45 protein-coding genes and 2 pseudogenes are annotated in these 46909 nt (G+C 67.9%); 24 read left to right on the top strand and 23 right to left on the bottom strand.

The features are described from left to right. Window positions 1-16: 16 nt before the first annotated feature. The 5 genes from ACIDOCELLA78_RS000000110080 to ACIDOCELLA78_RS000000110060 form a co-directional block, all read right to left on the bottom strand. The gene (locus ACIDOCELLA78_RS000000110080) at window positions 17-718 is read right to left on the bottom strand and encodes an ABC transporter ATP-binding protein (protein ID WP_201729461.1); all 702 of its coding nucleotides are present in this window, start codon (window positions 716-718) and stop codon (window positions 17-19) included. Window positions 719-722: 4 nt separating this feature from the next. Then, complete coding sequence (locus ACIDOCELLA78_RS000000110075) at window positions 723-1430, bottom strand: ABC transporter ATP-binding protein (RefSeq protein WP_201729460.1); 708 nt, start codon at window positions 1428-1430, stop codon at window positions 723-725. Further along, window positions 1420-2328, bottom strand: coding sequence for a branched-chain amino acid ABC transporter permease (locus ACIDOCELLA78_RS000000110070; protein ID WP_201729459.1), 909 nt, complete (start codon window positions 2326-2328; stop codon window positions 1420-1422). Before ACIDOCELLA78_RS000000110070 ends, ACIDOCELLA78_RS000000110075 begins: the two co-directional genes overlap by 11 nt. 13 nt (window positions 2329-2341) lie before the next feature. Continuing rightward, a complete protein-coding gene (locus ACIDOCELLA78_RS000000110065) occupies window positions 2342-3223 on the bottom strand; it encodes a branched-chain amino acid ABC transporter permease (protein WP_201729458.1) in 882 nt (293 codons plus the stop codon). Window positions 3224-3325: 102 nt separating this feature from the next. After that, the gene (locus ACIDOCELLA78_RS000000110060) at window positions 3326-4582 is read right to left on the bottom strand and encodes an ABC transporter substrate-binding protein (protein ID WP_201729457.1); all 1257 of its coding nucleotides are present in this window, start codon (window positions 4580-4582) and stop codon (window positions 3326-3328) included. A gap of 518 nt (window positions 4583-5100) precedes the next feature. On the opposite strand from ACIDOCELLA78_RS000000110060, the gene ACIDOCELLA78_RS000000110055 reads away from it, so the two are divergent. Genes ACIDOCELLA78_RS000000110055 through ACIDOCELLA78_RS000000110045 form a run of 3 tightly spaced genes read left to right on the top strand, consistent with a single transcriptional unit; the run spans window position 5101 to window position 7460 of the window. Beyond that, window positions 5101-5925, top strand: a complete 825-nt coding sequence (locus ACIDOCELLA78_RS000000110055) for an ABC transporter substrate-binding protein (protein WP_201729456.1) — start codon at window positions 5101-5103, stop codon at window positions 5923-5925. A 15-nt stretch (window positions 5926-5940) separates the two neighbouring features. Next, the gene (locus ACIDOCELLA78_RS000000110050; RefSeq protein WP_201729455.1) at window positions 5941-6693 is read left to right on the top strand and encodes an amino acid ABC transporter permease; all 753 of its coding nucleotides are present in this window, start codon (window positions 5941-5943) and stop codon (window positions 6691-6693) included. Then, on the top strand, window positions 6693-7460 hold the full coding sequence (locus ACIDOCELLA78_RS000000110045) for an amino acid ABC transporter ATP-binding protein (protein WP_249676441.1): 768 nt from the start codon (window positions 6693-6695) through the stop codon (window positions 7458-7460). Before ACIDOCELLA78_RS000000110050 ends, ACIDOCELLA78_RS000000110045 begins: the two co-directional genes overlap by 1 nt. A 12-nt stretch (window positions 7461-7472) precedes the next feature. On the opposite strand, the gene ACIDOCELLA78_RS000000110040 is transcribed toward ACIDOCELLA78_RS000000110045, so the two are convergent. Beyond that, the gene (locus tag ACIDOCELLA78_RS000000110040) at window positions 7473-8696 is read right to left on the bottom strand and encodes a DUF2235 domain-containing protein (protein WP_201729454.1); all 1224 of its coding nucleotides are present in this window, start codon (window positions 8694-8696) and stop codon (window positions 7473-7475) included. Between the two features lie 151 nt (window positions 8697-8847). Here ACIDOCELLA78_RS000000110040 and ACIDOCELLA78_RS000000110035 point away from each other — a divergent pair, with 151 nt between their 5' ends. Beyond that, window positions 8848-11730 carry a S8 family serine peptidase gene (locus ACIDOCELLA78_RS000000110035; protein ID WP_249676440.1) on the top strand — a complete coding sequence of 961 codons (2883 nt, stop codon included), beginning with the start codon at window positions 8848-8850 and terminating at the stop codon, window positions 11728-11730. A 323-nt stretch (window positions 11731-12053) separates the two neighbouring features. Here the strand turns inward: ACIDOCELLA78_RS000000110035 and ACIDOCELLA78_RS000000110030 are convergent. The 4 genes and pseudogenes from ACIDOCELLA78_RS000000110030 to ACIDOCELLA78_RS000000110015 form a co-directional block, all read right to left on the bottom strand. Beyond that, window positions 12054-12455 (bottom strand): annotated as a pseudogene (locus ACIDOCELLA78_RS000000110030) (hypothetical protein); the annotation flags it as partial. Window positions 12456-12721: 266 nt separating this feature from the next. Next, window positions 12722-13666 carry an HlyD family secretion protein gene (locus ACIDOCELLA78_RS000000110025; RefSeq protein WP_249676438.1) on the bottom strand — a complete coding sequence of 315 codons (945 nt, stop codon included), beginning with the start codon at window positions 13664-13666 and terminating at the stop codon, window positions 12722-12724. A gap of 14 nt (window positions 13667-13680) precedes the next feature. Continuing rightward, on the bottom strand, window positions 13681-13893 hold the full coding sequence (locus ACIDOCELLA78_RS000000110020) for a DUF1656 domain-containing protein (protein ID WP_201729452.1): 213 nt from the start codon (window positions 13891-13893) through the stop codon (window positions 13681-13683). Between the two features lies 1 nt (window position 13894). Continuing rightward, window positions 13895-14965, bottom strand: coding sequence for an FUSC family protein (locus ACIDOCELLA78_RS000000110015; protein WP_201729451.1), 1071 nt, complete (start codon window positions 14963-14965; stop codon window positions 13895-13897). On the opposite strand from ACIDOCELLA78_RS000000110015, the gene ACIDOCELLA78_RS000000110010 reads away from it, so the two are divergent. Next, window positions 14964-15266: a DUF427 domain-containing protein gene (locus ACIDOCELLA78_RS000000110010; RefSeq protein ID WP_201729450.1), complete on the top strand. Its 303-nt coding sequence runs from the start codon at window positions 14964-14966 to the stop codon at window positions 15264-15266. The two genes, ACIDOCELLA78_RS000000110015 and ACIDOCELLA78_RS000000110010, sit on opposite strands and share 2 nt — an antisense overlap. On the opposite strand, the gene ACIDOCELLA78_RS000000110005 is transcribed toward ACIDOCELLA78_RS000000110010, so the two are convergent. From ACIDOCELLA78_RS000000110005 to ACIDOCELLA78_RS000000109995, 3 genes are all read right to left on the bottom strand, one after another. Further along, window positions 15247-16650, bottom strand: a complete 1404-nt coding sequence (locus ACIDOCELLA78_RS000000110005) for an L-serine ammonia-lyase (protein WP_201729449.1) — start codon at window positions 16648-16650, stop codon at window positions 15247-15249. The two genes, ACIDOCELLA78_RS000000110010 and ACIDOCELLA78_RS000000110005, sit on opposite strands and share 20 nt — an antisense overlap. Before the next feature lie 53 nt (window positions 16651-16703). Then, a complete protein-coding gene (gcvP, locus tag ACIDOCELLA78_RS000000110000; RefSeq protein ID WP_201729448.1) occupies window positions 16704-19553 on the bottom strand; it encodes an aminomethyl-transferring glycine dehydrogenase in 2850 nt (949 codons plus the stop codon). A gap of 141 nt (window positions 19554-19694) precedes the next feature. After that, entirely contained in the window at window positions 19695-20987 is a 1293-nt protein-coding gene (locus ACIDOCELLA78_RS000000109995; protein WP_201729447.1) for an MFS transporter, read from the bottom strand. A 236-nt stretch (window positions 20988-21223) separates the two neighbouring features. Between ACIDOCELLA78_RS000000109995 and ACIDOCELLA78_RS000000109990 the strand changes: the two genes are divergently transcribed. Next, window positions 21224-22411, top strand: a complete 1188-nt coding sequence (locus tag ACIDOCELLA78_RS000000109990; RefSeq protein ID WP_201729446.1) for a M20 aminoacylase family protein — start codon at window positions 21224-21226, stop codon at window positions 22409-22411. Between the two features lie 111 nt (window positions 22412-22522). Further along, a complete protein-coding gene (locus ACIDOCELLA78_RS000000109985; protein WP_201729445.1) occupies window positions 22523-23026 on the top strand; it encodes a MarR family winged helix-turn-helix transcriptional regulator in 504 nt (167 codons plus the stop codon). A gap of 13 nt (window positions 23027-23039) precedes the next feature. Here the strand turns inward: ACIDOCELLA78_RS000000109985 and catC are convergent, their stop codons facing one another. From catC to benA, 7 genes are all read right to left on the bottom strand, one after another. Continuing rightward, window positions 23040-23318: a muconolactone Delta-isomerase gene (catC, locus tag ACIDOCELLA78_RS000000109980; protein ID WP_174503360.1), complete on the bottom strand. Its 279-nt coding sequence runs from the start codon at window positions 23316-23318 to the stop codon at window positions 23040-23042. A 15-nt stretch (window positions 23319-23333) separates the two neighbouring features. After that, window positions 23334-24488, bottom strand: coding sequence for a muconate/chloromuconate family cycloisomerase (locus ACIDOCELLA78_RS000000109975; protein ID WP_201729444.1), 1155 nt, complete (start codon window positions 24486-24488; stop codon window positions 23334-23336). A gap of 54 nt (window positions 24489-24542) precedes the next feature. After that, window positions 24543-25472: a catechol 1,2-dioxygenase gene (gene catA, locus ACIDOCELLA78_RS000000109970; RefSeq protein ID WP_249676434.1), complete on the bottom strand. Its 930-nt coding sequence runs from the start codon at window positions 25470-25472 to the stop codon at window positions 24543-24545. A 66-nt stretch (window positions 25473-25538) separates the two neighbouring features. Continuing rightward, window positions 25539-26339 carry a 1,6-dihydroxycyclohexa-2,4-diene-1-carboxylate dehydrogenase gene (locus ACIDOCELLA78_RS000000109965; protein WP_201729443.1) on the bottom strand — a complete coding sequence of 267 codons (801 nt, stop codon included), beginning with the start codon at window positions 26337-26339 and terminating at the stop codon, window positions 25539-25541. 1 nt (window position 26340) lies between these two features. Next, a complete protein-coding gene (benC, locus tag ACIDOCELLA78_RS000000109960; RefSeq protein ID WP_201729442.1) occupies window positions 26341-27357 on the bottom strand; it encodes a benzoate 1,2-dioxygenase electron transfer component BenC in 1017 nt (338 codons plus the stop codon). A gap of 15 nt (window positions 27358-27372) precedes the next feature. After that, window positions 27373-27885, bottom strand: a complete 513-nt coding sequence (gene benB / locus ACIDOCELLA78_RS000000109955; protein ID WP_201729441.1) for a benzoate 1,2-dioxygenase small subunit — start codon at window positions 27883-27885, stop codon at window positions 27373-27375. Then, complete coding sequence (gene benA / locus ACIDOCELLA78_RS000000109950; RefSeq protein WP_201729440.1) at window positions 27882-29237, bottom strand: benzoate 1,2-dioxygenase large subunit; 1356 nt, start codon at window positions 29235-29237, stop codon at window positions 27882-27884. Before benA ends, benB begins: the two co-directional genes overlap by 4 nt. A 142-nt stretch (window positions 29238-29379) precedes the next feature. Here benA and ACIDOCELLA78_RS000000109945 point away from each other — a divergent pair, with 142 nt between their 5' ends. Then, entirely contained in the window at window positions 29380-30288 is a 909-nt protein-coding gene (locus tag ACIDOCELLA78_RS000000109945) for a LysR family transcriptional regulator (protein ID WP_201729439.1), read from the top strand. A gap of 51 nt (window positions 30289-30339) precedes the next feature. Here ACIDOCELLA78_RS000000109945 and ACIDOCELLA78_RS000000109940 read toward each other — a convergent pair whose 3' ends face one another. Beyond that, on the bottom strand, window positions 30340-30468 hold the full coding sequence (locus tag ACIDOCELLA78_RS000000109940; RefSeq protein WP_283770861.1) for a hypothetical protein: 129 nt from the start codon (window positions 30466-30468) through the stop codon (window positions 30340-30342). A gap of 371 nt (window positions 30469-30839) precedes the next feature. On the opposite strand from ACIDOCELLA78_RS000000109940, the gene ACIDOCELLA78_RS000000109935 reads away from it, so the two are divergent. From ACIDOCELLA78_RS000000109935 to phnN, 14 genes and pseudogenes are all read left to right on the top strand, one after another. Beyond that, entirely contained in the window at window positions 30840-31874 is a 1035-nt protein-coding gene (locus ACIDOCELLA78_RS000000109935; RefSeq protein WP_201727480.1) for an IS630 family transposase, read from the top strand. Window positions 31875-31883: 9 nt separating this feature from the next. Beyond that, entirely contained in the window at window positions 31884-33569 is a 1686-nt protein-coding gene (locus ACIDOCELLA78_RS000000109930; RefSeq protein WP_249676443.1) for a methyl-accepting chemotaxis protein, read from the top strand. 762 nt (window positions 33570-34331) lie between these two features. Further along, window positions 34332-34973 (top strand): winged helix-turn-helix domain-containing protein, encoded by a 642-nt coding sequence (locus ACIDOCELLA78_RS000000109925; protein WP_201729438.1) that lies wholly within the window; start codon window positions 34332-34334, stop codon window positions 34971-34973. A gap of 113 nt (window positions 34974-35086) precedes the next feature. Continuing rightward, complete coding sequence (locus tag ACIDOCELLA78_RS000000109920; RefSeq protein WP_283770860.1) at window positions 35087-35842, top strand: MFS transporter; 756 nt, start codon at window positions 35087-35089, stop codon at window positions 35840-35842. 26 nt (window positions 35843-35868) lie between these two features. Beyond that, on the top strand, window positions 35869-36462 hold the full coding sequence (locus ACIDOCELLA78_RS000000109915) for an MFS transporter (protein ID WP_283770859.1): 594 nt from the start codon (window positions 35869-35871) through the stop codon (window positions 36460-36462). Window positions 36463-36534: 72 nt separating this feature from the next. Continuing rightward, the gene (gene phnG, locus ACIDOCELLA78_RS000000109910) at window positions 36535-36981 is read left to right on the top strand and encodes a phosphonate C-P lyase system protein PhnG (RefSeq protein ID WP_201729437.1); all 447 of its coding nucleotides are present in this window, start codon (window positions 36535-36537) and stop codon (window positions 36979-36981) included. Between the two features lie 7 nt (window positions 36982-36988). Then, complete coding sequence (phnH, locus tag ACIDOCELLA78_RS000000109905; RefSeq protein ID WP_201729436.1) at window positions 36989-37552, top strand: phosphonate C-P lyase system protein PhnH; 564 nt, start codon at window positions 36989-36991, stop codon at window positions 37550-37552. A gap of 1 nt (window position 37553) precedes the next feature. Next, window positions 37554-38659: pseudogene (locus ACIDOCELLA78_RS000000109900) on the top strand (carbon-phosphorus lyase complex subunit PhnI). Further along, a complete protein-coding gene (locus ACIDOCELLA78_RS000000109895; RefSeq protein ID WP_201729435.1) occupies window positions 38646-39482 on the top strand; it encodes an alpha-D-ribose 1-methylphosphonate 5-phosphate C-P-lyase PhnJ in 837 nt (278 codons plus the stop codon). The pseudogene ACIDOCELLA78_RS000000109900 and the gene ACIDOCELLA78_RS000000109895 overlap by 14 nt, the downstream one beginning before the upstream one ends. Then, window positions 39479-40243 (top strand): ATP-binding cassette domain-containing protein, encoded by a 765-nt coding sequence (locus tag ACIDOCELLA78_RS000000109890; protein ID WP_201729434.1) that lies wholly within the window; start codon window positions 39479-39481, stop codon window positions 40241-40243. The genes ACIDOCELLA78_RS000000109895 and ACIDOCELLA78_RS000000109890 overlap by 4 nt, the downstream gene beginning before the upstream one ends. Next, entirely contained in the window at window positions 40240-40935 is a 696-nt protein-coding gene (phnL, locus tag ACIDOCELLA78_RS000000109885) for a phosphonate C-P lyase system protein PhnL (protein ID WP_201729433.1), read from the top strand. The genes ACIDOCELLA78_RS000000109890 and phnL overlap by 4 nt, the downstream gene beginning before the upstream one ends. Further along, the gene (locus ACIDOCELLA78_RS000000109880) at window positions 40932-42062 is read left to right on the top strand and encodes an alpha-D-ribose 1-methylphosphonate 5-triphosphate diphosphatase (RefSeq protein WP_201729432.1); all 1131 of its coding nucleotides are present in this window, start codon (window positions 40932-40934) and stop codon (window positions 42060-42062) included. The genes phnL and ACIDOCELLA78_RS000000109880 overlap by 4 nt, the downstream gene beginning before the upstream one ends. Next, window positions 42055-42720 (top strand): DUF1045 domain-containing protein, encoded by a 666-nt coding sequence (locus tag ACIDOCELLA78_RS000000109875; RefSeq protein WP_201729431.1) that lies wholly within the window; start codon window positions 42055-42057, stop codon window positions 42718-42720. Before ACIDOCELLA78_RS000000109880 ends, ACIDOCELLA78_RS000000109875 begins: the two co-directional genes overlap by 8 nt. Next, a complete protein-coding gene (gene phnN, locus ACIDOCELLA78_RS000000109870; RefSeq protein ID WP_307850940.1) occupies window positions 42717-43259 on the top strand; it encodes a phosphonate metabolism protein/1,5-bisphosphokinase (PRPP-forming) PhnN in 543 nt (180 codons plus the stop codon). Before ACIDOCELLA78_RS000000109875 ends, phnN begins: the two co-directional genes overlap by 4 nt. A 10-nt stretch (window positions 43260-43269) precedes the next feature. On the opposite strand, the gene phnF is transcribed toward phnN, so the two are convergent. After that, on the bottom strand, window positions 43270-44007 hold the full coding sequence (phnF, locus tag ACIDOCELLA78_RS000000109865) for a phosphonate metabolism transcriptional regulator PhnF (RefSeq protein WP_201729430.1): 738 nt from the start codon (window positions 44005-44007) through the stop codon (window positions 43270-43272). Between the two features lie 9 nt (window positions 44008-44016). Between phnF and ACIDOCELLA78_RS000000109860 the strand changes: the two genes are divergently transcribed. Further along, window positions 44017-44778, top strand: a complete 762-nt coding sequence (locus ACIDOCELLA78_RS000000109860; RefSeq protein WP_283770858.1) for a DapH/DapD/GlmU-related protein — start codon at window positions 44017-44019, stop codon at window positions 44776-44778. A gap of 26 nt (window positions 44779-44804) precedes the next feature. Here ACIDOCELLA78_RS000000109860 and ACIDOCELLA78_RS000000109855 read toward each other — a convergent pair whose 3' ends face one another. Beyond that, complete coding sequence (locus tag ACIDOCELLA78_RS000000109855; RefSeq protein ID WP_201729429.1) at window positions 44805-45743, bottom strand: AEC family transporter; 939 nt, start codon at window positions 45741-45743, stop codon at window positions 44805-44807. 74 nt (window positions 45744-45817) lie between these two features. On the opposite strand from ACIDOCELLA78_RS000000109855, the gene ACIDOCELLA78_RS000000109850 reads away from it, so the two are divergent. Further along, entirely contained in the window at window positions 45818-46726 is a 909-nt protein-coding gene (locus ACIDOCELLA78_RS000000109850) for a LysR family transcriptional regulator (protein ID WP_201729428.1), read from the top strand. Window positions 46727-46909: the final 183 nt, after the last annotated feature.

Raw genomic sequence — 46909 nt, 5'->3', positions numbered from 1 at the left:
GGAGCGGCGGCGGCGCTCAGAGGCCGAAATAGGCCTCGTGCACGGCGTCGCTCGCCTCCAGCTCGGCGCGCGTGCCGGAAAGCCGCACCCGCCCGCCATCGATCAGGTAGCCCCGATCGGCCAGCGGCAGGAAAGCGACGTTCTGTTCGGCGATCAGCAGCGTCATCCCGCCGGTGATCGCGGTCTTCAGAACATCGACCACCTGCTTGACGAAGACCGGCGCAAGGCCGGACGAGGGCTCGTCCATCAGCAGCAGTTTCGGCTCGGAGACCAGCACCTTGGCGATGCCGAGCATCTTGCGCTGCCCGCCCGACAAGCTGGAGGCGAGATCGCGCCGCTTGCCGGCGAGCGCGGGAAACAGTTCGTAGAGCCGGCCGCTGCGCCGCCGCACCTCGGCGGCCGAGAGGAAATAGCCGCCGAGGCGGATATTCTCCTCGATGGTCAGGCCGGGAAACACGCCGAGTTCGGACATGAAGGCGATGCCGCGGCGGATGCGCTGGTCCGGCGGCAGCGCGCCGACCGGCTCGCCATCGAACGTGATCGTCCCGCCGGTGCAGGGCAGCAGCCCGATGATCGTGCGCAGCAGCGTGGTCTTGCCGGCGCTGTTGGCGCCAAGCAGGATCACCGTCTCGCCCGCGTCCACCGCGAGGTCGATGCCCCAGAGAACCTGCATCGGGCCATATCCGGACTCGACGCCCTTGAGTGCGAGAAGGGTCATGCCGTCAGCCTCCGATGAACGCGGCAACCACGTCCGGGTCCTGCGATGCCGCCTTGAGCGAGCCCTCGAACAGCATCCGCCCCGCGCCCAGCACGATCACCCGGTCGGTGATGCGGTTGAGGAAATCGAGCAGATGCTCGACGACGATGAGCGCGATGCCCTGCGCGGCGAGCGATTTCAGCAGCTCGGCGATGCCCCCGAGTTCCGCCGGATTGAGCCCGGCGCCGATCTCGTCGATCAGCAGCAGCCGCGGATTGGTCGCCAGCGCGCGGCCGAGATCGAGCATCTTCTGCTGGTTGACGGTCAGCGCCCCGGCGATCGCGTCGGCCTGGTCGGCGAGCCCGATGCCGGCGAGAATCTCGTCGATATCAACCGCGCCGCGCCCGGCGAAGGTCGCGGCAACCTCGATATTCTCGCGCACCCGCATCGCCCGAAAACATTTCGGCACCTGGAAGCTGCGGTTGATGCCGAGCCGGGCGATGCGAAACAGCTTCAGGCGCTGGATTTCCCGCCCCTCGAACAGGATGCGCCCGGCATCGGCCTGGTGCACGCCGGAGATGACGTTGATCGTCGTCGTCTTGCCCGAGCCGTTGGGCCCGACGAGCCCGACAATCTCGCCCGCGGACACCGAGAAACTCTGCCGGTCGAGCACGGTGAGCCCGCCGAAGCGCTTGCTCACCCCTTCCAGCCGCAGCAGCGGTTCAGAGGACATCGACATTTCTCCGGATCAGCAGCGACATCAGGCCATTGGGCAGGAACAGCACCAGCAGCACGATCAGCAGCCCGTAGAGCAGCTCGAAATATTGCGGCGCCGAAACGCCGATCACCGCGTAGAACGCATAGAGCAAGGCAGCGCCGAGCAGCGGCCCGATCACCGTACCAACCCCGCCGAACAGGGCGAAGACGATGGCGAAGACCGAAATCTGCAACGTGAACACCGCATCGGGATAGAAGACCGAAAGGTTCCACGCATAGGCGCCGCCGGCCAGCCCGGCGATGCCGGCAGAAGCCAGCCACACGATGAGGCGCTCGCGCACGATATCCACACCCGCGAGCCCCGCGCTGATCGGGTCCTGATGCATCGCCCGCAGCCCGAGCCCGAAGCGCGAACGCCGGAAATACGCGGCAAGCCCGGTGGCGAGCAGCAGCACCGCCAACATCGTCGCATAGCTCGCCGTCGGCGCGTAGACCTGCTCGATCTTCACGCCATAAGGCCCGCCGGTCACATGCTTCAGCGCCTCGTTCGCCACCACGTAATAGATGATCTGCGAGGCGGCGAGATTGGCGATCGAGAAATATGCGCCCGAGAGCCGCAGCAGCGGCCCGAGAATGAGCCCGACCACGACCGCCGCCAGCCCGCCACCGAGCACACAGACCAGCACCGGCATTCCGGTGAACGTCACCAGCAGCGAGGTGGCGTAGGCGCCGGTGCCGAAGAAGCCGACATAGCCGAACGGCAGATACCCGGTGAACCCGTAAAGCAGGTTCAGCCCCTGGGCGAGCGCCATGAAGGTCATCATGGTGAACAGCACGGACTGGTTGCCATAGACATGCGGCAGCACCAGAAACATGGCGGCGAGAATGGCCAGCACCGCGGCCGGATAACGCACAGTATTGTCCTGCTTACGCACTGCGCACCGCCTTGCCGAGCAGGCCGGAGGGCCGGATCAGCACGATGACGAGCAGCAGCGCATAGGGCACGAGATTCGACCACGAGGCGTAATAGGTCTGCATCAGCATCGTTCCCACGCCGAACACGAGGCCGCCGACCACTGTGCCGAGCGGATTGCCGAGCGAGCCGATGATGATGATGGCGAACGACGTCGTGGTCAGGCTGTCGCCGATCGAGGGCGACACCGAGCCGACCATGTAGGGCACGAACACGCCGGCGATCCCGGCCAGCGACAGGCCGATCATGAAGGCGATCGCCGAAACCCGGTCGACATCGATGCCGGTGGCGCGCGCCTCGTCGCGGTCGGCCATGATCGCGCGCGTCGCGAAGCCGAGCCGCGTGCGGGTGAAATAGAGCCAGAGCCCGCCGATGCAGAGAATGCTCACCGCCGCCGCGACCCACCAGCTATCCGGAAATTCCTGGCCGAACACGCCGATATTCCCCGACCCCAGCGCCTCGCCGGGCAACGAGCGCTGGTCCGCGCCGAAAATGAAGAGCATCACCGCCTCGATCATCTGGGCGATGCCGAAGAACAAGATGAACGACAGCATCTCCGGGTCCTGGCTGCGCTGCAACCGCGGCACCACGCCGTAATACAGCGGATACCCGATCAGAATTCCGCCCAGAACCGCCAGCGGAATGCCGAAGATCGGGTTGAGGTGAAGCTCGTGCACCAGCAGCCACGCGCCGAACCCGCCCAGCATGATGAACTGGCCATGGGCGAGGTTGATCATCCGCATCACGCCGAAGACGAGATTGAGACCGATGCCGACGAGGCTGAAGAAGATGCCGTAGAGAATGCCGCCGATCAGCGCGTATTCGAGAAGTGCCAACGGCGCGCCCTTTCTTGCAGGGAAGGTGGAAACCAGTGGTCCGGATAGACGAAAGATCCCGGCCCGTCACGGGCCGGGATCCGGCGTTTCATACCGGGCCGCTCAGTGGCGCGGCGCGGGGTAGACCATCGTGCCGGTCGCCTTGTCCTGCGGATAGACCACGACGATCTTGTTGCTCTTGCCGGAGGGAACGAGCTGCGCGACCGGCAGCAGCTCGCCGAGCTGGGCGCCGTTCGCGTTGATCTTGAACTTGCCGAGCACCGTCGTCGTCTTGCCGGACATGTCCATCAGCGCCTGATGGAACGCGAGCTGCGAGAATTTCGGCGCGGTGCCGAGCATGTCCTGCATGATCAGGCCGGTGTTGTAGCCGGCGGCGTCGAGGAAATTCGGCGCGTTATGCGTCGCCGCGGTGAAATCCTTCACGAAGGTCGCGGTGTTCGGGCCATAGGTGGTCTTGGCGAAGCTCACCAGCGGCGGCGTCGGATAGGTGTAGGTGTAGGCGAGGGTTTTCGCGCCGACATTCTTCGTCATCAGGGCGAGAAGCTGGCCGGGGAAAATGGTGAACGTCATCTTGAAATGCAGGCCGCTGCCGGCCAGCGTGTGCAGGAAGGCGATGTCGTTCGGCGGATAGCCGAACTCGATCACCGCGTCCGGCCGGTGCGCCGCGATCGTGTGCAGCAGCACGGTGTAGTTGGACTCGCTGGTCGGCACGCCGTGATAATAAACCGGCGTGACGCCGCCCTGCTTCAGCGTCGCCTTCAGGGTTTCGGCCTGCGACGCGTCGAAATCGTTCGAATCGTAGATGACGGCGATGCGCTTGATCTTGTGATCGAGCAGGAAATGGCCGAGCGGCAGCGGCCACACCGTGGAGGCGGGAATGCTGACATCGGCGAGATAATCGGTCTTCTTGGTGAAGAAGTTCGCCCCCGAGCCGGTCGGGTCGATCAGCAGCATGTGGTGCTCGGCGGCCAGCGGAATCGCGACCGAGGTCAGCACCGAGCCGAAATCGGCGACCAGCAGGTTCACATGGTCCTGGGTGATGAGCTGGTTGTAGAGCGTCGTCGCGGTCGAGGTCGAGCTCTGGTCGTCATAGGCGACGATCTTGACCGGAATCTTCTTGTTGAACGCCTTGACGAAGACGCCGCCGGACTTGTTCACGGTATCCGCCCAGTATTCGAGCCCGTGATACTGCCCCTCGGACGCCACCGCGAAAGACCCGCTGCTCGCATAGAGGGTGCCGATCTTCAGAACCGACGGCGCCGTCGCCGCGGCGGCCTGGCCGATGCCGGCCAGCGCCAGGCCCGAGGCGAGAATTCCCGCCGCGCAAGCACCCAAGGCGCGTTTGAATTGTGCCCGCATGATTACTTTCCTTAATGAAAAAGCCAGTCAAGGCCAGTTGTAAAAAACGAGGCGTCGTTATTACCATAGCGGCGGCGCGGTCAATACTCATGATTCGTAAATATGCCGTGAGCGCGAACGCCCCGCGCGCGGCAATGCGGATCGCCACCCGCTCGGCAATTGCAACGATCTCCGCGCGCGGCCGCCTGAGCGGCCCGTATTATTTATTGTCCTCGAAATGTATCCCGATCTTCAACGCGCCCGTGTCGATCCGGCCTGCAGACGGCCGGCCGATGCGCGCGCCGCCCTCGTTACGCAGGCGGGAGATGAGCCCTACCCGGTCAATTAGTCTATATTTTAATCATATGATGATTTTATACTCTATTACTGACCAAAAACAACCCTGACCCAGTCTTATTCTGCATATTTTTTGTTATTTGCCCGTTGTTGCACCAGATCGAATGGCCTATTTTTTCTCCATTCAGGCCGGATCTGGCAATTCCGTCATCCGGCCCGCCCTTTTCAAATGGAGACCGCGCATGATCCGAATGAAAACGCTGCTTCGTGCCGTTGGGGCGCTTGCGGGTGTCGGGCTCGCAGGCCTGGCCACTGCACATGCGGCCTCCCCCGCCTTGCCGCCGAACATCGCGAAATCGGGCACCCTGCGCATCTGCAGCGCCGTCAACCTGCCGCCCATGGAGTTCATGAACGCCGCGACGCGGCCGACCGGCCTCGACATCGATCTCGGCGATGCCATCGCGAAGCGTCTCGGCGTCAAGACCGACTGGATCAACATGCCCTTCGCCGGGTTGATCCCCGCCCTGCTCGCCTCGCATTGCGACATCATCATGTCGCAGCTCTTCATCAAGCCGGGCCGGCTGAAGGTGATCGACGAAATCCCCTACATGGTCTCGCACGAAGCCGTTCTGGTGAAACCGGGCGCGAAGCCGGTTCCCTCGCTCGAAAACCTCTCCGGCAAGAAGGTCGCCACCGTCACCGGCACCACCGCAACGGTGCTGCTGAACGCCGCGAACGCCAAACTGCACGCGGCCGGCAAGCCGCCGATCGACATCGTGATGTTCCCCGAAAACACCCAGGCATTGCAGCAGCTCCAGTTCGGCCAGGTCGCGGCCTATGGCGTCGCCTATGAAACCGCGCGCTACTACATCCACAAGGCGCCCGGGCAATTCGCGATGGGTGGCCCGCCCTACTACACGATCGCCACCGGCATCGGCATCCGCAAGAACGAGGCAGTCCTCAACAAGGCGATCGGCTCAACCCTCGCCGGCATGATGAAGGATGGCAGCTACGCGGCGCTCTTTCGCAAATGGTCTCTCGGCATCGACATGCTGAAGCCCGGTTGAGCACGGAGCATCGAGGTGCATTTCGACTGGGCCTATTTCTGGCATCAGCTGCTGGAGCCGAACGGCGCGTTCCTGCAGGGGCTCTGGCTGACGATCATGATCAGCATCGGCGGGCAGGCGATCGGGCTTGCGATCGGCCTGCCCGCCGCCCTCGCCCGGCGCTCCACCACCCGCGCCCTGCAATGGCCGGCGCGCGCCTACATTTTCCTGATGCGCGGCACGCCCTTGCTGGTGCAGATCGTCTTCATCTACACGGGCCTCGCCGCCGCCGGCATTCTCCGCTTCCACGACCTCCATCTCGGCGGAATGATCCTCGCCGGCAACGTGCAGGCCGGCATCCTCGCGCTCGGCCTGAACGAGGGCGCCTACATGGCCGAGATCTTCCGCGCCGGCATCGACGCGATCGATCGCGGCCAGACCGAAGCCGCGAAATCCCTCGGCATGGTGCCCCGGCAAATCCTGCGTCATGTGGTGCTGCCCCAGGCCCTGCGCGTGGTTCTGCTGCCGATCGGCAACCAGTTCAACATCATGCTGAAGAACTCGACGCTCGTCAGCGTGATCGGCGTCTCCGAAATGCTGCTCGTCACCGAGACGATCAATTCGGCCACGTTCCGCACCTTCGAGCTTTATTCGGTGCTCGCCCTCTACTTCCTCGCGCTGACGACGATCTGGGGCCTGGTGATGGCCGCGATCGAGCGCCGGATGGACCATGCGCCCGGCGACGACGCGGTGGAAACCATCCCTCACCCCCTGCCGGAGTCCGCCTGATGCAGCCCCTCCTGATCGAAGCCGAAGACGTCGAAAAGCGGTTCGGCAATACGAAAGTGCTCGATCGCGTCAGCTTCGGCGTCCGCCGCGGCGAGACCGTGGTGCTGATCGGCTCCTCCGGCTCGGGCAAGACCACCCTGCTCCGCTGCATCAACCATCTGGAAACGATCGACAACGGCCGCATCGTGGTCAATGGCGGGCTCATCGGCTTTCGCGAGCAGAATGGAAAACTGGTCGAAGACCGCGAGATCAACATCGCGCGCCAGCGGCGGGATGTCGGCATGGTGTTCCAGCGCTTCAACCTGTTCGCGAACCTCAACGTGATCGACAACATCACCCTCGCACCGGTGAAGGTGCGCGGCCGGCCCCGCGCCGAGGCGGTGGCGCAGGCCGAGGCGCTGCTCGCGCGCGTCGGCCTCGCGCACAAGGCAAGGGCGATGCCCGCCTCGCTCTCCGGCGGCCAGCAGCAGCGCGTCGCCATCGCCCGCGCGCTGGCGATGCAGCCGGCGGTCATGCTCTTCGACGAACCCACCTCCGCGCTCGACCCCGAAATGGTGGGCGAGGTGCTCGCGGTGATGCGCGACCTCGCGCAGGACGGCATGACGATGATGATCGTCACGCACGAAATGGGCTTTGCCCGCAACGTGGCCGACCGGATCATCGTGATGGATCGCGGCCGCATCGTCGAGGACGGCCCGCCTGCCGCCCTGTTCGAACAGCCCGCGCACCCGAAGACGCGCGCGCTGCTCGTGGGGCGGCCCGCATGACCCCGGGCGGCGTCAGTCCGTCCAGTTGGGTTTTGCCGGCAGATTCTCGGGCCGATACGCCGGCACGCACGCCATGCGCTCGGCCACCGAGCGGTGGATCAGCCCGTCCGCGGGGATCAGCCGGGGTTCGCCCAGCGGCAGGTAGACGCCGAGAAACGCCGGCCGTCCCGGCCACTCCCGCCATTTCACGCGTTTCGGAATGATTTCCAGCACCCACCAGAAACCCTTGAGCGAGCTGTGCAGCTTCGCCTCCGGCGACGGCGCGGCGTAGACAAGCCGCCCGCCCGCCCGCCCCTCGCCACGCGCGAGTTCGTCGATCAGGGCGGCATCCATCCTCAACCCGGCCGCCCGCGCCTGCCCGATCATCCACAATAGCGGGTATTTCGACAGCCCGCTCTGCGGCTCCGGATAGCCGCCGCCGATATCCCCATGCACGCCGGCGAACCATACCTGCCGGATGTCCTGCGCCGTCCAGCCGCCATCGCCGCAACGTCCCGGCTTGAAACGCTGCGGCTCGCACCAGGGCAGCAGCCGGAACATCCGCCTGCGCTCATCGATCGAGATCGCCTGGCGGAACATCTCGACACCCGGGTCCGTCCGCGTGAAGCGCAGCGTCTGAAAATCCGGCAGCAGCCGGTCGCGGCGCGGCACGATCACCGACGACACCGTATCCCAGACCCCGATGAACCTGATCGTGACCCGCCGGCCGCCGGCAACGCGCCCGAACGCCCATGCCGCCGGCAGACCGGTCGCGACCTCCGCCTCCGGCGCGGCCGCGCGCAGCGCCGCCCGATCGGCAACCCGCCGGCTCCTGTGGCTGTCGCGACTCGCCTTCTTGTAGGCGGTGAAGGCGTAGCCGGCGAGGTTGAGCTGCGCTGCCGGCAGCAGCCCGATCACGTAGATGAACGCGGCAAGCACCCGCACCTCGTAGGCGCCACGGCTGAAGCCGAAGAGCCAGATCGCGTCGCCCTCCTCATATTGCGTGCACAGAAACCGGTACGCGGCGAGCACCTTCTCGTCGAGGCCATAGCCCGCAACCACGCCGAGGAATTCCGTCACGTCGGATTTCAGCCGCTGCCACGTGTCGAAATCGCCGACGGTGCCGACACCGGGGCTGTAGCGGACGAGTTGGCCCCGATCCTTCTCAAGAACCCGGAAGAGCTTCAGTACATTCGTCTGCGTCGATTCGATGCGGTCGCCGGTCCCATCGCAGCAAATGACGATATTTTTCGACATGACATGTTCCCCGCGCGTCCAGCGCCCGCATTTCAAAGGGCAGCGCCCGCAGCAGCCGGTCTGCGCTCATTTCCCGGCCCTGTGTTTTCGCCACGCGCCGTCGCCCGAACTCAGAAATCATTAAGACTCCTTGGCTAGACTTTCGTCCATGATGCTCTCCCGGCGTTCCCTGCTGCTTGCCGCGACCGCGCTCAGCCTGACCGCCTGTTCCGGCGGCGGCGGCGGTTCCGCGCCCGTCTCGGCCCAAACGGCTCCACCCGCGAGCAACACGACCGGCGGCGGGGCCGCCGGCGTTGCGCCAACGGCGACGAATATCGGCGGGATCTCGGTCTATCTCGGCCCCCAGAGCACCAATGTCTATCCAACCTTCAACCAGTATACGCCGACCAACGTGCTGCCCGTCCTGCAAGCGGGCATTACCGGTGCGGGCGTGAAAATCGGCGTGCTGGACAGCGGGGTGAACACCGCCGTGCCCTCGCTGGGCGGTCGCATCGCCTGGTTCAATTCCTACATCGCGCAGGGGAACGCCACGGTCTCGGCCAACAACCTCGCCTCCGCCAACGATCCCTTCGGCCACGGCACCGTCGTCACCGCTCTTCTCGCCGGCGACCAGCAGGGGACCTACGGCAACAATTCCGGCCCGACGAATTTCTTCCCCGGCGGCGTCGCCCCCGGCGCGACCGTCTATGCCGCCCAGATCTGCGACTCCACCGGCGCCTGCCAGCTTTTCACGAAGCCGTATCAGGATCTTCAGGCCCAGGGCGTCCACCTCTTCAACAACTCCGTCGGCGAGAACATCAGCACCTACAGCAGCGCGGCGGCGGCACAATCCACCGCCCAGGCGGTCGGCTCCCTGTTCGCGTCCCTGCCCGCGAACAACCTCTATGTCTGGGCGGCGGGAAACAACCCGGCAAACCCCGGCGATATCAGCGTCGAGGCCGAGGTCCCGGTCTATACCCAAGCGCTCCAGCCGCAATGGCTCGTCGCCGTGAATGTCGATATCGGCACCGATGGCAAGGTCTCGGGCCTCGATCCCTCGTCGGATGCCTGCGGCGTCGCCGCGCAATGGTGCGTGGCGGCACCCGGTAACGTCCAGATCCCGATCGTCGCCGGCACCGCCTTCGTCACCGGCTACGGAATCGGCACCTCCTTCGCCACCCCGATCGTGACCGGCACGGCCGCGCTGGTCTGGCAGAAATACCCCTGGTTCACGCCCGCCAACATCACCGACACCATCCTGACCACGGCCACCCATCTCGGCAGCGGCACCGGGCCGAACAGCACCTATGGCTGGGGGCTGATCAACGCCGCCGCCGCGGTCAACGGGCCGGCCGCCTTCGCCTTCGGCACCTTCGCCGCCAATATCGGCGCCGACCAGTCGACCTTCGCCAACCCGATTTCCGGATCGGGCGGCCTTGCGCTCTCGGGCACGACCGGAACCCTCACGCTCACCGCCGCCAACACCTATACCGGCGGCACCACGGTCAGCAGCGGCAACCTGAACCTCACCGGCAGCCTCGCATCGGGCGTCACCGTCACCGGCGGCACCTTCGGCGGGTCGGGAACCGTCACCGGCAATGTCGTGGCTAGCGGCGGCACCGTCATCAGCCAGGGCAATGTCGGCGGCGCGCCCGGCCTGACCATCAACGGTAACTACACCGCGCAATCCGGCGCCAATACCGCGATCGCCATCGGCACGCCGCTCACGGTGAGCGGCAAGGCGACACTCGCCGGCAACGCGCAGGTGCTGGCCCCGCCCACCACCTACACCCCCAAAGCCACCGAAATCTTCATCGCTGCCGGCTCAATCGCGGGAACATTTGGCAGCCAGACCTACGGCGCCGGCGTCTTCTACACCGTCGGCCAGTTCACCTATGGCCCGACGACGGTCTCCGCCACCGTCGCGGCCTCCAATGTCGCCCAGGTCGCCAGCGTGATGCCGGGCGCGACCACCGCCTCGGTCGCCGGCGGCGCCGCCATCCAGAGCGGCCTCCAATACGCCACCTCGACCGCCGCCGCCGGCACGCCGGGCGCGGCCCAGTTCATCAGAACCGCCGGCCAGATCCTCGCCGCGACAACGACCCAACAGGCCCAGACCTCCCTGACCAGCGTGTCCGGCGAAGCCTACCCAACCATGAGAACGGTCTCCGCCACGGCCGAAATGTCGCTGCTCGATACCACCGCCCGGCACATCGCCCTGTCCGGCACACCCGGCAAAACGACCACCTGGCTGCAATATGACGGCGATTTCGGCCGCCTCGCCGCGAAAGGCGCCGACAGCGCGCGGTTCGGCAGCAACGGCTTCACCGCCGGCTTCGACACGCCTGTCGGCGGCGCCCTCTCGCTGGGCGGCGCGATCAGCCACATCTCCTCGTCCGGCACCCTTTCCGGCGTCGGCGGCAGCGGCAACGACGATCTGAACACGGCCGATCTCTACGCCCGCTATGGCGGCAACACCGGCCCCTACGCCACGGCACAGCTCGCCTGGTCCCGGGTCAACGGCCGCATCCGCCGCTCGATCTACACCGCCAGTTCAACCCTCGGCGTCGCCGGCACGATCGCCGACACCATGATCGCCGGGGCGGGCGAGCTTGGCTACGACGCGGGCGGGCTCAACCCGTTCCTCTCGATCGCCGATATCAGATACGACAGCGGCGCCACCAGCGAAACCGGCGGCAACGGGTTCGGCCTCCGCCTCGGCGGGCAGTCGGCAAGCTACGCCCTCACCACCGTCGGGCTGCGGGTCAGCGACGATGTCATCGCCCTGGGGCGGGTCATCGCGCTGCACGCGACACTCGCCTGGCGCCATGCCATCGCCAATGCCCGGTTCATGACCGCCAGCTTCAACGCCACGCCCGGCGCCGCCTTCCGCAGCTATGGCCAGAGCATGCCGGCGAACGAGGGGATCGCGGGCCTCGCGCTCGCCGGCGACCTCGCCGGCGGCTGGCGCTGGCAGGCCGGCTGGACCGCGACGATCGACGGCCAGGGCCTCGCCTCGAACGCGCTCGACGCCGGCGTCAAGCTCCGGTTCTGACGGCCCCGCACCGGCCCGCGCCCAGCCGGCCCACCCTCATGCCCCGCGCGTGGCGATGGCCGCGCGCTGCCACCGATGCCGCACGCAGACATACAAAATCGCGATCCCCACGCCGGCGGTGAGCACGAGCGCGACAGCCGGCGTGCCATAGCCAAGCCCGCTGCTCTGCACCGGCTTGTCGAACCAGTCGGCGAAGGAGGCCCCATCGGCCGGGTCATGATATAAGCGGTCCAGAACGCGGCGACCTCGTTCAGGCCGAACGCGACATAGGCAAGCCCCGGCAGCGCGAACAGGATGGAAAACAGGATGGCCGAATTCAGGTAACCCATGCCGAACGTCGCCGCGGTCAGGTCGCCGGCCGCGGTGCCGAGCGCGAAGGTGGCGCTCACGGTCGCCCAGTAGAACGCCTCGCGCCGCGGCGTCACCACGGTGTGGATCGAAAGGCTCCGCTCGCTCGCCCTCCACCCCCACAGGATCAGGAGCAGGCCCGCCGCGAACAGGACAGTCGATATCGCATAGGGAACGCCCAGAACGACATGGATCACATCCGCCACCATGGTGCCGAAAATCGCGACCATCACCACCAGCAGCCAATAGGCCGCCGGCACATGCCTGCGCGTGGCGAACTGCAACGCGAGCGCCAGCGCAAACCCGAGCCCTCCCGCCGCGACCGCCAGATACGGGTTGGTGTGGAACACCAGAAAATCCGACGTCGCCTCACCCATCGCGGTCGAGATGATCTTCGCGACCCAGAACGACACGGTGATCTCGGGCACCTTGGCCCCGTAATAGCGGTCTTCGTCCAGTCGCATGAAGGTTCTTGCAAGTCCCAACGCACCCGTCCCCTGCTGTGTTCGCATCAGGCTCGAATGGGCAGCCGCGCCCGCGATCGCAAGGGCCGCAATCCGTCGCGCGAATAAACGTCTCGTGATCGGAGCCGCCGCCGGCGCCAATGCCGCGCCGCCCCTGAAAGACCGCCCCGCCCCCGCGCTCAGCGCCCGCCCGCGGCCGGCGTTGCGATCCGCACCGTCGCGGTCATGCCGGCGGCGAGGAACAGGCCCGGCGGCACATGGTCGAGCGTGACATGCACCGGAATCCGCTGCGACAGCCGCACCCATGAATACACCGGATCAACCCGCGGCAGCCCGCTGCGCGCCTCCTGCGCGTTCGCATCGGCAATGCCGCGCCCGATCCCCTGCACATGGCCATCCAGCACCCTGCCGGGGTCGGACATCAGCTCGATCCGGGCCGGCGCGCCCGGCCTGATCCGGTCAAGCTCGGTCTCCTCGAAATACGCGGTCACCCAGAGCTCGCCGGTATCGACCATCGTGATCGCGCCGCTGCCGGCATGGGCGTAATCGCCCTCATGGGCGGTCAGGTTGGTGATCGTGCCGCTCACCGGCGCGCGGACCACCGTGCGCGCGAGGTCGAGTGCTGCCTGCGCAACCCGCGCCTCGTCCGCCTGCACGCGGGCCGCGGCGGCGCGCGCGGCGGCGGCGGCATTGCCCCGGGTTTCCGCCGAAACCGCGATCGCGGGCAGCCGCGCGCGGCGCGCCGCATCCGCCGCCTTCATCCCCGCAATCGCCCGATCGGCGGCGAGCGTCGCCCGTGCGACCGCGAGCCGGTTGGCGAAATCCGCCGGATCGATCCTGAACAGGACCTGACCCTTGCGCACGCGCTCATTGTCGTGAACCGCGACCGCGACGATCCGGCCCGAAATCTCCGGCGCCACCGTCACGGCAAAGGCGCGAACGCGCGCATCCCGCGTCCAGGGCGTCGCGTCGTAGCGATGCCAGGCGGCAAAGCCGAGCCAGAGCGCCGCGGCCACGACGATGAGCGTCGCCAGCCCGGAAAAAACCGGCCGGTAGAGCCGCGCCGGCGATGCCGCGGGCGGGGCCGGGCGGGGCGAGGTCCGCCCCGCGATGGAATCGAGCATGTCGTCTCCGGAGATCACAGCTGCCGCATCCCCAGAACAAGACCGGCAGCAATACAGACGTAAATGGACAGCATGAACAGCGGCCAGTTCCACACCGCCCGGTCGATCCGCAAACGGGTCAGCCCCCGGCGGAGGATGTCGGTCAGCACCACCGCGAGCAGCAGCATCGGCACCGCCGGCTCGATGCCGATCCCGAACATCGACATTTCGGCGAGTACAGGCATCATCTCAGGCGCCGTCCCGGTGCAGCAGGGCGCGGATCGGCACCAGGCCGAGAAACGCGCCGATCGAGACGAGCACGCCGAAAATCATCGCCATCGCCTCGTTGAGCGCGGCGCCGAGATCGAATGACAGCGTATTGGCCGGATCGGCCGCGAGCATGAAGGCGAGGTTGTAGCCGGTCGCCGGGCCCTGGGTCCGGGAATCGGCAAGCCCGATCCCGCCGAGCATCAGGAAGGGCAGCAGCACGAGGGCCTCTTCGCCGAACTCCGCGCTGCGCGTGAACAGCGCAAACCGGACGAACAGGCCCAGCAGCGTCCCCAGCAGAAACCCGCGCAGCATGCCGAGCGTCGCGGCGACCTTCGATGGATGCGCCGCGAACAGCAGCGCCGCGGCCCCGGACATCAGCACGAAGAACGGCCCGTCCCGCCATTGCGAGACATACCAGAACGCGCTGGCCAGCATCACCGCGAGCCCCGCCCGCACGCCATTGCGCCGGGCCTGGCCCGGCACCGGCGAGGCTGCATGAACAAGCGTCGCCGCCCGGTGCCCCTCGAACAAAATCGCCGCGCCGCCGGCGCAGACAATGCCAAGCGCCACCTCGGCGGTGCGGCTCGCCGCGACGATGAAGGCCCCGTTCGGGTCCGCCACGCTGCCATATGAAACGATCCCCGTGGTCAGCCAGGTCAGCGCGAGCGCGTAGGTCTGGTACTGCCGGACCCGGGTGCCGATGAAGGCGCAGCCTCCCGCCCACAGCGCCATCGCGAGGTCGAATTCCAGCGGCCTCTGCGCGAACAGCGCGACGATGACGATGCCGGCCGCCGCCCCGACGATCGTGCCGATCATCCGATAGGCCGATTTGACGAAGGCATGGTCGAGCGAGGGAACGCTGACGGTCAGCACCGTCCACGCCGCCCATCGCGGCGTGTCGAGATGCAGCGCCATCGCGAGATAGAGCGCGAGCAGCGCCGCCGCCGACGTGCGCAGCGCGAAAGCCGCATCCGCGGGCAGGTCGCGCAGCAGGGCGGACGCGGTGCCGCGCAAGCGCGCGCCGGCGGGTGAAAAACGAAGGGCGCTCATGACCAGTGACACGTATTCGCCCCCGCAACCGCGAGTTAGTCCCGCCACCGACTTAGACTTATGCGAAATCGATGCTGAATGCGCGGCCCCGCGCGGCATCCGCCATGCCGGCGTCCACCTCGCCCCTGCAATCGGCCCTGCCCGTGGAAGGGCACCTCGCGGTATTATAACGATCACCGTCGGCGGCCAGACCAACCCCGACGCCGCCTCGTTCTATCCCGGGCCTGAAAGCGCTGCGCGCCGCATCGCCGGCAGGGTGGCGTTCTGGAAGGGCGGCGGGCTCAGCACTCCGGCAGGTTGACCGCGAGGCCGCCGGTCGAGGTCTCCTTGTATTTGGTGTTCATGTCGATGCCGGTCTGCCGCATGGTCTCGATGCAGTTGTCGAGCGGCATGAAGTGCCGGCCATCGCCGCGCAGCGCCATGCTCGCCGCCGCGACCGCCTTGATCGCGCCCAACCCGTTGCGCTCGATGCAGGGCACCTGCACGAGCCCTCTGGCCGGATCGCAGGTAATCCCGAGATGATGCTCCAGCGCGATCTCGGCGGCGTTCTCGACCTGCGCGTTGGTGCCGCCGAGTGCCGCGCAAAGCCCCGCCGCCGCCATCGCCGCCGCCGAGCCGACCTCGCCCTGGCAGCCCACCTCCGCCCCCGAGATCGAGGCGTTGTGCTTGATCAGCCCGCCGATCGCCGCCGCCGTCAGCAGGAAATTCCTGATGCCCTCCGCCGTCGCGCCGTGGCAATGGTCGCGATAATAGCGGATCACCGCCGGCACGACGCCGGCCGCGCCGTTGGTCGGCGAGGTCACGACGCGCCCGCCCGCCGCGTTCTCCTCGTTCACCGCCATCGCGTAAACCGAGATCCAGTCGTTCACCACATGCGGCTGCAAGGCGTTGCGCCCCGCCTCGGCGAGCAGCTGCTGATGAATGCCGCGCGCCCGGCGCCGCACCGAAAGGCCGCCGGGCAACACGCCCTCCTGGCGCAGCCCGCGCGCGATGCACTCATCCATCGCCGACCAGATCGCATCGAGCCGCGCATCGAGCGCATCGCCCGCGTCAACGCGCTCATTGGCGCGTTTCATCGCCGCGATGCTCAGGCCCGAGGCCGCCCCCATCGCCAGCATGTCGGCGGCGCTGCCGAACGGATAGGGATACCCCCTCGCCGCCGTCCGCTCCGCGAGCCGCCCCTCGCCCTCCCGCGCGGCGGCAAGCTCCTCCTCGGTCTGCACGAACCCGCCGCCGATGGAATAATACGTGCGCGAGAGCAAAAGCGTTCCATCCGGCGCGCGGGCGTCCAGCACCAGCCCGTTGGCGTGGCCGGGCAGCGGCGGGCCATAATCGAAGATCAGGTCCGCCTCCGGCGCGAAGATCAACGGCGGCAGCCCGGCGGCGTCGATCACCCCGGCGCGCTTCAGCCGCGCCTCCTCGGCATCGGCGCTGTCCGGGTCGATCGTGGCGGGCTGGAAGCCGAGCAGCCCGAGACAGACCGCGCGGTCGGTGGCGTGCCCGCGGCCGGTGAAGGCCAGCGATCCATGCAGCCGCGCCGTCAGATGCAGGCTCTCGCATTGCGTCCGCCCGCAGGCGCCGCGCAGCTCTTCCAGAAACCGCGCGGCGGCGACCATCGGCCCGATCGTGTGCGACGATGAAGGGCCAATGCCGATCTTGAAGATATCGAATACCGACAGGAACATACCGGCTCCGGTTCGCAAGGGGGGGGCGGCAAGCCGCCCGAAGGGTCGCCTCTCTACTCGGCCGCGCTGGCATAGGCCTCCGGCGGCGGGCAGGAGCAGATCAGGTTTCTGTCGCCATACACATTATCGACGCGGTTGACCGGCGACCAGTATTTGTCGACCCGGAACGCCCCCGGCGGGAAACAGGCCGCCTCGCGGCTATAGGGCCGGTCCCAGTCCCCCACCAGGTCCTCGACCGTGTGCGGCGCCCGCTTCAGCGGATTGTTCTCCCGGTCGAGCCCGCCCGCGGCGATCGCCTCCGCCTCGGCGGCGATCCCGAGCATCGCGGCGATGAACCGGTCCAGCTCCGCCTTCGGCTCGCTCTCGGTCGGCTCCACCATCAGCGTGCCGGCAACCGGCCAGCTCATCGTCGGCGCATGGAAGCCGCTGTCGATCAGCCGCTTGGCGACGTCATCGACCGTCACCCCGGCGCGCTCCTTCATCGGCCGCGTGTCGAGGATGCATTCATGCGCCACCCGGCCCCGCGCGGATGCGTAGAGAATGGGATAGGAAGCCGACAGCCGGCTGGCGATGTAGTTGGCGTTGAGAATGGCGACCTTGGTCGCCTGTGTCAGCCCCTCGCCGCCCATCAGCAGGCAATAGGCCCAGGAGATCAGCAGGATCGAGCCCGAGCCATAGGGCGCGGACGACACCGCGCCGCCCTCCGCCACCAGCGGATCTCCCGGCAGGAACGGCGCCAGATGCGCCTTCACCCCGATCGGCCCCATGCCCGGCCCGCCGCCGCCATGCGGAATGGCGAAGGTCTTGTGCAGGTTCAGATGGCTCACATCGGCGCCGATATCGCCGGGGCGGGACAGGCCGACCATCGCGTTCATGTTCGCGCCGTCGAGATAGACCTGCCCGCCATGCTCATGCGTGATCGCGCAGATCTCGCGCACGGTTTCCTCGAACACGCCATGCGTCGAGGGATAGGTGATCATGCAGGCGGCCAGCCGGTCCGCATGCAGCGCCGCCTTGGCGCGGAAATCCGCGATGTCGATATCGCCATCCGGCGCGACGCCGACAATGACAACCCGCATCCCCGCCATCTGCGCCGAGGCCGGATTGGTGCCATGCGCCGAGGTCGGAATCAAGCAGACATCCCGCCGCGCATCGCCGCGGGCGCGATGATAGGCCTTGATCGTCAGCAGCCCGGCATATTCGCCCTGCGCGCCCGAATTCGGCTGCATCGAGAAGGCGTCATAGCCGGTGATCAGGCACAGCTTCGCCTCCAGATCCGCGATCATCTCGGCATATCCCGCGGTCTGCGACGCCGGTGCGAAAGGATGGACATCCGCGAAGGCCGGCCAGCTCAGCGCCATCATCTCGGCCGCGCCGTTGAGCTTCATGGTGCACGAGCCGAGCGGGATCATCGCCCGGTCGAGCGCGAGGTCGCGATCGGCGAGGCGGCGCATGTAGCGCGTCATCTCCGCCTCGGCGCGGTTCATGTGAAAGATCGGGTGCGTCAGATAGGGCGATGTCCGCAGCAGCCCCTCCGGCAGGCGATAGTCGTGGGCAAGGTCGTCATCCCGCCGCTCGATGCCGAAGGCGCGCCAGATCGCCTCGATATGCCCGCTCGTGGTCCGCTCGTCGAAGGCGATGCCGATCTGCCCCGTCCCCACCCTGCGCAGGTTGATCCCCTCGGCCTCGGCCGATTTGAGGATCGCGCCCTGCACGGCGCCCACCTCGATGGTGATGGTGTCGAAGAACCGCGCCGGCGCCACCCGGTAGCCCTGCGCCTCCAGCCCCTTCACCAGCCGCACGAGCTTGCGATGGATGCGCTCGGCGATCGCCCGCAGCCCCTCGGGGCCGTGAAACACCGCATACATCGACGCCATGACCGCGAGCAGCGCCTGCGCCGTGCAGACATTCGAGGTCGCGTGCTCGCGGCGGATATGCTGCTCGCGGGTCTGCAACGACAGCCGATAGGCCCGGTTGCCGCGCGCATCGATGCTGACGCCGACGATGCGGCCAGGCATGCCGCGCTTCAGCGCGTCGCGCACCGCCATGTAGGCGGCGTGCGGCCCGCCGAACCCCATCGGCACGCCGAAGCGCTGGGCGGAGCCGATGGCGATATCCGCCCCCATCTCGCCCGGCGGCTTCAGCACGGTGAGCGCGAGCAGATCCGCCGCGACGCAGGCCAGCGCCCCCGCGCCATGCAGCGCCGCGATCGCCGGGGTGAAGTCGCGCACATCGCCATGGGTGCCGGGATACTGGAACAGCGCGCCGAACACCTGCCCCGGATCGAGATCGGCGAGCGGATCGCCGACGATCACCCGCCAGCCGAGCGCTGCCGCCCGCGTTTCGATCACGGCGATGGTCTGCGGGTGGCAATGGTGATCGACGAAAAACGCAGCCCCCTTCGCCCTGGTCGCGCGCTGGCACACCGCCATCGCCTCGGCCGCCGCCGTCCCCTCGTCGAGCAGCGACGCGTTGGCGATGTCGAGCGCCGTCAGATCGCAAACCATCGTCTGGAAGTTGAGCAGCGCCTCCAGCCGCCCTTGCGAAATCTCCGGCTGGTATGGCGTGTAGGCGGTATACCAGGCCGGGTTTTCGAAAATGTTGCGCTGGATCGCCGGCGGCGTGACGGTGCCGTGATAGCCTTGGCCGATCAGCGACGTCATCACCCGGTTCTTCGCCGCGACCTCGCGCAGCCGGTTGAGCACGCCCTGCTCGGAGAGCGGCTTGCCCCAATCAAGCGCCGTGCGTAGCCGGATCGCCTCGGGCACGATGCCATCGATCAGCTCATCGAGGCTCGCCGCCCCGACCGTCTCCAGCATCGCCGCCATCTCGCCCGGCGAGGGGCCGATATGGCGGCGATTGGCAAAGTCATAGGGCTCGTAGGGCGTTTCCTGATAGGTCATGGCAGGTCCATCCACCGATATGTGCGCGACAGGCGGCCTCTTTGCGCCGGCGCGCGGCATCCGCCCGCACCCGGCGGACCTGATCGTAGCAACGCCACCGCCAAAGTGAAGCCATTCCCGATCCCCGGCATCCCCGCCCGTTCAGATGGCACGGCGCGCCATCTCCGGAATCGCCCGCAGCCCCGCCAGCGTCGCGACGCTGCACGCCATCACATACCAAGCCGGCGATGCGGCATCGTGCGTCGCGGCGATCAACCCCGTCACGATGAACTGCCCGAACCCGCCAAAAATCGCGACCCCGAGCGCGTAGACGAGCGACATCCCGGTCGCCCGCACCTCGATGGGAAAAATCTCCGCCGTGGTGATGATGATCGTCGCCCCGCCCACCGCGTTCAGCGCCCCGAGCCCGATCACCGCCGAGAGCAGCACGCCCAGCGTCGGCGCCGCGTTCAGCCAGAGAAAGGCGGGATAGATCGTCAGCGCGATCAGGACATAGGCGCTCCCGGCCACCGGCCTGCGCCCGTACCGGTCCGACAGCCAGCCGCCGATCGGTGCTGCAACCAGCGTCACCGCGCCGGCCGCCACCCCCGCGAGCAGCCCCGTCGTCGGCGACATGCCGAGCTGGCGCACCGCATAGGTCGACATGTAGAGCACCACGATGGCGTTGGTCGCGGTCCCGCCGATGATCAGGGCGACACCGGCGACGATCGTGCCGAAATGCCGGCTGAACACCAGCGAAAGCGCGCTCACCTCGCGGGTTCTGGGGTCGCTGTCGTTCGCGTGCGTCTCCCTCAGCGCGCGCAGCAGCCACAGCCCGATCGGCACGATGAGGATTCCGAGCAGGAAGGGAATCCGCCAGCCCCAGCCCAGCACCGCCGCCGCCGGCAGCGCCGCGTGAATCCCGAAGGCCAGCATGGCGGCGAACAGCACGGCAACGCCCTGGCTCGCAAGCTGCCAGCTGCCGAAAAACCCTCTCTCTTCCGCCGGCGCGTATTCGGCGAGCAGCGTCGTCGACGCGCCGACCTCCCCGCCAGCCGAAAATCCCTGGAGCAGCCGCGCCAGCACGATGATGACCGGGCCCGCGAGCCCGACCTGACCATATGTCGGCGCGAGGCCGATCGCCGCCGTGCCCAGCGCCATCGAGAACAGTGCGACGATCGTCGCGATCTTGCGGCCCCGGCGGTCGGCGAAGGCGCCGAACACCACGCCGCCGAGCGGGCGGAGAAAAAACCCGACGCCATAGGTCGCGAAGGACAGCAGCAGCTGCACCGTGCGGTCATGGGTGGGAAAGAACAGCGCGCCGATCGTGCCGGCGAAGAAACTGAAAACGACGAAATCATAGAATTCGAGCGCGTTGCCGATCGTGCAAGCCGCGATCAGCCGGGTCCTGCCCGGATGCGTCAGCGCACTGTCTCCCGCGGTGATTGCGGACATGGTTTCCTCCTGGCGAGGCCCCGGAGATGTGCCGGAGACCTGGATTATCGTTAGTGGAAACCTATCACATATACAGTTGCTATCTGCAACTATTTTTTCGTCCCCCTTTGATTTTCTGCTGCATGCCGCCAACATTCCATGCAGTTGAAAACTGCAATCATATTTTCTATGCATCGAACAGGCGCCGGCCGAACGGAGACCTCCACCGTCCCGGCGCCCTGCACCGGAGGCGACGAATGCCCACCCTTCTCGACGAACTGACGGCGACGGCGGAGGATATCCGCGGCTGGCGCCATCACATCCACCGCCACCCCGAACTCGCCTTCCAGGAGGCCGGCACCGCCGCCTTCATCGCCGGCCTGCTGCGCGACTGGGGATACGACGTCGCCGATTGCGTGGGCGGAACCGGCATCGTCGCCTCGCTCTCCAGCGGCAGCTCCGGCCGGGCGATCGGCCTGCGCGCCGACATGGACGCACTCCCGATGGATGAGGATACCGACGCCGCTCATCGCAGCCTTGTCCCCGGCGTGTCGCACATGTGCGGCCATGACGGGCATTCGGCGATGCTGCTCGGTGCGGCGCGCCACCTCGCCCGCACGAGGCGGTTCGACGGCACCGTGCGCCTCGTCTTCCAGCCGGCCGAGGAAGTCATGGGCGGCGCGCGGGCCATGATGCGCGATGGATTGTTCGAACGCTTTCCGATGCAGGCGATGTTCGGCCTGCACAACATGCCCGGCCTGAAACAGGGCACGCTGTTCTTCACCGCCGGCCCGGTGATGGCGGCGGTGGACAACTGGGAGATCGTCATCACCGGCAAGGGCGGCCACGGCTCGATGCCCGAAGCCACCCGCGATGCCGTGGTGGCGGGCGCGTCGCTGGTAATGGCGCTGCAAACCATCGTCTCGCGCAACATCGCGGCGAAGGAGCAGGCGGTCGTCACCATCGGCGCCTTCCGCGCCGGCGAGGCCGGCAACGTCATCGCGCATTCCGCGACACTGCGCCTCAGCGTCCGCACCACCACGCCGGAAGCCCGCGTCTTCGTGCTCGATCGCATCCGCGCCATCGCCCGCGCACAATGCGAAAGCTACGAGGTCGCCTGCGCGATCAACGAGGGCGAGCCCGGCGCCGTGCTGGTCAACCACGAGGCCGAAACCGCCTTCTGCGCCGAGGTGGCCCGGCGGGTGGCGGGCGCGGACAACGTCGTCACCCCCGGCCCCACCTTCATGGGCAGCGAGGATTTCGCCTTCTTCGCCGGGGCCGTGCCCTGCTGCTACGGCTTCATCGGCAATGGCGACACGCCGATGGTCCACCACCCCGGCTACCGGTTCGACGACCGCAACCTCGCCATCGGCGCCGCCTACTGGGCAGCACTGGCCGAATCCCGCCTCCGCCGGGATGCGGGCGCGGCAGACATTCCCGCCTGACCGGACGATCGCCGCCCCCGCACCCGCCCGCTTTCGCTACGCGCCCGGTCGCGGTATGCACCGCTGCCGCCGGCCATGCGCACGGCGCATGGCGGAGGGAGGAGCAAAAACGTGGCGCGCCAGAGTTTGACCTACCAACTCGCGTCGATCTCCGAAGACGCCGTCGGCCTGGCGGACCGGATGTTCAAGCAGCGCTTCGGCCTGCATGTCCACGACCTCCGCGTGCTGCGCCTGATCGACGACCAGCCCGGCGTGACCTTCACCGCGCTCGCGACGCAAACGAAAATCGAGCGCAGCGCCACCTCGCGGATCGTCACCCGCCTGATCAAGGCAGGCTATGTCCGGCGGAAGAACGACGCGCGGGATGCGCGCCAGTTCCAGCTCACCGCAACGGCGAAGGCGCGCGCCCTGCGCGAGCGCGCCGACCCGCTGACCGCCGACATCGAAGCGCTGGTCCTCTCGGTGCTTCCCGCCGCCAAACGCCGGCAATTCCTCGAAATGCTGGACGCGCTGGCGGGCTGGCTGCAAGCCGATTTCGCCCGCATCCTGGCCGAACGCTATCCCGAGCTCGCATCCCCCGCCAGCAGGGCGCGCCGCGCCAGCAAGGGCGACTGACGCGGCGCCGCAATCAGCCGATCGCCGAAGGATGCCGCGCCAGCGGCGTCACCTCGATCGTCATGAACGGAAACAGCGGCAGGGTGCTGAGAATGTCGTGCAGCGTGTCGTGATCCGGCACGTCGAAGACCGAAAAATTGGCGTACGCCCCGGCGATGCGCCAGAGATGCCGCCACACGCCATCGCGCTGAAGCTCGATCGCGCGCGCCTTCTCGGCGGCCTTCAGGCGGTCGAACTCCGCCTGCGGCAGGTCGCGCGGCGGGTGGACGTCCATGCGGACATGATAGAGCATTGGTCTGTCTCCTGATCAGGTGCGGGCAAAGCGGGCGAACGCCGCCTCGTCGAGCCGGACGCCGAGGCCGGGTCCGGGCGGCAGCAGAACGTTGAAATCCTCGTAAACCAACGGGGTTTCGGCAAGATCGGTGGTCAGGATGCGGGGTCCGAAATGCTCGCAGCCCCATTCCAGCGCCGGAAGTGCTGCGAAAGCGTGCAGATGCGCCGCCGCCCCCACCGAGCTTTCGAGCAGGCAGCCACCATACAGCCCGATCCCCGCCGCCCCGGCCACGGAGGCGACGCGATGCAGGCCGAGCAGCCCGCCATGCTTGACCAGCTTGAGCGAGACCGCATCCGCCGCGCCCGCCTGCGCCACCGCCAGCATGTCGTGCGGGTCGAACACGCTCTCATCGGCCAGCAGCGGCGGCATGCCCGCCTGCCCGCGCAGCCGCGCCATGCCGGCAATGTTCCAGGCCGGCAGCGGCTGTTCGGCAAGACGCAGGCCGAGCGCGTGCAGCGCCGGCAGCCAGCGCCGCGCCGTCGTCTCGTCCCAGGCCTGGTTGATGTCGGCGATCAGCTCGGCCCGCTCGCCAAGCGCCGCGGCAATCCGCTGCATCCGCGCGAGATCCGCCTCCGGCGCCTGCGCGCCCAGCTTCACCTTGAAAACCCGATGCTCGCGGGCTTCGAGCTTCTGCTCCGCCTCCTCGATCTCCTGGCCCGCATCGCCGGAGGCGAGCGTCCACAATACCGGGAAACGGTCGCGCACGATGCCGCCGAGCAGCACCGCGACGGGAACGCCAAGCGTCTGTCCCAGCGCATCGAACAGCGCGGCTTCGATGGCCGCCTTGGCGGCGTTGTTGCGCTTCGCCGCCGCGTCGAGCCGGCTCCGCGCCTGCGCGATCCGGTCGGCCGGATGGCCGAGCAGCGCGGGGGCGAGATAGGCGTCGATATTCGCCTTCATCGCCTCCACGCTCTCCTCGCTCCAGCGCGGCCCGCCAAGGGTCGCGGCCTCGCCGATCCCCTCCGCGCCATTCTCCAGCCGCACGCGGACGATCACGTAGCTCTGCGCCGAAACCGCGGTCTGCGCCAGCTTGTGCCGGCGACGGGTCGGAACGTCGACGATCGTGGCGCCGATGGCGCGGATCGCCACATCGCGCGCGGCGAGGTCGAAGGGAAGTGAATCGGGCATGGAAACTCCGCAAAGGGGGCGGGCGCCGCCGCGAGCGTGCGGCGCCCTTGTGAGTCAGGCCGCTTCGGCGTGGGCGCGGACAACCTCGACGCCGGGCAGATCCGCCGCCTCGCGGTTCAGCACGAAGTCGAAGGCGATGGTCGCGAACGGCTCGTTGAGGCCGCGCGCGTTGATCTCGGCCGGATCGTCGTGGCGGATCACCGGCGGGATCAGCCCGTCGCGGGTGGCGAAGGCAAAATCATCATGCAGGTATTCGTCGCCCTCGATGTTGATCTGCGTGGTCAGCTTGCGGAAGCCCGGCGCGGTGACGAAGAAATGGATATGCGCCGGCCGCCGACCGTGGCGGCCCATCCGGTCGAGCAGCTGTTGCGTCGGCCCCTCCGGCGGGCAGCCATAGCCGGCCGGCAGGATCGAGCGGAAGCGATAGCGGCCCTCGGCGTCGGTCTCGATCCGCCGGCGCAGGTTGTAGCGGCTCTGCGAGGGGTCGAAATGCGAGTAGCCGCCCTTGGTGTTGGCGTGCCAGACATCAACGATGGCGCCGGCAACCGGCCGCCCCTCGATATCCCTCACCTGGCCTTCCATGAACAGCGCCTCGCCGGCTTCCGGGTCCTGGTCGAGCCGCGCCTCGCCCTTGCAGAGCGGCGCGCCGGGAACCCAGAGCGGCCCCTCGATCGTGCGCGGCGTCCCGCCGGCAAGCCCCGCCGCCTGCTCGCGCGCGTCCAGCACGAGGTCGAGAAAATGCTCGATGCCGAGGCCGGCCACCAGCAGCCCGCCCTCGTTCGCCTGGCCGAGCCGGGTGAGATACCCCACCGCGGTCCAGAACTCGCTGGGGCTCACGTCGAACTCTTCGACCGTGCGGCAGATGTCGGCGACGATCCGCCCGACGATGCGCTTCAGCCGCGCATCGCCGCCCGGCTGGTCAAGGCCGGAAGCGCGGGCCAGCAACTCGGTCACATGGGGGGTTTGCATAAGGGAAGTGGTCATCGTTTCCTCCTGTGCCGGATCGCTCCGGCGTTGCGACGGTCCCGGCACCTGCCGGCCGCCTTCGGTTCAGCCTGGATCGCCACCGGCGACGGGAAGCGTGACGCCGGTGATGTAGGACGCCTCGTCGGAGGCGAGGAACAGGATCGCCGCGGCCTGCTCGTCGGCCGTGCCGTAGCGGTGCATCAGGCTCGTCGCGCGGGTCTGCTCGACCACCTGCTCCCACCAGAAGCGGCTCTCGGCGCTGGAGGGCGCGGGCTCGGCCGGGTTGCGCGGCACGAGGCGCGGCGGCGCCTCGGTCCCGCCCGGCGCGACCGCGTTGACCCGCACCCCGCGCTCGGCGCATTCGAAGGCGAGCGACGTGGTGATGGCGTTCACCCCGCCCTTCGCCGCGGCATAAGGCACCCGGTTGATGCCCCGCGTCGCCACCGACGACACGTTGACGATCGCCCCCTGCCGTGCGGCGAGCATCGCCGGCAGCGCCGCGCGGCAGCACCAGAGCGTGGGAAACAGCGAGCGGCGGATTTCCGCCTCGATGCGCGGCGCGTCGTAGCGCTCATAGGGCATCGCCCAGATCGTGCCGCCGACATTGTTGACCAGCACGTCGATCCGCCCGAATCGCGCGAGCGCGCCGGCCATCGCCGCCTCGGCCCCTTCCCAGGTTTCGAGATCCTCATGCAGCGCGATGGCCCCGGCGCCGCCCTCCACCTCGTCGCGCACCTGATCGACCAACGCCGCGCGATCGATCAGCGCGAGCGCCGCCCCCTCGGCGGCCAGCCGCAGCGCCACCGCGCGGCCAATCCCCTGCGCCGCCCCGGTCACCACCGCGACCTTGCCGGCAAAGCGGCCCGGATGCACCAAGCCGTCCATCTCAGGCCGCCACCCGCGGCGCGATTGCTGGCGCGAATTTCTCGTAATGGAAGGCGGCGGGTGCCACCCTGGCATCGCCGAGCCAGCCGCGCACGGCATCGACCATCGGCGGCGGCCCGCAGAGATAGACATCGACATCGCCGCCATTGAGCCAGTCGGGCTCGATATGTCCGGTGACATAGCCGCGCCGCGGATGCGCGCTTGCCTCGGCGGCGACCACGGTGCGGTAGCAAAAGCCCGGCAGGCGGGCGGCAAGCGCATCGAGCCGGTCGCAGCCGACCAGATCCTCGTCGCGGGTCACCCCATAGACGAGGCGGACCGGCTGCGCGCATCCCTCGCCGGCGAGCTGCTCCAGCATGGCGAGAAACGGCGCCAGGCCGGTGCCGCCGGCGAGGAACAGCAGTGGCCGGGACACATCGCGGAGGTAGAAACTGCCGGACGGCCCGGTGAGCGACAGAAGCACCCCCGGTGTTGCTCCGCGCAGGAACAAGCTCATCCGCCCCTCCTCGATGTTGCGGACGAGAAACGTCGCCCGCGTGCGCCCCGGCGCCGAGGCAAAGGAATAGGCGCGGGTTTCCGCGGTGCCGGGAATCCCGACATTGACATATTGTCCCGGCAGGAAGCCGAGCGGTGCCGCAGTCTCGACGCTGAAGCCGATCGCACTCGGCGACAGCATCTCGACGGCGGAAAGCGTCGCCTCGATCGTCTGCGGCGCCGTGCGGCAGGCCGCGCTGGTGGCGAGAATGTCGATCGCAAGATCCGAGCGCGGCCGCATCTGGCAGGCGAGCGCGAAACCCGCCGCCGCCTCGTCCGCATCGAGCGCCTCCTCGATATACGATCCGGCGTCGAACGCGCCGGACTGCACGCGGCACTTGCAGGTGCCGCAGGCCCCGTCGCGGCAGTCGAGCGGAATGTTGATCCCGGCGCGATAGGCGGCATCGGCGACGGTCTCCTCCTCCCGGCACTCGATGAACCGGGTGACGCCGTCCTCGAAATTCAGCGCGATTCTCGCGGTCATGGCCTGGCCTCCGGCTCAGATGTGATAGATGTCGACGACCTGATGAATGCAGTCGTTCTTGAGCACGACCCGCTTGCGCCGGATCAGCGGCGCCGTCCCGGCGAGATCGAGCGTGTAGAACGAGGTGCCGAAATAAAGGTCGGTCGTCCGGTAGCGATAACTCAGTGTCAGCCAGTTGAACCGGATCTCGACGGCGTCGCCCTCGCGCGCGACGATCTCGATATTGCTGATATTGTGCGAGGTGCGCGGCTCGGGCAGGCTGGTCGCGCTCGATCGGTCGGTGCGGATGCGGAACACCCGGTCCTCCAGCCCGCCGCGATCGCCGTACCAGATCAGCGAGATCTCGGTCTGCGGGTCCTCGGTGAGCCGGTCGTCATCGTCCCAGGCGGGCATCCAGAATTCGGCATCCGGCGCATAGCAGGCGAGCCAGGCGTCCCACTCCCGGTCATCGAGGCAGCGCGCCTCGTGATGCAGGAAATCGGCGATCCGCCGATGCAGCGCGGCGGCGCTGTCGAGAGCGGCGCTCATGACGCGTCTCCGGTTGCGGCCTCGCGCCCGAGCGCGCGGCGCATGGCGTCCCGCCAGAACGCGTGCTGGATCACGAACAGCCCCTCATCCTCGGTGCGCCGGCCGCTGAGCCGCGGCGCGATGCCGATCGCGCGCGCCGCCTCGTCCGGCCCCTCGACCCAGTGCGCCGCCCCGCGGGACATGTCGTTCCAGCGCGCGGCCCGGCCCTGATAGGCCATCTGGCACGAGCGGAATTCCTCAAGGTCGTCGGGTGTCGCCATCCCGCTCGCGTTGAAGAAATCCTCATATTGACGAATGCGCCGCGCCCGCGCCTCCGGCGCCTCGCCCACCGGGGCGATGCAGTAGATCGTCACCTCGGTGCGATCGACCGAGAGCGGGCGGAACTGGCGGATCTGCGAGCCGAACTGGTCCATCAGGTAAACATTCGGATACAGGCAGAGATTGCGCGAGCGCTGCACCATCCAGTCGGCCCGCGCAGCACCCATTGTCGCGGCGAGTTCCTCGCGCCGGTCCCAGTTCGGCCGGTCCTCGGGGTTTTCCCATTGCGACCACAGCAGCAGATGGCCGTTCTCGAACGAGTAGAACCCGCCGCCCTGCCGCGCCCAGCCGCCCGCGCTCATGGCGCGCACATTGTCCACCCGCGCCTCGGTCTTCCGCCGGCTGGTGGTGGCGGCGTAATTCCAGTGCACGGCGCTGACATGATAGCCATCCGCGCCGTTCTCGGTCTGGAGCTTCCAGTTGCCGTCATAGACATAGGTCGAGCTGCCGCGCAGCACCTCCAGCCCCTGCGGCGACTGGTCGACGATCAGGTCGATCATCCGCGCCGCGTCGCCGAGATGCACGGCCAGCGGCTGCACGTCCGGGTTCAGGCTGCCGAACAGGAAGCCGCGATACGACTCGAACCGCGCGACCGGGGTGAGATCGTGCGAGCCCTCGGTGTTGAACCCTTCGGGATAGCCGGCGTTCTCGGGGTCCTTCACCTTGAGCAGGCGGCCGGTATTGCTGAAGGTCCAGCCATGGAACGGGCAGGTGAAGGTCGCCTTGCTGGCCCGCTTGTGCCGGCAGAGCATGGCGCCGCGATGGCTGCACGCATTGATGAAGGCGCGCAGCTCGCCCTTGCGGTCCCGCGCGATCACCACCGGCGTGCGGCCCATATGCAGCGTCAGATAGTCGTTCGGCTGCGGGATCTGGCTTTCATGGGCAAGATAGATCCAGTTGCCCTCGAAGATGTGCTTCATCTCCAGCTCGAAGATCTCGGGATCGGTGAAGATGTCGCGGCTGACCCTGAACACCCCGTCCGCCGGCCGGTCATCGAGCGCCGTCTCGATCGCGCGCATCACTCTGTCGTGCATTTCCAGTCCCTCGCTGCAGCCGGCGCCCGGATCGATCTGGGCAATACCCGGCGGGTCGGTTTTCTCTTGAGCAAAGGCGTAAACCCGCCATAACTAGCGCGTCCAAGACTGAATTGGTCGCTTCAATACCCTGGAGGTATCGATGGAGATGCGGCAGCTGCGCTATTTCGTCGAAGTCGCGCGCGAGCGGAACTTCACCCGCGCCGCCGCGCGGCTGAACATCGCCCAACCGCCGCTGAGCCGGCAGATCCAGCAGCTCGAGGACGAGCTCGGCATCGCGCTGATCGAGCGTGGCAGCCGGCCGATCCGCCTCACCGAGGCCGGCAGGCTGGTGTTCGACCAGGCGGTGGACGTGCTCGAACGGATCGACGGCATCCGCACCATGGCGCAGCGCCTCGCCGAGACCGAGCGGCGCCACCTGCGCGTCGGCTTCGTCGCCTCGACGCTCTATGGCTACCTGCCCGAGGTCATCCGCCGCTTTCGCGAGGCGCGGCCCGGCGTGGTGCTGACGCTGCAGGAACTTACCTCGCTCGAACAGATGGAGGCGCTGCGCGAAGGCCGGATCGATGTCGGCTTCGGCCGCATCCCGTTCGAAGACCCCGCCCTCGAACGCCGGCTGCTGCGCAACGAAAATCTCATCGTCGCGGTGCCGCGCTCCGGCCCGCTCGGCCGCGGGTCAACCGCGCTCACCCTCGCGCAGTTGCAGGCCGAGCCGCTGATCGTCTACCCCAAGGCGCCGCGGCCGAGCTATGCCGACCAGGTTCTCGCCCTGTTCCGCGATGCCGCGCTGCGCCCCGCCGCCCTGCACGAGGTCCGCGAACTGCAGACGGCGCTCGGCCTCGTCGCGGCGGAAAGCGGCGTGTGCATCGTCCCCGCCTGCGTCCAGCATCTGCGGCGCGACAACGTCGCCTATCGCCCGCTGGATGCCCCGGCCGCCGTCTCGCCGATCATCATGAGCACCCGCCGGCACGATCCCTCGTCCGAGGTCGACCTGATCCTCCGCCTGCTTCGGCAGCTCTACCAGCTCAAGGGCATCACCTTCGGCGCCTGAAGCGCCACCCGATCCATCCGGATCGGATGTAGTGCTCAATGATATTGATAATCAGCCGCGATGCAGCCGGAACAAGGCGAACAGCAGCAGACCGATCACGCTGGTGCATCCCATGAGCATCACCATGACCAGTTCGGACCGCTTCGCGGATTTCGCATGTTGCGGATGGGCTTGAGGCATCGAATGTCTCCTGTCCAGGCGCTGTCCCGTTCCGCCACGATATGGGAGGCGTCGGCCGCAAATCCAGTCCGCGGTGCCGATCCCCGCGCGGCGCACCCAGCAGATACGACCCGCCCGGGAAAATAAGGAATATTTTTTAGACATATCTTATTAGTATTACAGAGTGAAACAAATCTTCGCTGTTAAACAATCCTTCAGAAACCTCACGTAAAAAAATGCCTGCTTTTCAAGCCATAACCTTCAGGCAGGATGAACGCAGGTGCATTTCGGTCTCCATCGCATTGTCGAAAAAAACAATATATTACTCACCAGTCGGTAATTAAGACGACATTTTGCTAGTCGTATGTTTGCGGGGATGATATAATTCTGGCATGAAACGGGACGGTCGCAGATTTGATCATCGCACCCTGGAAACCATCCGGCTGATGGCTGTAGAGCGGGTGCGCGAGGGCGAAGCGGCCTCTTTGGTGATTGCCTCATACGGGTTCAGCCGCACAACAATCTATAAATGGCTCAGCGCGGCATCGAAGCCTGGGGTCGGGGTGAAAGCCTTGCGGTCACGGCCGGCAACCGGCCGGCCGCGGCGTCTGACGCCGCGCCAGGAGCAGCAGGTGTTGCGTTGGATCAATGGCCGCGATCCGCGCCAATACGGCCTGGATTTCGGGCTGTGGACCCGGCACGTTGTGGCCGAACTGATCGAGCGCAAGTTTGGTATCAAACTCGGTGTGACGGCTGTGGGCGAACTGCTGTCGAAACTGGGCCTGACGCCGCAAAAGCCGTTGCAGCGTGCCTATCAGCGCGATCCGGAGGCGATCGAGGCATGGCGACGTGAGCGGTTTCCTGAAATCGCCAGGCAGGCCAAGTCCTGTGGCGGCGAGGTCTTTTTCTGGGACGAGTCCGGCTTTCGGGCCGACGCCGTGCATGGCAAGACCTGGGGCGTGAAGGGACAGACGCCGATCGTCGAGCGTCCGGGCCAACGGCAATCGATCAGCGCCGCCTCGGCGGTGACAGCCCGCGGCGGGTTCTGGTATTGCACTTATGAAGGCGGCCTGAATGCTGAGTTGTTCGTAGCGCTGCTACGCCGGATGATGCGGCACCGCACGAGGCCGGTGCACCTGGTCCTCGACGGGCTGCCTGCCCACAAAACAGCGCTGGTGAAAGCCTACGTGGCGTCGACCAATGGAATGCTGACGTTGCATTTTCTGCCAGGCTACGCCCCTGACCTGAACCCAGATGAACTGGTCTGGAGCCACATGAAGCGGACGGGCGTCGCCCGGACTCCGCTACGCCAAGGCGAAAAGCTTCAGGACAAAATCGAAGCCCAACTCGCCGCCATCAAGCGCAAACCACGTCTCGTGCAATCATTCTTCAAAGCACCAACTGTCGCCTATATTACCGACTGCTGAGTAAATTCAATTTTAGATGCATTCTGCTTCATCAGCTTTACTCCCGACGGCACGATCCTCGATGCCAACGAACGCTTCCTCGATCTCACCGGCTACAGCCTCGCCGAGCTCTCCGGCAGCCATCACCGCCTGCTCGTCGCCCCGGCCGAGCGTGACAGCGCCGACTATTGCGAATTCTGGCAAGACCTGCGCGCCGGCCGCTTCCGCAGCGGCGAATTCCGCCGCACTGGCAAGGGCGGCACCGATGTCTGGCTCCGCGCCTCCTATGTCCCCGTGCACGACCGCAGGGGCACCGTCACGCAAATCGTCAAGCTCGCGCTCGATGTCACCGCCGAGAAGCAGGCTGCCGCCGCGAATGAAAGCCTGCTCGCCGCCATCGGCCGCGCGCAGTCGGTCATCGCCTTCGCGCCCGATGGCACGATTCTCGACGCCAACGAGAATTTCCTCCGCGTGATGGGCTATGCGCGGGACGAAGTGATCGGCCGCAAACACGCGATGTTCGCCACCCCGGCCTATGCCGCGACCCCGGCCTACGCCACGTTCTGGGACCGGCTGCGCCAGGGTGAATTCGTCACCGGCGATTTCGAGCGCATCGGCAAGGGCGGCCGTCCCGTCTGGTTCCAGGCCACCTACAACCCCGTGCTCGACGCCGCCGGCAGGGTGGTGAAAGTGGTCAAGGTCGCCGTCGATCTCACCGCGAAAATGGCGGATGTCGGCCGCGTCGGCGCGGCCCTCGCGCGCATCGCCCAGGGCGATCTCACCGCCTCGGTCGATCGCGAGCTGATCCCCTCGCTCGACAAGCTGCGCGTCGATGTCAACACTGCCACCATCCGCCTGTCGGAAAGCATCGCCGGCGTGCGCCAGAGCACCGACGAGATCAATCTCGGCGTCAGCGAAATCGCCACCGCCGCCGACGATCTCGCCCGCCGCACCGAGCAGCAGGCGTCGACGCTCGAGGAAACCGCCGCCGTGCTCGACAGTGTGACCACCGGCATCCGCCGCACCGCGGACACCGCCGCCCGCGCCGCCAGGGCGGTCGATGCCACCAGCGAAGCCGCCCGCAAATCCCACGCCGTCGTCGGCGAGGCGGTGGCGGCGATGAACCGGATCGAGGCCTCCTCGCGCGAGATCGACCAGATCATCGGCCTGATCGACGAAGTGGCGTTCCAGACCAACCTGCTGGCGCTGAACGCCGGGGTCGAGGCCGCGCGCGCCGGCGAGGCCGGGCGCGGCTTCGCCGTCGTCGCCACCGAGGTCCGCGCGCTTGCCCACCGTTCGGCGGATGCGGCGAAATCGATCAAGCAGCTCATCGCCCGCTCCTCCGAACAGGTCAACGCCGGTGTCCACCTCGTCGGCGAAACCGGCACCGCGCTCGATACCATCCTGAGCCATGTCACCGACCTGCACGGCCTGGTCGGCGAAATGGCCAGCGCCGCCGCCGAGCAGTCCGGCAGCCTCGCCGAAATCAACACCGCCACCAGCCAGATGAACCAGGCGGTGCAGCAGAACGCCGCGATGGTCGAGCAAACCTCCGCCGCCACCCATTCCCTGCGCGAGGAAATCGGCCGCCTCGCCGGCCGTGTCGCCGACTTCCGCACGGCAGGCCCCGCGCCGCACGCCACGCCCACCGGTCTCGCAGCCCCCTTTGCCTCCAGCCGTCCGGTTCCCAACCCGGCCTACGCCGTGGCGAGATAGAGCACTTTCCGATCCATCCGGATCGGATGTAGTGCTCTATGATAATGATATTCAGAGCATCTTTATCCGATCAGATGACTCTATCTGATCGGATGACGCTCTAACGCCAACCACCAACCCCGGTAACCTCCGGCGGCATCGCGGCCCGCACCGCCGGGCCGCCATCGGCGTGGGGGAAATCCACCACATCCCCCGGCCGCTTGGCGCGCGTCATGAAGGCGGGAGGAATGCAGCCCCGCCTCGCCGCCATCCGCCCCTGCCCAGCGCGGCCGCGGCTGCTACCTCCGCCGACGCGCCCAAATGAAACCGACAAGGCTTCATGTGGGCCGATCTTCACGTTTGAATACAATATGTTGTTTGACGACTCATTTTGTCCAACTGAACAAACGCCATCTGTGAAATCAAAAACAACGGCGCCAGGCTAATGTTTAAAATATTTATTTGAAGTTGTTTTTGAATTATTTTATTTAAATATAGTTAAAAACAATATATTGTATCTCATAAGAGAAATATATATTGATTCACGATGGCGTTACAAATAAATAATGATATGAAATGAAATAGATTATTTCGTTCTGATAATGGGACAATAAGATGCCTTTACAATATTCAATGAGTAAACAGCCTGTCGGTTCCGAAGAGCGATTATTCATATTCATATATTCTGAAAATATTGATATTGAATCTATTAAAAATAACCTTTCCGGATTGAACATAATTTTTAAAATATATTCAAATTCATTTTTTGAAAATGGCGAATTTATGAAGCAAACCGTGGATATGTATATATTATACATGGAATATATAGATATAGATTTACTTTCACGTATTGTTGAAATCAAGAAAATTAACAGCACACCTGTGATTGTCATTTCGAATCATCACGATAGTACGCTTGAAATTTCAGTCCTCAGACTCGGCGCTGATGACTATTGGAGTTCGGTCAATTCAAGGGAAATATTTCAGATAAGAACCGAGAAATTTTTCAGAAATTCCAGTAAAACGCCGCGCAAGACTCAGCTTTCAATGCCGGATATTATTCAAAATAATTCTGGAATTCAGGAAAAGGCATGGAGCAATTACTTTACACCCCATGAATTTATGGCATTGACAACCCTCATCGAGAATCCCGGCGAAATCGTCACGCGTGAGGATCTCTCGCTCCTGGTCAGAGGCCGGGCCCCAAACCACAACAGCACGTCACGCGACAGGTCGGCCGACAACCTGCTGTCCCGGATCCGCGCCAAGCTGAAGCGGCTCGGCGTCTACAGGAACGACATCAAATGCTTCAACGGCATCGGCTATGCATTCATCGGCGACAGGGACGAACTCGTGAACGCGCTCGATGCCCGGTTCGCGGAAAGCAACCCCCGGACACCGGGCAACAACGCCGCGCGCACATGACGGCACACCCCGAAGGGCCGGGCCCGACGCGCCTTTTCATCAATCCTTCCCGCGAGGTCCACAAAGCTGTCATGCACTTCGTCTAGACGAGTCCCGAACTTCAACGGGAGAACATGACCATGGCGACCAGTTTTTCCTCGCTCGACGAGGAGCGCTTCAAGTCGTTCCACTGGCGAGCGATCGTGACAACGGGCCTCGGGGTCTTCTGCGACGGGTACGACCTCTCCTCGATCGGCATCGTCCTGCCGCTGGTGCTCGGCTCCTTCGGCATCGCGAAAATGGGCGGCCTCGAAGCCGCCATGCTCGCCGCCTCCGCCCTGGTGGGGGCCGCGGTCGGTGCGCTGATCTTCGGCCTGCTCGGCCAGAACGGCCGCAAACGCTTCTACGGGCTCGACGTGCTGCTGATGGGCGTCATGGCCGTGGCCCAGGCCTTCGCCCCCGACCTCACCTGGCTGATCGCCATCCGCTTCGTGCTCGGCATCGGCATCGGCGCCGACTACGTTCTCTCGCCCACCATCATGGCCGAACACGCCAACCGCGCCGATCGCGGCCGCTCCATCGGCGTCGGCTTCGCGGTGATGTGGCCGCTCGGCGCCTTCGTCGCCGGCCTGCTCAACCTGCTGCTCGCCGGGCTCGGCGTCTCGCACGACCTGCAATGGCGCCTCGTTCTCGCCGCCGGCGCAATCCCCGCCTTCTCGGTGCTCTATCTCCGCCGCGCGATGCCCGAAACCGCCCGCTACCTCGCCCGCCTCGCCGCCGACCCCGGGGCTGCGGTCGATGTCATCCGCCAGATCAGCGGGCAGACCGTCCGCGCCCCGCGGCCGACAGCCGCCCCTTCGGCCAGGTCTTCGCCGCCCATGCGCGGGTAATCCTCTCCGCCGCCCTGCTCTGGCTGGTGTTCGACATCGTGATCTATTCCGGCATCCTGTTCGGCCCCTCGCTGATCGCCAAGAGTCTCGGCATGGGACCGATCGAGTTCAGCCTGGTGATGCAGGCGGCCTTCGGCATCCCGAGCGCGCTGTTCTACGCCTTCCGCGTGCTCGACCGGGTGGGCCGCAAGCCCTTGCAGGTCTGGGGCTTCGTCGGCGCCGCGGCGATGCTGGTGCTCTTCGCCGTGCTCAAGCAGAACCTCGCCTCGCTGCCACTGCTCGGCCTGATCGTCTACGGGCTCTACACGGTCGCGATCAACGGTCCGGCAACGGTGAGCGGCGCCGGCATTCTCGGCGTCGAACTCAGCCCCACCAGGGTGCGCACCTTCGGCCAGGCGATCACCGTCATCGGCGGGCGCACCGGCGCGTCGATCAGCGCCTTCCTGTTCCCGCTGCTGTTCACCCGCCTCGGCGAAGTCGGCGTGATCGCCCTGCTCGCGATCGTCGCCCTCCTCGGCGCGGTGCTCACCCGGCTGCTGGTGCCGGAAACCGCCGGCGTCTCCCTCGAAGAGATCAACAACGACGATCTCGACGCGGTCGCCCACCCGCAAACCGCCTGACCCATCGGGGCGCGCCGGACATCCCCCGGCGCGCCTTTTCCAAAGCCTCAAATTCGTATAGACATCTATATCATGAACGCGCCCTCGCCAGCTCGCCCCGCCTGGCTCGGCCTCCTCGCCCGCGCCCCGCGCGGCGCGATCGAGCCGCTGCTCGCCGAAGCTCCCGCCCTGCCCGGCTTCATCCGGCTGCGTGGCCCGGAAATCGGCATGTCGATGGTGCGCGGCCGCGCCGGCGGCGGTGGCGCCGCCTTCAATCTCGGCGAAATGACGATCGCCCGCTGCTCGATCCGCGATGAGGACGGGTTCGTCGGCCACGGCTACGTCGCCGGGCGCGACGGCGCGCTGGCCGAGCTGATCGCCCGGCTCGACGCCGCGCTGCAAAATGCGGCGCGCCACGCATCGCTGCACGCGGCGGTGCTCGCGCCGCTCGCCGCGGCCGAGGCGACGCGCCGCGCGGCGGACGAAGCCAGGGCCGCCGGTACCGAAGTCCGCTTCTTCACCCTCGCGACGATGCGATGAGGCCCCGATGACCTCCCTCACCCCCGGCTTCGCCTCGCCGCTCGACGCCCAGGCCTGTTTCCGCGCCCTGCTCACCGCGTTCGGCGATCCCGGCCGCGCCGTCACCCTGGCCGATGGCCTCGCCCCGCCCGCCGGCCTGTCGAGCGCGGCGGCGGCGGTGCTGCTGACACTGGCCGACGCAACCACGCCGCTCGCCGCCGACCTGCCGGCGCCCGCACTGCACTGGCTCGGCTTTCACACCGGCGCCCCCTTCACCACGCCGGAGACGGCCGAATTCTGCCTCGCCGGCAGCGCGCCGCCGCTCTCCAGCCTCCGCCAGGGCAGCGAAACCGCGCCGGAACACGGAGCGACTCTCATTCTCGACCTGCCGGATCTCGTCTCCGGGCGGCGCTGCCGCCTCAGCGGCCCGGGACTCGCCGCCCCGCGCGAGACGACCCTGCCGCTGCCCGCATCCTTCCTCGCCGACTGGGCCGAACAGCGCCGGCAGGTGCCGCGCGGCGTCGATGTGCTGCTCTGCGCCGGGCGCCGGCTGCTCGCCCTGCCGCGCAGCCTCGCCATCGAGCCCGCCTGAGATGTATGTCGCGGTCAAGGGCGGCGAACAGGCGATCGACGCCGCCCATCGCTGGATGGCGGAAGAGCGGCGCGGCGATCCGGCGCTGCCGGAAATCACCCCGGCGCAAATTTCTGAACAGCTCGGCCGCGCGGTCGACCGGGTGATGGCGGAGGGCGCGCTCTACGACCGAGCGCTCGCCGCGCGGGCGATCCGCCAGGCCCAGGGCGACCTGATCGAGGCCGCGTTCCTGCTGCGGGCCTACCGCGCGACACTGCCGCGCCTCGTCGATTCCGAGCCGGTCGATACCGGGGCGATGCGGGCGAAGCGGCGGATTTCGGCGGTCTTCAAGGATCTCCCCGGCGGCCAGCGGCTCGGCCCGACAATGGACTACACCCACCGCCTGCTCGACCCCGATGCCACCGGCCCCGCAGCACCCGAACCCGCGCCACCCGAACCCCCGCCAGGCGAACCCGCGCCAGCCGAACCGCCCTCGCCCGCCGCCCTGCCACGGGTCATGGCGATGCTCGGCGCCGATGCGCTGATCGAGCCGGATGGCGATCCCGCGCCGGCGGCGGCCGATCTGACCACCGCGCCACTCGGCTTTCCCGCCCCGCGCCCCTTGCGGCTCCAGGCGCTGGCGCGCGGCGACGAAGGCTTCCTGCTCGCGCTCGGCTATTCCACCCAGCGCGGCTACGGCAACAACCACCCTTCGTCGGCGAGCTGCGGGTGGGCGAAGTCGCGGTCAGCCTCGTCCCGCCCGAACTCGGCTTCGCGATCGAGATCGGCGAGATCACGCTCACCGAATGCGAAATGGTCAACCAGTTCGCCGGCAGCCGCAACGTGCCGGCGCAGTTCACCCGCGGCTACGGGCTCTGTTTCGGCCATGCCGACCGCAAGGCGATCGCGATGGCGCTGGTCGACCGGGCGATGCGCGCCGGCGAGCTGGGCGAGGACGTCACCGCCCCGGCGCAGCAGGTCGAATTCGTGCTGTCGCATTGCGACAATATCGAGGCGACCGGCTTCGTCGAGCATCTCAAGCTGCCGCACCACGTCGATTTCCAGAGCGAGCTGGAAACCATCCGCGCCCTGCGCGCCGCCGCGGGAGACGACGATGCAACTTTATAACTTCGCCTATCTCGACGAACACACCAAGCGGATGATCCGCCGCGCCATCCTCAAGGCGGTGGCGATTCCGGGCCACCAGATCCCCTTCGCCAGCCGCGAGATGCCGCTGCCCTATGGCTGGGGCACCGGCGGCATCCAGGTCACCGCCGCGATCCTCGGCCCCGACGACGTGCTGAAGGTGATCGACCAGGGGGCGGACGACACCACCAACGCCGTCTCGATCCGCCGCTTCTTCGCCCGCACCAGCTCCATCCGCACGACCACGCGCACGCCGGAGGCCTCGGTGATCCAGACCCGCCACCGGATTCCCGAAACCGCGCTGCGCGCCGGGCAGATCATCGTCTATCAGGTGCCGATCCCCGAGCCGCTCTACCGCCTCACCCCCTCGCGCGCCGACGCGGCGCGGATGCACGCGCTGGCCGATTACGGCGCCATGCATGTGCGGCTCTACGAGGATATCGCGCGGCACGGCCGGGTTGCGCTGGCCTACGACTATCCGGTGATGGTCAATGGCCGCTACCTGATGTCGCCCTCGCCGATCCCCGCCTACGACAATCCGAAACTGCACATGAACCCCGCCCTGCAACTCTTCGGCGCCGGGCGCGAGAAGCGGCTCTACGCCCTGCCGCCCTACACCGAAGTCCGCCCGCTCGATTTCGAGGACCATCCGTTCGACCCGCATCGCGCCGATGCTGCCTGCGCTCTCTGCGGCGCGGCGGACACCTATCTCGACGAGCTGATCGCCGATGACACCGGCCGGCGCCGCTTCATCTGCTCGGATACCGACAGCTGCGACTCCCGCCGCGAGGAGACCGGCGCATGACGCTGATGGCGGCGGAGCGCGTCACAAGGCGCTTCGGCGCGGTGGCGGCGCTGGAGGATGTCTCCCTCGCGATCGGCCGGCGCGAGATCGTCGCCATCGTCGGCGAGAGCGGCTCGGGCAAGTCCACCCTGCTCAACGTCATGAGCGGGCGGCTCGCGCCGGATGCGGGCCGCGTCATGTACGACAGCGGCGCCGGCCTCGCGCCGATCGCCGCCGGCGGCGAGGCCGCGCTGCTCGACCTGCAACGCCGCCGCTGGGGCTTCGTGGCGCAGGAGCCGCGCCTTGCCCTGCGCATGAACGTCTCGGCAGGCGGGAATATCGGCGAGCGGCTGATGGTCGCCGGGGCGCGCAACTACGGCGCCATCCGCGCCGCCGCCGCGCGCTGGCTCGAAACCGTCGAGATCGATCCCGCCCGGATCGACGAACTGCCGCGCGGCTTCTCCGGCGGCATGCTCCAGCGCCTGCAGATCGCCGCCACCCTCGTCACCGAACCCGAGCTGGTGTTCATGGACGAGCCGACCGGCGGGCTCGACGTCTCGGTGCAGGCCCGCATTCTCGATCTCGTGCGCGGGCTGGTGCGCCGGCTCGGCGTCGCCGTGCTGCTCGTCACCCACGATATCGGCGTCGCCCGGCTGCTGGCCGACCGCATCGTGGTGATGCGCCAGGGCCGCATCGTCGAAACCGGCCTCGCCGACCAGGTGCTGGACGATCCGCAGCACGAATACACCCAGCTCCTCGTCGCCTCGGTGCTGCCGGCATGATCGCGCTCGAGGCCAGCGGCATCGCCAAGAGCTTCGTGCTGCACCTCCAGCGCGGCGTCCGCCTCGGCGTGCTGCGCGATGCCGGGCTCACCCTGCGCGCCGGCGAATGCGTCGCCCTCACCGGCCCCTCCGGCGCGGGAAAATCGACGCTGCTGCGCGCCCTCTACGGCAATTACCGGGCCGATGCCGGCTCGATCCGGGTGCGCCATCGCGGCGCCATGGTCGAGCTGGCCGGCGCCGCCGCCGAACGGGTGATCGAGATCCGCCGCGAGACGATCGGCCATGTCTCGCAGTTCCTCCGCGCCATGCCCCGGGTTCCCGCGCGCGACATCGTCGCCGCCCCCCTGCTCGAACGCGGAATGGACGAGGCGGCGGCGCGGGCGCGGGCCGAGGCGATGCTCGATGCCCTCGGCATTCCAAAGGCCCTGCACACCCTGCCGCCGGTCACCTTCTCCGGCGGCGAGCAGCAGCGGGTCAATCTCGCCCGCGGCTTCGCCGGCGACTGGCCGATCCTGCTGCTCGACGAGCCGACCGCCTCGCTCGATGCCGCCAATCGTGACCGCGTGATCGCGCTGCTGCGCGCGGCCAGGTCTCGCGGCGCGGCGCTGCTCGGGATATTCCATGACCCGCTCGTGCGCGACGCGATCGCCGATGCCGAGCTGCGCCTCGAACCGCTGAAGGAACAAGCATGACCCGCCTCGGCAATGCCCGCCTCGTCCTCGACAACGAGATCCGCCCGGGCGGCGTCGTCTTCGCCGGCGGCCTGATCGGCGACATCGGCGAGATCGGCCCGGGCGGCGATGGCCTCGATCTGGAGGGCGATTACCTGATCCCCGGCATCATCGACCTGCACACCGACAATCTCGAACGCCAGACCCAGCCGCGCGCCAATGCCCGCTGGCCCTCCCGCTCCGCCCTCGTCGCGCACGACGCGCAATGCATCGCCGCCGGCATCACCACCGTGTTCGACGCGCTCTGCCTCGGCGATATCGGCTTCGGCAAGGCGCGCAACCAGACCTTCGAGGACGCGGTGATCGACATCGCGGCGCTGCGCCGGCAGGGCGCGCTGCGCGCCGAGCATTTCCTGCACCTGCGCTGCGAGCTGCCGGCCGAGGAAATGCCCGAGATGCTCGCCCGCGCGATCGAGGACACCCATGTCCGCCTGGTCTCGCTGATGGACCACACGCCCGGGCTCAGCGGCCAGTATGGCGATCTCGTCCGCTACCGCGAGATGCGCCGCGCCGAGGGGCTGGCGCCGGCCGAGGTCGAAACCGTGATCGCCGAGTTGCAGGGCAACCACCACGCCTTCCACGCCGCCAACCGCGCGCTGGTGATCGCCGCGGCGCGGGCCCGCTTCATTCCCCTCGCCTCGCATGACGACGCGACCGAGACGGAAATCGCCCGCAACGCGGCCGAAGGCATCGGCATCACCGAATTCCCGGTCTCGCTGCAAGCGGCACGGGCGGCGCGGGCGCGGGGCATGCGCAGCATCGCCGGGGCGCCGAACCTCGTGCGCGGCGGGTCGCATTCGGGCAATGTCGCGGTGATCGACCTGGTGCGCGAGAACCTGCTCGACGCGCTCGCCTCGGACTATGTGCCGGGCGCGATGCTGGAAGCCGCCTTCATCGCCGCCGCCGAGGGCGCGATCGCGCTGCCGGCGGCGATCGGCCTGATCACCTCCGGCCCCGCGGCGATCGCGGGTCTGGCCGATCGCGGCCGCATCGCCCCCGGCCTCAGGGCCGATCTCGTGCAGGTGCGGCTGCATGAGGGCCTGCCGGTGGTGCGCGCGGTCTGGCGCGGCGGGGTGCGCGTTGGCTGAACCGCACCGCGCCGCGATCTACTACGCCCCGGCGGCGGACGATCCGCTCTGGGCGCTCGGCTGCGCCTGGCTCGGCCGCGACCCGGAGCGGGAGACCGCGCTCGATCAGCCCGCGGTGCCGCGCCTCGCCGCCGTCACCGGCGCGCCCCGGCGCTACGGCTTCCACGCGACGCTGAAACCGCCAATGGCGCTCGCCGCCGGGCTCGATGCCTTCCTCGCCGATGCCGCGTCCCTCGCGGCATCGCTGCGCAGCTTCGACCTGCCGCCGCTCGCCATCGCCGATCTCGACGGGTTTCTCGCCCTCACCCTCGCCGCCCCCTGCCCGCCACTGCACGACCTCGCCGATCGCTGCGTCGCGGCGCTCGACCATCACCGCCGCCCCGAGAGTGCCGAGGCGCAGGCCCGCCGCGCCGCCGGGCGCAGCGCGGAAGAGCGCGAGAACATCGCCCGCTGGGGCTACCCGCTGGTGTTCGGCGCGTTCCGCTTCCACATGACGCTGAGCGAACGGCCGCACGCCGCCGCGCTCGCCGCGGTGGCGGGCGCGCATTTCGCCGGCAGCCTCGCCGTCCCGCGGCGCGTCGCCTCGATCGCGGTGTTCACCGAGGCCGCGCCGGGCGCGCCGATGCGCCTGCTCCGCCGCCTGCCCTTCGGCGGATGACCGCGATGCCCGGCTGCCTCGTGCTGATCGTCGGCCCCTCTGGCGCCGGCAAGGACACGGTGATGCGCGCCGCGCGCGACGCCCTGGCCGGCAGCCCCGGCTTCCTGTTCCCCCGTCGGATCATCACCCGCCCGGCGGACGCCACCGAGGATCACCTGCCGGCCACACCGGCCGAATTCGCCGCGCACGCCTTCGCGCTCAGATGGCAGGCGCACGGGCTGAGCTACGGCATTCCCGCCACGATCGTGCCGGCCCTCGGCGAAGGCGGCGTGGTGGTGGCGAACGTCTCCCGCGCCGTGGTGGCCGAGGCGCGGCGGCGCTTCCGTTGCCATGTCGTCGAGATCACCGCATCGGCTCCGGTGCTGGCGGCCCGCCTCGCCGGGCGCGGCCGCGAGGCGCCCGCCGCCATCGCCGCCCGCCTCGCCCGCGCCGCCGCCGCATCCGGCGCCGATGAAACCATCGTCAACGAAACCACGCCCGAAGCCGCCGGCGCCCGCCTCGCCGCGATCCTGCGCCGCTGCGCGTCCCGCGGCGCCTGACGCCGGTCGCTCAGCTGTCGAACACGAGTTGCACGCGCGCGGCCGGATAGCGCGCGATCCCGTATTCCACCGGCCGCCCCGCTGCGATATTGAGCGATTCGGTGGCCAGCAGCGGCGCGGTCCGCGCCATCCGCAGCAGCCCGGCCTCGCGCGCATCGGGCAGGCGGGCGCTCACCCGCGTCCATGTCCGCGTATAGTCGGCGACGCCGATGGAGGCGAGCGAAGCGGTGACCGACCCATGCGCCCGCAGCGCCGCCAGCAGCCCGGCGACGCGGTCCGCCGGGAAGATGTGGCGCGAGAGCGAAACCGCCAGCGCATCGGCGGTGCCGACGCGCTCGAATACGATCACGCGCGCCCCGGCCTCGATCTCCAGCGCCGCGGCCACGGCGGCGGCCTCGCCCTCCAGCGCCGCAAGCTCGACATCCTCAAGCCGCAGGATACGCCCGAGCGGCGTGCGGCGATGGCCGCGCACCCATTCGGAAAAGCGCGGCCGCTGGCCGATCCGGTAGTCCAGCACCGCATCGGCGGCGAAGGAGCCGCGGCCGTGCTCGGTGCGGATCAGCCCGGCATTGGCCAGTTCCAGCAGGGCGCGGCGGATGGTGTGGCGGTTCACCCCGAAGCGCGCGGCGAGCAGGGTTTCGGTGGGCAGGCGCGGATCGTCCCGATAGGTGCCGGCCGCGATCTCGCCGGCCAGCGCCTCGGCGATCTGGCTCCACAGCGCCTTGCCGGGCTTGCGTTCGATTGTCATGCCCCGTCAATGCCGCAAAATCCCGCGCCTGTCGCCGCCGCCGCCGCCGCGCAGGCCGCGAAATTCATCGGCCTGACACGCCGCGGGGTTTGCGCGGCGGCGTCTTTCCGGCGCATCGTGATGCACGTCATCGCGGAAAGCCTCATCGTCATGGACCCATCGCGCCCGAAACTCGCCGAAACCGTGATCGACCCCGGGGCGCGCCTGCGCGAGGCGACGGTGGGGCGGCGCTGCGAGGTGCTGCACGGCGCGCGCATCGAATATGCGACGATCGGCGACTATTCCTATCTCGGCGAATATTGCGAGGTGGCGGACGCGACGATCGGCCGCTTCGCCGCCATCGCCAACGCGGTGCGGATCGGCGCGCCGAACCACCCGATGGGCCGGCCGAGCCAGCACCGCTTCACCTATGTCCCCGAATATTACGAGCCGGGGCAACGGCGGGATGCGGATTTCTTCGCCGCCCGGCGCGGCGCGCGCGTGACGATCGGCCACGATGTCTGGATCGGCCATGGCGCCATCGTGCTGCCGGGGGTGAATGTCGGCGATGGCGCGGTGATCGCCGCCGGTGCTGTGGTCAGCCGCGACGTCGAGCCCTATGTCGTCGTCGGCGGCGTGCCGGCGCGGCCGATCCGCGAGCGTTTCCCGCGCGACATCGCCGCCCGGCTGCGCGCCATCGCCTGGTGGAACTGGCCGGACGAGGTGCTGTTCGCCCGCATCGAGGCGTTCCGCGACGAGAATATCGCGGCGTTCTGCGACCGCTTCGGCTGAGCCGCCCCCTCGGCGCGCATGGTGCCTTACACGGGGCCGGTCACGTAGAGATATGCCGAGATGCTGAGCAGCGAGAGCACGGTCGAGGCGAGGATCACGCTGGAGGTCATCGTCGCCTCGCGCCGGTAATACTCGGCCAGCATGAACGGGCCGGTGCCCGTCGGCAGCGCCGCCAGCAAGGTCGCGGTATGCGCGAGCGGCAGCGGCAACTCGAACACGAAGCTCGCCAGCGCCCAGGTCAGCGCCGGCTGCACCACCAGCTTGCAGCCGACCAGCGCGCAGGCGGGGCCGATCTCCAGCATCCCCTCGCGGGTTTCGGCGAGGAACAGGCCGAGTGCGACCAGCGCGCAGGGCGAGGCCGCCGCGCCCAGCAGCTTCAGGAACGACTCCATCGCCGCCGGAATCCCGACCCCGCTCAGCGGCACCAGCGCGCCGAGCAGCGGGGCGACCAGCAGCGGGTTGCGCGCCAGCGACCGGGCGATGGTCCGGGCCACCCGCCCCGCCCCGCGCTCGGTCTGCAACCCGATCTCGATCAGCACGATCGCGGCACCGAACAGCACGCACACGGTCACGATCGTCGCAACCAGTGTGGGCCCCAGCGCCCCGCGCCCGATGGCGACCACCACCAGCGGAAACCCGATGAAGCCGACATTCGCATAGCCGGCGTTCAGCCCGTCGATCGCCGCATCGGCGAGATGCGGCGCGCGGCGCAGCCGCACCAGCACGGTCAGCCCGAACACCGCGATGCAGCCGATGGCGAACACGGCGATGAAGCCGGGCTGCCAGATCTGCGACCATTTTGCATGGGCGATGATGTCGAACAGCAGCGCCGGCAGCGCGAGATAGACCACGAAGCGATTCAGCTCCGAGGTCGCGCCCGGGCCGAGCACGCCAAGGCGCCGCGCCAGCCAGCCGGCAAGGATCAGCGCGAAAACCGGAGTCACGATGGTGAGGATCGACAGCATGGCCGCGCGTGTAGACAGGCGGATCGATGCTGTCTAATGCCTTTTGATACCCCGATTGATGCAAAAAAGGTATCATGCCGGATCTCCGCCAGCTTCGCGCCTTCGTCACCCTCGCCGAAACGCTGCATTTCGGCCGCGCCGCCGCACGGCTGCACCTCTCGCAGCCGCCGCTGAGCCGGCAGATCATGGCGCTGGAGGCGGCGCTCGGCGTGCGGCTGGTGGAGCGGCATTCCCGCCAGGTCAGCCTCACCCCTGCCGGCCAGCGCTTCCTCGCCGATGCGCGCGAGGTGCTCGCCCGCTTCGAGCGGGCCTGCCGCGACGCCCGCCGCGCCGGCGCCGGCGAGATCGGCGAACTCGCGCTCGGCTTCATGATGCACGCGGCGCAAACCATCGTCCCGAGCCTCGCCCGCCGGTTCATGGATGCGTTTCCCGCCGCCAGCCTGCGCCTGCGCGAGGTGATGCCGAACGCGTTGGTCGATGAATTGTCGGACGGGCGGCTCGATCTCGGCATCATGTTTCCACCGCCGCCGGTGCGCGGCCTCGTCTTCCGCCAAGTCTACCGCGAGCATCTCTGTATCGTGCTGTCCAACGCCCATCCGCTCGCGCTGGACAGCGCGCAACCGCCCGCCCGCGATCCGGTGGTGCGCCGCGCCGACCTCGCCGGCCAGCCGCTGATCCTCGCCCCGGCGGAAACCGCGCCGGCGCTGCGCGGCGCGATCGAGACCTATTGCCGCGAGGGCGGCTTCGCGCCCACGATCCGCGTCGAGACGCAGCTGCAAATGACCATCGTCAGCCTCGCCGCCGAGGGACTCGGCATCGGCATCGTCCCGGCCTCGATGCGAAGGCTCAACCCCGCCGGCGTCTGCTTTCGCGCGCTGGAAGACGCGCCGGCGGTCGACCACGTCCTCGCCTGGCGGCAGGACAACGACAACCCGGTGCTGCGCCGCTTCCTCGGCATGATCGAGACCGGGGCGGCGGCATAGGGCGGCGTCCGATCAGATGGACTCATCCGATCGGACCAAGATGCTCTGTTTATCAATATCGTAGAGCACGATATCCGATCCGGATGGATCGGAAAGTGCTCTAAGCCGGTCAGCCGGCGGCGAAATGCGCGGCGAGCTGCTCGTTGACCAGCGCCGCCGCCTCCATGTGCGGCATGTGGCCAA

The sequence above is a fragment of the Acidocella sp. C78 genome (genome assembly GCF_907164655.1).
The sequence above is the reverse complement of the archived record's forward strand: the minus strand, read 5'-3'. Positions and strand labels throughout refer to the sequence as shown.

Excerpts from the sequence above, each read along its gene's own strand:
- ACIDOCELLA78_RS000000109935 (WP_201727480.1), top strand. The coding sequence starts at position 30,840 with ATGAAACGGGACGGTCGCAGATTTGATCATCGCACCCTGGAAACCATC.
- ACIDOCELLA78_RS000000109895 (WP_201729435.1), top strand. The coding sequence starts at position 38,646 with ATGCAACTTTATAACTTCGCCTATCTCGACGAACACACCAAGCGGATG.
- ACIDOCELLA78_RS000000110020 (WP_201729452.1), bottom strand. The coding sequence starts at position 13,893 with ATGATGCCTGTACTCGCCGAAATGTCGATGTTCGGGATCGGCATCGAG.
- ACIDOCELLA78_RS000000109965 (WP_201729443.1), bottom strand. The coding sequence starts at position 26,339 with ATGGACGGCTTGGTGCATCCGGGCCGCTTTGCCGGCAAGGTCGCGGTG.
- ACIDOCELLA78_RS000000109880 (WP_201729432.1), top strand. The coding sequence starts at position 40,932 with ATGACCCGCCTCGGCAATGCCCGCCTCGTCCTCGACAACGAGATCCGC.
- ACIDOCELLA78_RS000000110010 (WP_201729450.1), top strand. The coding sequence starts at position 14,964 with ATGACCAGTGACACGTATTCGCCCCCGCAACCGCGAGTTAGTCCCGCC.
- ACIDOCELLA78_RS000000109850 (WP_201729428.1), top strand. The coding sequence starts at position 45,818 with ATGCCGGATCTCCGCCAGCTTCGCGCCTTCGTCACCCTCGCCGAAACG.
- ACIDOCELLA78_RS000000110045 (WP_249676441.1), top strand. The coding sequence starts at position 6,693 with ATGCAGCCCCTCCTGATCGAAGCCGAAGACGTCGAAAAGCGGTTCGGC.
- ACIDOCELLA78_RS000000109925 (WP_201729438.1), top strand. The coding sequence starts at position 34,332 with ATGAAGCAAACCGTGGATATGTATATATTATACATGGAATATATAGAT.
- ACIDOCELLA78_RS000000110025 (WP_249676438.1), bottom strand. The coding sequence starts at position 13,666 with ATGCTCGATTCCATCGCGGGGCGGACCTCGCCCCGCCCGGCCCCGCCC.
- ACIDOCELLA78_RS000000109920 (WP_283770860.1), top strand. The coding sequence starts at position 35,087 with ATGACCATGGCGACCAGTTTTTCCTCGCTCGACGAGGAGCGCTTCAAG.
- phnL (WP_201729433.1), top strand. The coding sequence starts at position 40,240 with ATGATCGCGCTCGAGGCCAGCGGCATCGCCAAGAGCTTCGTGCTGCAC.
- phnH (WP_201729436.1), top strand. The coding sequence starts at position 36,989 with ATGACCTCCCTCACCCCCGGCTTCGCCTCGCCGCTCGACGCCCAGGCC.
- benA (WP_201729440.1), bottom strand. The coding sequence starts at position 29,237 with ATGCACGACAGAGTGATGCGCGCGATCGAGACGGCGCTCGATGACCGG.
- ACIDOCELLA78_RS000000109855 (WP_201729429.1), bottom strand. The coding sequence starts at position 45,743 with ATGCTGTCGATCCTCACCATCGTGACTCCGGTTTTCGCGCTGATCCTT.
- benB (WP_201729441.1), bottom strand. The coding sequence starts at position 27,885 with ATGAGCGCCGCTCTCGACAGCGCCGCCGCGCTGCATCGGCGGATCGCC.
- ACIDOCELLA78_RS000000110075 (WP_201729460.1), bottom strand. The coding sequence starts at position 1,430 with ATGTCCTCTGAACCGCTGCTGCGGCTGGAAGGGGTGAGCAAGCGCTTC.
- ACIDOCELLA78_RS000000110035 (WP_249676440.1), top strand. The coding sequence starts at position 8,848 with ATGCTCTCCCGGCGTTCCCTGCTGCTTGCCGCGACCGCGCTCAGCCTG.
- ACIDOCELLA78_RS000000109975 (WP_201729444.1), bottom strand. The coding sequence starts at position 24,488 with ATGCCCGATTCACTTCCCTTCGACCTCGCCGCGCGCGATGTGGCGATC.
- ACIDOCELLA78_RS000000109945 (WP_201729439.1), top strand. The coding sequence starts at position 29,380 with ATGGAGATGCGGCAGCTGCGCTATTTCGTCGAAGTCGCGCGCGAGCGG.
- ACIDOCELLA78_RS000000109995 (WP_201729447.1), bottom strand. The coding sequence starts at position 20,987 with ATGTCCGCAATCACCGCGGGAGACAGTGCGCTGACGCATCCGGGCAGG.
- phnG (WP_201729437.1), top strand. The coding sequence starts at position 36,535 with ATGAACGCGCCCTCGCCAGCTCGCCCCGCCTGGCTCGGCCTCCTCGCC.
- benC (WP_201729442.1), bottom strand. The coding sequence starts at position 27,357 with ATGACCGCGAGAATCGCGCTGAATTTCGAGGACGGCGTCACCCGGTTC.
- ACIDOCELLA78_RS000000110005 (WP_201729449.1), bottom strand. The coding sequence starts at position 16,650 with ATGTTCCTGTCGGTATTCGATATCTTCAAGATCGGCATTGGCCCTTCA.
- gcvP (WP_201729448.1), bottom strand. The coding sequence starts at position 19,553 with ATGACCTATCAGGAAACGCCCTACGAGCCCTATGACTTTGCCAATCGC.
- ACIDOCELLA78_RS000000109940 (WP_283770861.1), bottom strand. The coding sequence starts at position 30,468 with ATGCCTCAAGCCCATCCGCAACATGCGAAATCCGCGAAGCGGTCCGAA.
- catC (WP_174503360.1), bottom strand. The coding sequence starts at position 23,318 with ATGCTCTATCATGTCCGCATGGACGTCCACCCGCCGCGCGACCTGCCG.
- ACIDOCELLA78_RS000000110060 (WP_201729457.1), bottom strand. The coding sequence starts at position 4,582 with ATGCGGGCACAATTCAAACGCGCCTTGGGTGCTTGCGCGGCGGGAATT.
- ACIDOCELLA78_RS000000110015 (WP_201729451.1), bottom strand. The coding sequence starts at position 14,965 with ATGAGCGCCCTTCGTTTTTCACCCGCCGGCGCGCGCTTGCGCGGCACC.
- phnN (WP_307850940.1), top strand. The coding sequence starts at position 42,717 with ATGACCGCGATGCCCGGCTGCCTCGTGCTGATCGTCGGCCCCTCTGGC.
- phnF (WP_201729430.1), bottom strand. The coding sequence starts at position 44,007 with ATGACAATCGAACGCAAGCCCGGCAAGGCGCTGTGGAGCCAGATCGCC.
- ACIDOCELLA78_RS000000110080 (WP_201729461.1), bottom strand. The coding sequence starts at position 718 with ATGACCCTTCTCGCACTCAAGGGCGTCGAGTCCGGATATGGCCCGATG.
- catA (WP_249676434.1), bottom strand. The coding sequence starts at position 25,472 with ATGACCACTTCCCTTATGCAAACCCCCCATGTGACCGAGTTGCTGGCC.
- ACIDOCELLA78_RS000000110040 (WP_201729454.1), bottom strand. The coding sequence starts at position 8,696 with ATGTCGAAAAATATCGTCATTTGCTGCGATGGGACCGGCGACCGCATC.
- ACIDOCELLA78_RS000000109990 (WP_201729446.1), top strand. The coding sequence starts at position 21,224 with ATGCCCACCCTTCTCGACGAACTGACGGCGACGGCGGAGGATATCCGC.
- ACIDOCELLA78_RS000000110055 (WP_201729456.1), top strand. The coding sequence starts at position 5,101 with ATGATCCGAATGAAAACGCTGCTTCGTGCCGTTGGGGCGCTTGCGGGT.
- ACIDOCELLA78_RS000000109890 (WP_201729434.1), top strand. The coding sequence starts at position 39,479 with ATGACGCTGATGGCGGCGGAGCGCGTCACAAGGCGCTTCGGCGCGGTG.
- ACIDOCELLA78_RS000000109860 (WP_283770858.1), top strand. The coding sequence starts at position 44,017 with ATGCCGCAAAATCCCGCGCCTGTCGCCGCCGCCGCCGCCGCGCAGGCC.